This window comes from Mesorhizobium sp. WSM4808 (assembly GCF_055811675.1).
Window position 1 is genome coordinate 11,659 of record NZ_JBVVQX010000017.1, and the last position, 57,671, is coordinate 69,329.

General features: G+C 63.3%; 45 protein-coding genes and 1 tRNA gene (1 of these 46 running past the window's edge). 25 read left to right on the plus strand and 21 right to left on the minus strand.

The annotated features are described in order from the left end of the window. Positions 1-180: 180 nt before the first annotated feature. Together hutC and AC0L2U_RS26440 are read right to left on the minus strand one after the other, a co-directional pair. Positions 181-918 carry a histidine utilization repressor gene (gene hutC / locus AC0L2U_RS26435; protein ID WP_473602862.1) on the minus strand — a complete coding sequence of 246 codons (738 nt, stop codon included), beginning with the start codon at positions 916-918 and terminating at the stop codon, positions 181-183. Then, complete coding sequence (locus AC0L2U_RS26440) at positions 915-2,267, minus strand: formimidoylglutamate deiminase (protein WP_473602863.1); 1,353 nt, start codon at positions 2,265-2,267, stop codon at positions 915-917. The genes hutC and AC0L2U_RS26440 overlap by 4 nt, the downstream gene beginning before the upstream one ends. Positions 2,268-2,365: 98 nt before the next feature. On the opposite strand from AC0L2U_RS26440, the gene hutI reads away from it, so the two are divergent. The 8 genes from hutI (at position 2,366) to AC0L2U_RS26480 (ending at position 20,337) form a co-directional block, all read left to right on the plus strand. Further along, complete coding sequence (gene hutI, locus AC0L2U_RS26445; protein WP_128289346.1) at positions 2,366-3,601, plus strand: imidazolonepropionase; 1,236 nt, start codon at positions 2,366-2,368, stop codon at positions 3,599-3,601. Continuing rightward, entirely contained in the window at positions 3,598-5,139 is a 1,542-nt protein-coding gene (gene hutH, locus AC0L2U_RS26450; protein WP_127810736.1) for a histidine ammonia-lyase, read from the plus strand. The genes hutI and hutH overlap by 4 nt, the downstream gene beginning before the upstream one ends. After that, on the plus strand, positions 5,139-5,957 hold the full coding sequence (gene hutG / locus AC0L2U_RS26455) for an N-formylglutamate deformylase (RefSeq protein WP_127810735.1): 819 nt from the start codon (positions 5,139-5,141) through the stop codon (positions 5,955-5,957). Before hutH ends, hutG begins: the two co-directional genes overlap by 1 nt. Positions 5,958-5,983: 26 nt before the next feature. After that, entirely contained in the window at positions 5,984-7,654 is a 1,671-nt protein-coding gene (gene hutU / locus AC0L2U_RS26460) for a urocanate hydratase (RefSeq protein WP_292693406.1), read from the plus strand. 12 nt (positions 7,655-7,666) lie between these two features. Then, positions 7,667-8,254 carry a HutD/Ves family protein gene (locus AC0L2U_RS26465; protein WP_128362688.1) on the plus strand — a complete coding sequence of 196 codons (588 nt, stop codon included), beginning with the start codon at positions 7,667-7,669 and terminating at the stop codon, positions 8,252-8,254. Between the two features lie 266 nt (positions 8,255-8,520). After that, positions 8,521-17,103: a glycoside hydrolase family 94 protein gene (locus AC0L2U_RS26470; protein ID WP_473602864.1), complete on the plus strand. Its 8,583-nt coding sequence runs from the start codon at positions 8,521-8,523 to the stop codon at positions 17,101-17,103. 509 nt (positions 17,104-17,612) lie between these two features. After that, positions 17,613-19,394: a glucan ABC transporter ATP-binding protein/ permease gene (locus tag AC0L2U_RS26475; RefSeq protein ID WP_127267279.1), complete on the plus strand. Its 1,782-nt coding sequence runs from the start codon at positions 17,613-17,615 to the stop codon at positions 19,392-19,394. 139 nt (positions 19,395-19,533) lie between these two features. Further along, positions 19,534-20,337 (plus strand): heme ABC transporter permease, encoded by an 804-nt coding sequence (locus tag AC0L2U_RS26480; RefSeq protein ID WP_127395493.1) that lies wholly within the window; start codon positions 19,534-19,536, stop codon positions 20,335-20,337. Between the two features lie 114 nt (positions 20,338-20,451). On the opposite strand, the gene AC0L2U_RS26485 is transcribed toward AC0L2U_RS26480, so the two are convergent. Beyond that, positions 20,452-21,510 carry a D-TA family PLP-dependent enzyme gene (locus AC0L2U_RS26485; protein WP_473602890.1) on the minus strand — a complete coding sequence of 353 codons (1,059 nt, stop codon included), beginning with the start codon at positions 21,508-21,510 and terminating at the stop codon, positions 20,452-20,454. A gap of 190 nt (positions 21,511-21,700) precedes the next feature. Between AC0L2U_RS26485 and AC0L2U_RS26490 the strand changes: the two genes are divergently transcribed. Beyond that, entirely contained in the window at positions 21,701-22,387 is a 687-nt protein-coding gene (locus AC0L2U_RS26490) for a D-lyxose/D-mannose family sugar isomerase (RefSeq protein WP_127258087.1), read from the plus strand. A 62-nt stretch (positions 22,388-22,449) separates the two neighbouring features. Here AC0L2U_RS26490 and AC0L2U_RS26495 read toward each other — a convergent pair whose 3' ends face one another. Further along, entirely contained in the window at positions 22,450-23,454 is a 1,005-nt protein-coding gene (locus AC0L2U_RS26495) for a L,D-transpeptidase family protein (RefSeq protein ID WP_473602865.1), read from the minus strand. 247 nt (positions 23,455-23,701) lie between these two features. Between AC0L2U_RS26495 and AC0L2U_RS26500 the strand changes: the two genes are divergently transcribed. Further along, positions 23,702-23,908 (plus strand): hypothetical protein, encoded by a 207-nt coding sequence (locus AC0L2U_RS26500; protein ID WP_164873861.1) that lies wholly within the window; start codon positions 23,702-23,704, stop codon positions 23,906-23,908. 110 nt (positions 23,909-24,018) lie between these two features. Here AC0L2U_RS26500 and AC0L2U_RS26505 read toward each other — a convergent pair whose 3' ends face one another. The 4 genes from AC0L2U_RS26505 to AC0L2U_RS26520 all read right to left on the minus strand — a co-directional run bounded on the left by AC0L2U_RS26505 (position 24,019) and on the right by AC0L2U_RS26520 (position 28,827). Next, the gene (locus tag AC0L2U_RS26505; RefSeq protein ID WP_473602866.1) at positions 24,019-25,698 is read right to left on the minus strand and encodes a hypothetical protein; all 1,680 of its coding nucleotides are present in this window, start codon (positions 25,696-25,698) and stop codon (positions 24,019-24,021) included. A 110-nt stretch (positions 25,699-25,808) separates the two neighbouring features. Further along, positions 25,809-26,441: a hypothetical protein gene (locus AC0L2U_RS26510; protein WP_127395489.1), complete on the minus strand. Its 633-nt coding sequence runs from the start codon at positions 26,439-26,441 to the stop codon at positions 25,809-25,811. 1,203 nt (positions 26,442-27,644) lie between these two features. Then, a tRNA-Gln gene (locus tag AC0L2U_RS26515) sits at positions 27,645-27,718 on the minus strand. Between the two features lie 176 nt (positions 27,719-27,894). After that, positions 27,895-28,827, minus strand: a complete 933-nt coding sequence (locus AC0L2U_RS26520) for a lysylphosphatidylglycerol synthase domain-containing protein (protein WP_127395486.1) — start codon at positions 28,825-28,827, stop codon at positions 27,895-27,897. 376 nt (positions 28,828-29,203) lie between these two features. On the opposite strand from AC0L2U_RS26520, the gene AC0L2U_RS26525 reads away from it, so the two are divergent. Beyond that, positions 29,204-30,559, plus strand: coding sequence for a Ppx/GppA phosphatase family protein (locus tag AC0L2U_RS26525; RefSeq protein ID WP_128363056.1), 1,356 nt, complete (start codon positions 29,204-29,206; stop codon positions 30,557-30,559). A gap of 22 nt (positions 30,560-30,581) precedes the next feature. Then, the gene (locus AC0L2U_RS26530; protein ID WP_473602867.1) at positions 30,582-31,379 is read left to right on the plus strand and encodes an RlmE family RNA methyltransferase; all 798 of its coding nucleotides are present in this window, start codon (positions 30,582-30,584) and stop codon (positions 31,377-31,379) included. A 70-nt stretch (positions 31,380-31,449) separates the two neighbouring features. Here AC0L2U_RS26530 and AC0L2U_RS26535 read toward each other — a convergent pair whose 3' ends face one another. After that, entirely contained in the window at positions 31,450-32,871 is a 1,422-nt protein-coding gene (locus tag AC0L2U_RS26535; RefSeq protein ID WP_473602868.1) for an MFS transporter, read from the minus strand. A 287-nt stretch (positions 32,872-33,158) separates the two neighbouring features. Between AC0L2U_RS26535 and AC0L2U_RS26540 the strand changes: the two genes are divergently transcribed. From AC0L2U_RS26540 to AC0L2U_RS26560, 5 genes are all read left to right on the plus strand, one after another. Then, positions 33,159-33,404, plus strand: coding sequence for a type II toxin-antitoxin system prevent-host-death family antitoxin (locus AC0L2U_RS26540; protein WP_127269485.1), 246 nt, complete (start codon positions 33,159-33,161; stop codon positions 33,402-33,404). Then, a complete protein-coding gene (locus AC0L2U_RS26545) occupies positions 33,401-33,856 on the plus strand; it encodes a PIN domain-containing protein (protein ID WP_127269486.1) in 456 nt (151 codons plus the stop codon). The genes AC0L2U_RS26540 and AC0L2U_RS26545 overlap by 4 nt, the downstream gene beginning before the upstream one ends. 156 nt (positions 33,857-34,012) lie before the next feature. Further along, positions 34,013-35,515: an IMP dehydrogenase gene (gene guaB / locus AC0L2U_RS26550; protein ID WP_127269487.1), complete on the plus strand. Its 1,503-nt coding sequence runs from the start codon at positions 34,013-34,015 to the stop codon at positions 35,513-35,515. Continuing rightward, positions 35,466-36,089, plus strand: coding sequence for a hypothetical protein (locus AC0L2U_RS26555; RefSeq protein WP_127269488.1), 624 nt, complete (start codon positions 35,466-35,468; stop codon positions 36,087-36,089). Before guaB ends, AC0L2U_RS26555 begins: the two co-directional genes overlap by 50 nt. A 37-nt stretch (positions 36,090-36,126) precedes the next feature. Then, positions 36,127-36,546 carry an MAPEG family protein gene (locus tag AC0L2U_RS26560; protein ID WP_127269489.1) on the plus strand — a complete coding sequence of 140 codons (420 nt, stop codon included), beginning with the start codon at positions 36,127-36,129 and terminating at the stop codon, positions 36,544-36,546. A gap of 49 nt (positions 36,547-36,595) precedes the next feature. Here the strand turns inward: AC0L2U_RS26560 and rnd are convergent, their stop codons facing one another. The 3 genes from rnd to AC0L2U_RS26575 all read right to left on the minus strand — a co-directional run bounded on the left by rnd (position 36,596) and on the right by AC0L2U_RS26575 (position 40,104). Then, a complete protein-coding gene (rnd, locus tag AC0L2U_RS26565) occupies positions 36,596-37,747 on the minus strand; it encodes a ribonuclease D (RefSeq protein WP_127272735.1) in 1,152 nt (383 codons plus the stop codon). 78 nt (positions 37,748-37,825) lie between these two features. Beyond that, positions 37,826-39,067 (minus strand): MFS transporter, encoded by a 1,242-nt coding sequence (locus AC0L2U_RS26570; protein ID WP_127273376.1) that lies wholly within the window; start codon positions 39,065-39,067, stop codon positions 37,826-37,828. A 134-nt stretch (positions 39,068-39,201) separates the two neighbouring features. Continuing rightward, positions 39,202-40,104 carry a DMT family transporter gene (locus tag AC0L2U_RS26575; RefSeq protein WP_348639554.1) on the minus strand — a complete coding sequence of 301 codons (903 nt, stop codon included), beginning with the start codon at positions 40,102-40,104 and terminating at the stop codon, positions 39,202-39,204. Positions 40,105-40,183: 79 nt separating this feature from the next. Here AC0L2U_RS26575 and AC0L2U_RS26580 point away from each other — a divergent pair, with 79 nt between their 5' ends. Next, positions 40,184-41,050 carry a LysR substrate-binding domain-containing protein gene (locus tag AC0L2U_RS26580; RefSeq protein WP_127810720.1) on the plus strand — a complete coding sequence of 289 codons (867 nt, stop codon included), beginning with the start codon at positions 40,184-40,186 and terminating at the stop codon, positions 41,048-41,050. Between the two features lie 138 nt (positions 41,051-41,188). Continuing rightward, the gene (aspS, locus tag AC0L2U_RS26585) at positions 41,189-42,976 is read left to right on the plus strand and encodes an aspartate--tRNA ligase (RefSeq protein ID WP_164873999.1); all 1,788 of its coding nucleotides are present in this window, start codon (positions 41,189-41,191) and stop codon (positions 42,974-42,976) included. 232 nt (positions 42,977-43,208) lie between these two features. Here the strand turns inward: aspS and AC0L2U_RS26590 are convergent, their stop codons facing one another. Continuing rightward, positions 43,209-44,399 (minus strand): hypothetical protein, encoded by a 1,191-nt coding sequence (locus AC0L2U_RS26590; RefSeq protein WP_127267503.1) that lies wholly within the window; start codon positions 44,397-44,399, stop codon positions 43,209-43,211. Between the two features lie 102 nt (positions 44,400-44,501). Continuing rightward, positions 44,502-44,771, minus strand: coding sequence for a hypothetical protein (locus AC0L2U_RS26595; RefSeq protein WP_189367782.1), 270 nt, complete (start codon positions 44,769-44,771; stop codon positions 44,502-44,504). On the opposite strand from AC0L2U_RS26595, the gene parC reads away from it, so the two are divergent. Together parC and AC0L2U_RS26605 are read left to right on the plus strand one after the other, a co-directional pair. Next, positions 44,727-46,979: a DNA topoisomerase IV subunit A gene (gene parC / locus AC0L2U_RS26600; protein ID WP_127408842.1), complete on the plus strand. Its 2,253-nt coding sequence runs from the start codon at positions 44,727-44,729 to the stop codon at positions 46,977-46,979. The genes AC0L2U_RS26595 and parC overlap by 45 nt on opposite strands. A gap of 243 nt (positions 46,980-47,222) precedes the next feature. After that, on the plus strand, positions 47,223-48,437 hold the full coding sequence (locus AC0L2U_RS26605; protein ID WP_292137861.1) for an AI-2E family transporter: 1,215 nt from the start codon (positions 47,223-47,225) through the stop codon (positions 48,435-48,437). Between the two features lie 12 nt (positions 48,438-48,449). On the opposite strand, the gene AC0L2U_RS26610 is transcribed toward AC0L2U_RS26605, so the two are convergent. The 3 genes from AC0L2U_RS26610 to AC0L2U_RS26620 all read right to left on the minus strand — a co-directional run bounded on the left by AC0L2U_RS26610 (position 48,450) and on the right by AC0L2U_RS26620 (position 50,851). Further along, positions 48,450-49,346: a DMT family transporter gene (locus AC0L2U_RS26610; RefSeq protein WP_473602869.1), complete on the minus strand. Its 897-nt coding sequence runs from the start codon at positions 49,344-49,346 to the stop codon at positions 48,450-48,452. A 129-nt stretch (positions 49,347-49,475) separates the two neighbouring features. Beyond that, entirely contained in the window at positions 49,476-50,240 is a 765-nt protein-coding gene (locus AC0L2U_RS26615; protein ID WP_023810205.1) for an arginyltransferase, read from the minus strand. A 140-nt stretch (positions 50,241-50,380) separates the two neighbouring features. Continuing rightward, positions 50,381-50,851, minus strand: coding sequence for an RDD family protein (locus AC0L2U_RS26620; protein ID WP_473602870.1), 471 nt, complete (start codon positions 50,849-50,851; stop codon positions 50,381-50,383). 208 nt (positions 50,852-51,059) lie between these two features. Between AC0L2U_RS26620 and sthA the strand changes: the two genes are divergently transcribed. Beyond that, positions 51,060-52,448, plus strand: a complete 1,389-nt coding sequence (sthA, locus tag AC0L2U_RS26625; protein ID WP_127267508.1) for a Si-specific NAD(P)(+) transhydrogenase — start codon at positions 51,060-51,062, stop codon at positions 52,446-52,448. 26 nt (positions 52,449-52,474) lie between these two features. On the opposite strand, the gene AC0L2U_RS26630 is transcribed toward sthA, so the two are convergent. Further along, entirely contained in the window at positions 52,475-53,143 is a 669-nt protein-coding gene (locus tag AC0L2U_RS26630) for an alpha/beta hydrolase (RefSeq protein WP_128364416.1), read from the minus strand. Positions 53,144-53,345: 202 nt separating this feature from the next. Here AC0L2U_RS26630 and AC0L2U_RS26635 point away from each other — a divergent pair, with 202 nt between their 5' ends. Continuing rightward, complete coding sequence (locus AC0L2U_RS26635) at positions 53,346-54,602, plus strand: OpgC family protein (RefSeq protein ID WP_473602871.1); 1,257 nt, start codon at positions 53,346-53,348, stop codon at positions 54,600-54,602. A gap of 2 nt (positions 54,603-54,604) precedes the next feature. Here the strand turns inward: AC0L2U_RS26635 and AC0L2U_RS26640 are convergent, their stop codons facing one another. Continuing rightward, positions 54,605-55,684, minus strand: a complete 1,080-nt coding sequence (locus tag AC0L2U_RS26640; RefSeq protein WP_127329911.1) for a LacI family DNA-binding transcriptional regulator — start codon at positions 55,682-55,684, stop codon at positions 54,605-54,607. Between the two features lie 155 nt (positions 55,685-55,839). Between AC0L2U_RS26640 and AC0L2U_RS26645 the strand changes: the two genes are divergently transcribed. Both AC0L2U_RS26645 and AC0L2U_RS26650 read left to right on the plus strand, forming a co-directional pair. After that, the gene (locus tag AC0L2U_RS26645) at positions 55,840-55,983 is read left to right on the plus strand and encodes a hypothetical protein (RefSeq protein ID WP_473602873.1); all 144 of its coding nucleotides are present in this window, start codon (positions 55,840-55,842) and stop codon (positions 55,981-55,983) included. Positions 55,984-56,045: 62 nt separating this feature from the next. Beyond that, positions 56,046-56,216, plus strand: coding sequence for a hypothetical protein (locus tag AC0L2U_RS26650; RefSeq protein WP_473602874.1), 171 nt, complete (start codon positions 56,046-56,048; stop codon positions 56,214-56,216). 40 nt (positions 56,217-56,256) lie between these two features. Here AC0L2U_RS26650 and AC0L2U_RS26655 read toward each other — a convergent pair whose 3' ends face one another. Then, entirely contained in the window at positions 56,257-56,631 is a 375-nt protein-coding gene (locus AC0L2U_RS26655) for a DUF423 domain-containing protein (protein WP_473602875.1), read from the minus strand. Positions 56,632-56,669: 38 nt separating this feature from the next. After that, positions 56,670-57,671: the 3' portion of a multidrug efflux MFS transporter gene (locus AC0L2U_RS26660; protein ID WP_473602876.1), read on the minus strand. The gene runs 261 nt beyond the window's last position; 1,002 of the gene's 1,263 nt are visible here — the last part of the coding sequence; its start codon lies beyond the right edge, outside the window; its stop codon occupies positions 56,670-56,672.

A 57,671-nucleotide genomic window follows, 5' to 3' on the forward strand; every position in this document is an offset into this window, starting at 1 on the left:
TTATCTATCTTTTCTTCCTGTGGCCTTGTCGTGTCGTCCGCGCCGGGGGGGCGCGCGCCCCCCCCCCGCCGCCCCGGCCCCCCCCCCCCCCCCGGCGCCGCACCCCCACCCCGTTTCGCCACCATTGCTTCGCAATGCCGGCTCGCCGACCCTCCCCACAAGGGGGAGGGTGAAGAAAGACTACCCCTGCGGCCTGAACCTTGCCACCAGCGTGTGGCTCTCGGCCGCGTAGGTAAAGCGCACATGGGTGACCGGATGCTCGGCGCTCCATGTCCGCCGCTCGACCACCAGGCACGGCGCGCCGGCTTCGATGTCGAGTGCGGCCGCTATATGCCTGTCGGCGGCGACAGCGCGAATCCGGTGTTCGGCTTCGCTCCACGGCACGCGGCCGATCAGCCATGGCCCTGGCGCTATGGCCAGGAATTCCTCATCGGCTGCTTCAGGCACGGCGGTGAGGTTGATCAGCCGCTGCTCATGCGCGAACGGCCGCTCGCCGGCGAAATGCCCGCATTCCAGCGCCAGAACCGGTCCGGCCAAGCCCAATTCCAGCGAGGCCCGATCCTCGGCGCTGCTGCGCCTTTTGTGCCGAGCGACGCGCTCGTAGCGGTAAGGCAGGCCGAGCGCTTCGACCTCGATGCGGATATCGTGGATTTCCAGCACCGCCGCTTGCGACTGCGGCCGGCGCACAAAGCTGCCTGAGCGGCGGCGACGTTCGATCAGCCCGGCCTTGGCAAGCTGTGACAGCGCCTTGTTCACCGTCATGCGCGAGCAATTGTATTGCACGCTCAGTTCGTGCTCGAACGGGATGCGATGGCCGGGCGCCCAGGCGCCGGACGTGATCTTCTCACTGATGTCGGTCAGGATGCGCTGGTGCAGCGAGCCGCCACCGTCCGCTACCACTGTGCCGGCCATGCTCATGCCGAAAGCGCCGTCATCACGCTGCGAAACCGCTCGGCGATAGCCTCTCGCTTCACATGCCTGCCGCCGCTGACCTGCTTGAGCCCATGCACCCAGACGCAGTCGACCTTGCCGCCATTGGCGAAGATCCAGGCGTCCAGGATCGCGTCGCCGCTCTTGCCGGCCAGCGAGGGATTTTTGGGATCGAGCGAGACGAGATCGGCGGATGCGCCGGCGGCGATCTGCGAGATGCCGGCGCCAAGGGCGACGCTGCCCCCGTCCAGCGCGGCATCGAACAGCGCCCGGCCGGTCGAGCCGCCGGCGACCGCCAGCACATTGCGGGCGCGGTGGGCGAGGCGCTGTGAATATTCGAGCTGGCGCAATTCGTCGGGCAGGCCGATGAGCACGTTGGAATCGGAGCCGACGCCATAGCGGCCGCCATGTTCCCTGAACAGCGGCGCGGCAAAAGTGCCGTCACCGAGATTGGCCTCGGTGATCGGGCAAAGACCGGCGATGGCACCGCTCCTGGCCATGGCAACGGTTTCCGCATCGGTCATGTGCGTGGCGTGGATCAGGCACCAGCGCTTGTCGACCTTGGCATTGGCGAGCAAAAACTCCACGGGCCTCGCGCCGGACCAGGCAAGACAGTCCTCGACCTCTTTCACTTGCTCGGCGATATGGATGTGAATCGGCCCCTCCGGCGCCAGCGCGGCGACTTCGGCTAGCTCCTGCGGCGTCGCGGCACGCAAACTGTGCGGAGCGACGCCGACGACAGCCTGATTCAACGCGCGAACCAATTCGCGGCATTTCTCAACAAGCCGCGAGAACCGATTCACATCGTTGATGAATCGCCGCTGGCCTTGGTTTGGCGCGGCGCCGCCGAAAGACGAGTGCGCATAAAACACCGGCAAAAGCGTCAGGCCGATACCTGTTTCGCCGGCCGCCGCCGCGATGCGCTCGGCCATCTCGGCAAGATTGGCGTAGGATTTTCCATCGCGGTCGTGATGCAGATAGTGAAACTCGCCGACGCGGGAAAACCCGGCCTCCAGCATCTCGACATAGAGTTGTGCTGCAACCGCCTCGACCTGATCGGGCGTCATCGACAGGGCAAAGCGGTACATCACCTCGCGCCAGCTCCAGAAACTGTCGGCGGAGGGGCCGCGAAGTTCGGCAAGGCCGGCCATGCCGCGCTGGAAGGCGTGGCTGTGCAAATTGGGCATGCCGGGCAACAGGATCGCGTGGCGTTCGTCGCCGGCTGCCGCTGCGGCGCCAGGCTGAACGGCCGTGATGCGTCCCTCGGCCAGGGTGAGCCGCACATTATCGCGCCAGCCATCGGGAAGGAGCGCCTGTTCCGCAAAGATCGCTGCCACTTTTCTCTCCGGTTCTCTGTCTCTCATGCGATGATGGCACTTGCAGTGCGTTTCAATATGTATATACATAATCGTCATCGATTGAAACGGAAAAGATGATGGCTGGACAGAACAAAAGCCGGGCAGGGGATCTTCGTCTGTGGCGCAATGCGCGGCTCGCGACCATGGCCGAAGGGTCGGCCCGACTAGGGGTTGTCGAACATGGCGCGGTCGCTGCGCGTGACGGCCGCATTGTCTATGCCGGCCTCGAGTCGGAGCTGCCCCCAACACTTGCCCAGGGCGCCGAGACGGTCGATTGCGAGGGCCGCTGGATCACGCCTGGCCTGATCGACTGCCACACCCATCTGGTCCATGCCGGCAACCGCGCCAACGAATTCGAGATGCGGCTGGCCGGCGCCACCTATGAAGAGGTCGCCCGGGCCGGCGGCGGCATTGTTTCGTCGGTCAAATCCTTGCGCGCCGCCAGCGAAGATGAACTGGTCACTCAATCGCTGCCGCGCCTCGATGCGCTGATCGCCGAAGGCGTGACCACCGTCGAGATCAAGTCCGGCTATGGCCTCGACCTCGAAAACGAGAAGAAGTCGCTGCGTGCCGCACGGCAGTTGGGCAACCAGCGGCCGGTGACGATCCGCACGACCTTCCTCGGCGCTCACGCGCTGCCGCCGGAAGCCAAGGGCGACAAGGACTACTTTATCGATCTGGTCGCCAATAAGATTCTTCCATCGGTTGCCGCCGAGGGGCTGGCCGATGCCGTCGACGGTTTCTGCGAAGGCATCGCCTTTTCGCCGGAACAGATGGCGCGCGTCTTCGATGCGGCCAAAGCAGCAGGCCTGCCGGTCAAGCTCCATGCCGACCAGCTGTCCAACCTGCATGGCGCCGAACTCGCCGCCCGTTACGGTGCGCTGTCGGCCGACCATCTCGAATACACCGATGATGCCGGTGCAGCGGCGATGGCCAAGGCCGGAACCGTGGCGACGATCTTGCCCGGCGCCTACTATTTCATTCGCGAAACCAAGAAGCCGCCGATCGGCCTGTTTCGCCAGCACGGCGTCAAGATGGCTGTCGCCACCGACAACAATCCCGGCACTTCGCCGCTGACCTCGCTGCTTCTGACCATGAACATGGCCGCGACCCTGTTCGGCCTGACGGTCGATGAATGCCTCGCCGGCGTCACCCGCGAGGCCGCCCGCGCGCTTGGTTTGCTGGGTGAAACCGGCACGCTGGAAGCCGGAAAATCCGCCGACCTGGCGATCTGGGACATCGAGCGCCCCGCCGAACTCGTCTATCGCATGGGCTTCAACCCACTGCATGCCCGCATCTGGAGAGGACAATGACCGAACTGACCCTGAAGCCCGGCAATGCGACGCTGGCCGACTGGCGCGCCATCTATCGTGGCGCCGTGCCCAAGCTGGACAATGCCTGCCGGCCAAAGATCAAGGCGAGCGCCGAGGCTGTCGCCAGGATCGTTGCCAAGGGCGAGCCGGTCTATGGCATCAACACCGGCTTCGGCAAACTGGCCAGCGTCCGCATCCCGGCCGAGGATCTCGAGACCTTGCAGCGCAACATCGTCCTGTCGCACGCCGCCGGCGTTGGCGAGCCGATGCCGGTTGCTGTCTGCAGGCTGATGATGGCGCTGAAGCTCGCCAGCCTGGCGCAGGGCGCGTCGGGCGTGCGGCCGCAAACCATCGAATTGCTGGAAGCAATGCTGGCCAACGACGTCATCCCGGTGGTGCCGGCGCAAGGTTCCGTCGGCGCCTCCGGCGACCTCGCCCCGCTGTCGCACATGACGGCGGTGATGATCGGCGTCGGCGAATGCTTCACCCCGCATGGCCGTTTCCCGGCCAAGGTCGCCTTCGTCTCGCATGGATTGGAACCGGTGACGCTGGGCGCCAAGGAGGGCCTGGCGCTGCTCAACGGCACCCAGTTTTCGACCGCCTATGCGCTGGCCGCCTTGTTCGAGGCCGAAGTGCTCTACCAATCGGCGCTGGTCGCCGGTGCCCTGTCGACCGACGCGGCAAAAGGGTCCGACGCCCCCTTCGATCCGCGCATCCATGTGCTGAGAAAGCATCCCGGCCAGATCGAGACGGCCGACGCCCTGCGCAATCTGATGGCCGGCAGCGCCATCCGTGAATCGCATCGGGTTGGCGACGAACGCGTGCAGGATCCGTATTGCCTGCGCTGCCAGCCGCAGGTGATGGGCGCTGCACTCACCGTGCTGCGCCAGGCGGCCGACACGCTGGGCACCGAAGCCAATGGCGTCACCGACAATCCGCTGATCTTCGCCGAGGATGACACCGCGCTTTCCGGCGGCAATTTCCACGCCGAGCCGGTGGCCTTCGCCGCCGACATGATCGCGCTCGCCATCTGCGAAATCGGTTCGCTGTCGGAACGCCGCATCGCCATGCTTGTCGATCCGGCGCTGTCCGGCATGCCGGCCTTCCTGACGCCGAAGCCCGGCCTGAACTCCGGCTTCATGATCCCGCAGGTGACGGCGGCGGCGCTCGTTTCGGAGAACAAGCAGAAAGCCTATCCGGCCAGCGTCGATTCGATCCCCACCTCGGCAAACCAGGAAGACCATGTTTCGATGGCCGCGCACGGTGCGCGCCGGCTGATCGGGATGGTCGAGAACGCCACCGCCGTGATCGGCATCGAATTGCTGGCCGCGGCCCAAGGCTGCGATTTCCATGCGCCGCTGGCCTCGAGCGACGCCCTGGAGGCAGTGCGCAAGCTGGTCCGGGCCGAAGTGCCGCATCTCGACAATGACCGCCATTTCCACCCCGATATGGAAAAAGCCATCGCCATGGTGCGCAGCGGTGCGGCCATCGAGGCCGCCGGCGGCGTGGCTCTGCCGTCGGTTTCCGGAGCGATGTGATGGCAAGCGCGCCCTGGCTGACGGTCACGCCCGGCACAGCGCCGTTGCTGGTGTCGATCCCGCACACCGGCATCGACCTCGCCGGCCTTGAGAATCGGCTGGTCTCGCCCTGGCTCGGCCGCCGCGACTGCGATTGGTGGATCGATAATCTCTATGACTTTGCTGCCGGCCTCGGGGCGACGGTGGTGCACACCGCGATCTCGCGCACCGTCATCGACGTCAACCGCGATCCCTCCGGCGCCTCGCTTTACCCCGGCCAGGCGACGACCGGCCTTTGCCCGACCGAGACTTTCGATGGCGATCCGCTCTATCGCGAGGGCGAAGAACCGGGGCCGTCGGAGATCGACGAGCGTCGCGAGAAATTCTTCGTGCCCTACCATGCCGCCTTGCAGGTCGAGATCGACCGGTTGCGTGGCCTGCACGAAAAGATCGTCCTCTATGACTGCCACTCGATCCGTTCAGTGCTGCCGCGCCTGTTTGAAGGCACGCTGCCGGTTTTCAACCTCGGCACCAATGACGGCAGGAGCGCCGATCCGACGCTGCAGGCGATGGTCGGCCAGATCATGGCCGAAACCGGTGAAACCTTTGTCATCAACGGCCGCTTCAAGGGCGGCTGGATCACACGCCATTTCGGCCAGCCGCAACAAGGCGTGCATGCGCTGCAGATGGAACTCTCCAACCGCGGCTATATGCGCGAGCCAGATGGCAAGGGTACGCCGGACAATTGGCCGGTGCCCTATGACGCCGAGTTCGCAGCACCGATCCGCGCCACGCTGCGGAAAATCCTCGAGACCGCGACATCCTGGGCGCGCGTCTGACATCAGGTCCTTTATGGAGTGACGCCATGAACAATCCTCGCCACAACATCCGCGAAGTCCGCAGCCCGCGCGGCACCGAAATCAGCGCGCGCTCCTGGCTGACGGAAGCGCCGCTGCGCATGCTGATGAACAATCTCGACCCGGATGTTGCAGAAAATCCCAACGAGCTGGTCGTCTATGGCGGCATCGGCCGGGCGGCGCGCACCTGGAACGACTTCGACCGCATCGTCGCCTCCTTGAGGACGCTGGCCGATGACGAGACTTTGCTGGTCCAGTCCGGCAAGCCGGTTGGCGTGTTCCGGACCCACCCGGACGCCCCGCGCGTGCTGATCGCCAACTCCAATTTGGTGCCGCACTGGGCGAATTGGGAAAAGTTCAACGAGCTCGATAAGAAGGGCCTGATGATGTACGGCCAGATGACGGCCGGCTCGTGGATCTACATCGGCACGCAAGGCATCGTGCAAGGCACCTACGAGACCTTCGTCGAGGCCGGCCGCCAGCACTATGGCGGCAATCTCAAGGGAAAATGGATACTGACCGGCGGTCTCGGCGGCATGGGTGGCGCCCAGCCGCTCGCCGCCGTCATGGCCGGCGCCTGCTGCCTGGCGATCGAATGCAACCCGGACTCGATCGATTTCCGCCTGCGCACCCGCTACGTCGACGAGCGCGCCGACACGCTCGACGAGGCGCTGGAAAAGATCGAACGCTGGACCAAGGCCGGCGAGGCGAAATCGGTCGGCCTGCTTGGCAATACGGCCGAGATCGTCCCGGAAATGTTCCGGCGTGGCATTCGCCCCGATATGGTCACCGACCAGACCTCGGCGCATGATCCCATCAACGGCTACCTGCCGAAGGGCTGGACGATGGCCGAGTGGCGCGAGAAGCGCGTCAGCGACCCCAAGGAAGTCGAGAAGGCAGCCCGCGCCTCCATGCGCGAACATGTCGAGGCGATGGTGGCGTTCTGGAACGCCGGCGTGCCGACGCTCGACTACGGCAACAACATCCGCCAGGTGGCCAAGGAGGAGGGGTTCGAGAACGCCTTTGCCTTCCCCGGCTTCGTGCCGGCCTATATCCGCCCGCTGTTCTGCCGTGGCATCGGGCCGTTCCGCTGGGCAGCCCTTTCCGGCGATCCTGAGGATATCTACAAGACCGACGCCAAGGTGCGCGAACTGACGCCCGGCAACACCCATCTGCACAATTGGCTCGACATGGCGCGCGAGCGCATCGCCTTCCAGGGCCTGCCGGCGCGCATCTGCTGGGTCGGCCTTGGCGACCGCCACAGGCTCGGACTCGCTTTCAACGAGATGGTGGCCAAGGGTGAGCTGAAGGCGCCTGTCGTCATCGGCCGCGATCACCTCGATTCCGGCTCGGTCGCCTCGCCAAACCGCGAAACGGAATCCATGAAGGACGGCTCGGACGCTGTGTCCGATTGGCCGCTGCTCAACGCGTTGCTCAACACGGCGTCCGGCGCCACCTGGGTGTCGCTGCACCATGGCGGCGGCGTCGGCATGGGTTTCTCGCAGCACGCCGGCATGGTCATCGTCGCCGACGGCACGCCGGACGCCGCAAGGCGCCTGGAGCGGGTGTTGTGGAACGATCCGGCGACCGGTGTCATGCGCCATGCCGATGCCGGCTACGACGTCGCCATCGAATGCGCCAAGGAGCACCAGCTCAATTTGCCCGGCATTCTCGGCTGATTGGCTGAACCGATGCGCATCCTGCGGGCAGCCGAATACCGGTCGATGCCGTGGAAGAACGGCGGCGGCGTGACGACGGAAATCGCCGTTTCGCCCTCGGGTGCCGGTCTCGACGACTTCGACTGGCGCGTCTCGATGGCGCGCGTCGAACTGAGCGGTCCTTTCTCGCAATTTGCCGGGATCGATCGCACCCTTGCCGTGCTCGAAGGCGAGGGCATCGTCCTTGAGATTGCCGGCCACCCGCCGACATCCATAAACAGGACGACGGCCCTGTTTTCTTTCCCTGCCGACGTGCAGACCTCGGCTGCACTGATCGGCGGGCCGATCACCGATCTCAATGTCATGACCCGCCGAAGCCGGGTGACGCATTCGGTCGAACGCCTGGTGATTTCGGCCCCCGTGGAAGTCCGGACTGAAGCCGGCACAACGCTCATCCTATGCTTGGAGGGCGACGTCAGCGTGCCCGCCGCTGAACCGGTCCGCCTCGGTCCGCTCGACACGCTGCTGTCCGGTCCGGTCAGCACCGGCCTGCTCGTCCAACCCGCCCATGAGGCAACGCTGTTCGTGATCCGGATCGGCGCCATTGCCGGCAACGATTAACGCTTGTTTCCAAACATGATCGCGGCACCGGCGAAATATAGCGTAAGCTGCTGGCGGCATCACGAAAAAGCCTGAATCCTCTCCGCCGATCTGGCCTGGCGGGAAGTGGGGTGCTTGTCTTTGAGTTTTGCTGAGAGACGACGCCTGTCGTGGTGCGGAAACAAACTTTCGGCAAGTGGGGTTTATGCAACCAATTGCATTTGAACCGGTTTTAGGGCCATTGCCGTGGCGGTGACGCCGCTCAGTGCCCGCTTACGGAATTTTCAATGAATATTCAGACGAATCCTGCCCAAATCGAGAAGACAAGCGCGAGCTTCCCGGCCATCACGGAAGAGCCGATTCGCTCCAATTACCTGCCCGAAGAGCGCCTTCGGCTGCTTGGCGAAAGCCTGGCAAAAGGCGACCTCACCGATCTGTTCGGCCTGACGCCCTTCGATTTTCAGGCGCGTGTCCGCGACAGCGCCAAGAAGATTTTGGAAGTCTACCGGTCGACCAATGCGGCGCAGGCGAGGGGCGAGACGATCACGCCGGCGGCACAATGGCTGCTCGACAACAATTACCTGGTCGAAGAGACCATTTTCCAGGTCAAGCGCGACCTGCCGCGCCGCTTCTATCGTCAGTTGCCGACGCTGAAACTGCCTGACAACGGCACTGTGCCGCGCGCGCTGGCGCTGGCCTGGACCTATGTGGCGCATTCGGACAGTTCCGTTTCGGCGACGATGTTCAAATCCATCGTCCAGGGTTTTCAGTCGGTCGAGCCGCTGAAGATCGGCGAACTCTGGGCGCTGCCTTCGCTGTTGCGCTTCGTCCTGATCGAAAATCTCCGCCGGCTGGCCGTCCGGGTCAATCGCACCCGCCAGATGCGCCAGATCGCCAACGATGTGGCCGACAAGGTACTGGCTACCGACGACAGCGCCGACCGGCAGTCGATCCTGTCCAATTTCAGCGCCCACGCGCAGGACACCACCTTCGCCACCCAGTTGCTCTATCGCTTGCGCGATGGATCGCAGAATGCCGGCAAGGCTCTGGAATGGCTGGAAGGCGAGCTCGAAAAGACCGGCTCCGATGCCGAGGAAATCATCATTTCCGAACATCACACGCTGTCCAGCGGCAATGTGACGACGGGCAACATCATCCGCGGCCTGCGCCTCATCAACGACGTCGACTGGACGGTTTGGTTCGAAGGCGTCAGCCGCATCGACACCGTGCTGCGCGAGCGCACCGATTTCGCCGCGCTCGACTTCTTCTCGCGCGATCAGTACCGGACCGCGATCGAGGAATTGGCGCGCCGCTCGAACCTTTCGGAATATCGCGTTGCCGAGATGGCCATCGAGTTGGCCGGCCACGCCGCCAGCGATGGTGACGGCGACGTCGTTTTAACCGGGTCCGCCCACACCGATGTCGGCTTCTTTCTCGTCGGCCCACGCCGGCTGGAGCTGGAGAAGGCGATCGGCTATCGGCCCACCATCAGCCAGACAGTCAAGCGTGCCTTCCGCAAGACCGGGTGGCTCGGCATCGTCGTACCGGTGTTTGCGCTGACGGCCCTGCTTCTCGTCCTCTCCGGCAACGCGCTTGCCAATCTCGGCCTGTCGGTGCCCTCGATCGTCCTGATGTTGGCGCTTTTTGCCGTGCCGGCCAGCGAGGGCGCGCTCGCCTTCTTCAACACGGTCGTATCGCTGTTCCTGAAACCGACGCGTCTCGTCGGCTACGATTACCGACACGGCGTTCCGCCCGAGGCTCGCACGCTGGTGGTGGTGCCGTCGCTGATCGGCTCGCGCGACGATGTCGAGGAAAACATCCGCAATATCGAGGTGCATCATCTCGCCAACACTGCCGATGAAATCCATTTCGCGCTGCTGTCGGACTGGCCAGACTCGAAGACCGAGATCGATGCGGCGGACACCGAAATTCTCGAATTCGCCCGTACCGAAATCGCCCGTCTCAACGCCCGCTATCCCTCCGAAGGCGCGCCGCGTTTCTACATCCTGCACCGGCGCCGGCTCTTCAATGCGGCGCAAGGGGCCTGGATGGGCTGGGAGCGCAAGCGCGGCAAGCTGCACGAGCTCGACCTTCTGCTGCGCGGCGACAGCGACACCACGTTCCTGCCGCTCGACGTGCCGCTGCCGGAGAACGTCGTCCATGTGATGACGCTCGATGCCGACACGCGCACCACCCGTGACGCGGTCGCCACCCTCGTAGGCAAGCTCTGCCACCCGCTCAACCGGCCGCATTTCGATGCCAGCAAGCGCGTCGTCACCGCCGGCTACGCGATCCTGCAGCCGCGCATCACCGCGTCGCTGACATCAGGCGACGATGCGTCGTTCTTCCAGCGGGTGTTTTCGGCCAATCGCGGCCTCGACCCTTATGTCTTTGCCGTGTCCGATCTCTACCAGGACGTCTTCGGCGACGGGTCCTTCACCGGCAAGGGCCTCTATCACGTCGACGCCTTCGAGGCCGCCCTGCAGGGCCGCATCGAGGAAAACACCATCCTCAGCCATGATCTGCTGGAAGGCGCGCTGGCGCGCGCGGCGCTGGTCACCGACGTCGAACTGGTTGAGGACTATCCGACCCGCTACTCGGTCGACGCCTCGCGCCACCATCGCTGGGCGCGCGGCGACTGGCAGTTGCTCGGCTTCATGCTCGATCCGCGCTCCGGCGTGCCGGCGCTGTCGCGCTGGAAGATGATCGACAATCTGCGCCGCTCGCTGACGCCGATCTTCTGGGTGATGGCGGCGATCGCCGGCTGGACGCTGCTGCCCTTCACGCAGGCTGCGCAATGGCAGGCCCTGCTGATCCTCAGCCTGTTCATGGCGCCGACATTCGACATCGTCAACGCCATCCTGCCCAAGAGCGGCGACCAGACGCCACGCGGTCATTTCTCGGCCCTGGCGCGCGACGTCGCCTTCGGCACCGCCATGGTGGCGCTGAAGATCGTGTTGATGGCGCACAATGCCTGGATGATGGGCGATGCCATCGTGCGTACGCTCTACCGGCTGTTCGTCAGCCGCCAGAACCTTTTGGAATGGCGCACCGCCTCGCAGGCGCACAAGGCGGGCGACAACGATGTCGGGTCGTATTACGGCATGATGTATGGCGCCGTGATCATCGGCTTCGTCGGTCTTGCCATTCCGGTGTTGGCCGATTCGACCGGCGCCTTCGTCGCCTTCTTCTTCGCCCTGTTCTGGATTGGCTCGCCGGCCATCGCCAGCTGGATCAGCCGTTCGGCTGAAACCGAGGATCGGCTGCGCATATCGCAGGCCGACATCCATACGTTGCGCACGGTGGCGCGGCGCACGTGGCACTATTTCGAAAGCTTCGTGACGGCAGAACATCACCATCTGCCGCCGGACAATTTTCAGGAAAGCCCGGCGCCGGTGGTGGCGCCACGCACCTCGCCGACCAACATCGGCGTCTACCTGTTGTCCGTCGTTTCCGCCCGCGACTTCGGCTGGATCAGCCTGTCCGACGCCATCACCCGCATCGACGCCACCATGGCGACGATCGAGGGCATGCCGCGTGAGCGCGGTCACCTCTTCAACTGGTACGACACGACGACACTGAAGCCGCTCTATCCGCTTTACATCTCGGCTGTCGACAGCGGCAATCTCGCTGGCCATCTGGTGGCGGTGGCGGCGGCCTGCGCCGAATGGGCCGAAGCGCCTTCCGTCCATCTCCAGGGTGATTTCGAAGGCATCCTCGACACGGTCACCATCCTCAGCGAAAGCCTCGATGATCTGCCCGACGACCGCCGTCAGTTGCGCCCGCTGCGCCAGCGTCTCGCCGACCGCCTCGACGGCATGCGGCGCGCTGTCGACACGATCAAGGCGCAGCCCGAAATGGCGTCGATCCGCACCATCAACCTGGCTGTGCTGGCCGGCGAGATCCGCAAATTGGCCACCGCCATCCATACCGAGGCGGTGTCGCCCCAGAGCGACGTCATCGTCGACTGGGCCGCAAGGCTGGAAGCCACCTGCGAAGCGCACGTCCATGACGCGCACAGCGACGACAATGCCGTCGAGGCGCTGCGTGCCAAGCTGCTCACCTTGCGCGAGCGCACGCGCCGTTACGCCTTCGAGATGGATTTCTCCTTCCTGATGCGGCCGGAGCGCAAGCTGTTGTCGATCGGCTACCGGGTCGAGGAACACCAGCTCGACGAGAGCTGCTACGACCTTCTGGCTTCCGAAGCGCGGCTGACCAGCCTGTTCGCCATCGCCAAGGGCGACCTGCCGACCGAGCACTGGTTCCGGCTTGGCCGGCCGATCGTCGAAATCGGTTTCCAGGGCGCCTTGATGTCCTGGTCCGGCTCGATGTTCGAATATCTGATGCCGCCGCTGGTGATGAAGGAGCCGCAGGGCTCGATCCTCAACCAGACCAGCAAGCTGATCATCAAGCGCCAGATCCAGTATGGCCGCCAGAAGAACGTGCCGTGGGGCATTTCGGAGGCCGCCTACAATGCGCGCGACCGAGAGCTGACCTACCAATACACAAATTTCGGCGTTCCAGGCCTCGGGCTGAAGCGCGGCCTTGGCCAGAACACGGTGATCGCGCCTTACGCCACCATACTGGCGGCCCAGTTCAATCCGCGTGAAGCCGTGCTGAATCTCGCCCGTTTGCGGGAGATCGGGGCGCTTGGCCGCCACGGCTACTACGATGCCGTCGACTTCACGCCACAGCGCGTGCCGGAAGGCACGGATCATGTCGTCGTCCAGAACTACATGGCCCACCATTCGGGCATGTCGATCGCGGCGGTTGCCGACGCCATCTTCGAAGGTCGCATGCGCGACCGGTTCCACAGCGATCCGGTCATCGAATCGGCCGAACTCTTGCTGCAGGAGAGGGCGCCGCGCGACATCCCGACCGCGACCGTCAGGACCGAGGCCGACGAACGCTCCAAGGACGAGACCGAAGTCGACAGCCCCGACACCCGCATCGTGCTCAATCCGCTGCAGTCTCTGCGGTCGACCAACGTCATGTCGAACGGCCGCTATTCGGTGATGGTCACCGCGACCGGCTCGGGCTACAGCCGCTGGGGCGATCTCTCCGTCACACGCTGGCAGCCGGATCCGATCGAGGACCGGCTCGGCTCCTACATCTTCCTGCGTGATGCCGGCACCGGCGATTGGTGGTCGGCTACGGCCGAGCCGAAGCGCGCCGCCGAGGAAAAGGCGCAGACCTTGTTCTCCGACGACAAGGCGAGCTTCGTCAAATCCGTGGGCACGTTGCGCTCCGAGGTCGAATGCATTGTCATCTCGGAAGGCAATGGCGAGGGTCGTCGGGTCACGCTCTACAATGACGGTCCGTCCGACCGTCACATCGAAGTGACCTCCTTTGCCGAACTGGTGCTCGGCCTGGAGGCGTCCGACAACGCGCATCCGGCCTTCTCGAAGATGTTCGTGGAAACCGAAATCTCTGCCAACAACGCGGCGATCTTCGCCACGCGGCGCAAGCGCGAGACCAGTGAGCCCGATATCGCCATGGTGCATTTCGTCACCGATCCGTCCGGATCGGCGCGCGATGCCGAGGCCGAAACCGACAGGCGCGCCTTCATCGGCCGTGGCCGTACCATCGTCGATGCGGCCGCTTTCGACCCGGGCGCCAGGCTGGGCGGCCACTCAGGCTTTACGCTCGATCCCGTCGCCTCGCTGCGCCGCCAGGTGCGCGTGCCGGCCAACAAGAAGATATCGCTGACCTTCTGGACCGTCGTCGGCGCTGGCCGCACCGAGCTGGACGAAGCCATCGCCCGCCTCGACCATCCGGAGAGCTTTGCCCGCCAGGCCATGCTTGCCTGGACGCGCAGCCAGGTGCAGACCCGCCATATGGGCCTCAGTCTGACCGATGCCGCCAATGTGCAGAAGCTGGCGCGCTATCTGATCTATCCGGATCCGTTCCTGCGTCTTCCCGCTGAATCCATCGCCTCGGGGCTGGGCAAGCAGTCGAGCCTGTGGCCGACAAGCATTTCCGGCGATTTCCCGATCTTCCTGGTCAGGATCGGCGACGTCGCCGATCTCGAAATCGTTGCCCAGGCGCTGCGTTTCCAGGAATATATGCGCACCCGCGGCATGATGATCGACTTCGTCGTCGTCAACGAGCAGGCGTCCTCCTATGTCCAGGACCTGCAGCGGGCGGTCGAGACGCTGTGCGAAAACAGCCGCCTGCGCGGCAAGGAGCTCGGACCTCGCCAGCACATATTCGCGGTGCGCCGCGATCTCATGGACGAGACCACCTACAAGACGCTGCTCGCTGTCGCCCGGGTGGTCCTGCACACGCGCAACGGCACCATCTTCGACCAGATCGAGCGCGCCGAGGCCGCGGCTCTGCAGGCGCGCGACGCTCTGGCAGCATTGCCAATTCCGCGTGAATTGCCGTCGCCGACACCCACGACGCATACTCCTGCCTCGCAGGCAGTGGCCAATGTCAGCGCCGATGGAAGCGGTCTCAGCCAGTGGAACGGCTTTGGCGGTTTCGACGGCGACGGGCGGCATTATGTCGTGCGCCTGGCCGGCCGCCGCACGACGCCGCAGCCGTGGATCAACGTCGTCTCCAACGCCTCGTTCGGCTTCCATACCTCCGCCGAGGGCGCTGCCTTCACCTGGAGCCGAAACAGCCGCGACTACCAGTTGACGCCGTGGTCGAATGATCCGGTCTCGAACCGGCCGGGCGAGGGCCTCTATATCTACGATCAGGCCAGCGGCAAGGCATTCTCGCCGCTCGCTGCCGTGGTGCGCGATCCCACGATGACCTACGAGGCTTGGCACGGCCAGGGTTTCTCGACCTTCCGCTCGAAGCGCGGACCATTGTCGATGGATCTCACCCATGTCGTCGATCCGGTCGATCCGCTGAAGATCTCGCGGCTGCGCATCCAGAATTCCGGTTCGGTGCCGGCGCGGCTGCGTGTCTATGCCTATGCCGAATGGGTGCTCGGCGGGCACCGGTCGCGCACTGCGGCAACCATCGTCCCGTCGCGGGATGCCGCCAGCGGGGCGCTGCTGGCACAAAACCCCTACGGGCTGGATTTCGGCGAGCGCGTTGCATTCCTCGCGGCTGACGGCGGCGTTCATTCGGTGACGACAGACCGGACGGAGTTCCTGGGCCGGCATGGCTCCAGCGAGCTGCCGCAGGCGGTGCTGAGTGGTGCAGCGCTGTCTGGCCGTGTCGAGGCCGGCGACGATCCATGCGCGGCGATTGCCCGCGACGTCGAGATCCCGGCTGGCGGCGACGTGACGCTGCTCTGGCTGCTCGGTGACGCCGAGTCCGCCGAGGAGGCGAGCGCGCTGGTGCAGGAGCATAAGGTCAAGGACTTCGACCAGCGGCTGACCGACAATGAGCGCGAATGGCGCGGCTTCCTCGACACCATCCAGGTCGAGACGCCTGACAAGGCGCTCGACGCCATGGTCAATCACTGGCTGCCCTATCAGAGCCTGGCCTGCCGCATCCGTGCCCGCTCCGCCTTCTATCAGGCCAGCGGTGCCTTCGGCTTCCGCGACCAGTTGCAGGATACGCTGGCGCTGCTGGCGCATGACCCGCAACTGGCGCGCGACCAGATACTCAATGCGGCACGGCGGCAGTTCCCCGAAGGCGACGTGCAGCACTGGTGGCTGCCGCGCACGGGTGCTGGCGTACGCACGCTGATCTCCGATGACGTGGTCTGGCTTGCCCACGCCACGGCGCGCTATTTGCTGGTCACCGGCGATGCCACCATCCTCAAGGAGCAATTGGCGTTCATCGATGGACAGCCGCTGGGCGATGGCGAACACGATGCCTTCTTCACCCCGGAAATCTCGAAGAAGACGGCGTCGCTCTACGACCACTGCGCGCGTGCGCTCGATCTCGCCATCAAGCGCAGCAGCCCCGCGGGCCTGCCGCTGATCCTCGGCGGCGACTGGAACGACGGCATGAACCGCGTTGGCGAGCACGGCAAGGGCGAGAGCGTCTGGCTCGGCTGGTTCCTGCTGAAGACGCTGGGTGATTTCGCCCCCGTCGCCAAGGCCGAGGGCGACGCTAAGCGAGCACAGGCCTGGGCAAAGCATGCCGATGTTCTGAAGCGGGCGCTTGAGAGCACCGCATGGGACGGCGAATGGTACCGGCGCGGCAGTTTCGACGACGGCACCCCTTTGGGGTCCCGCAACTCGCAGGAGTGCAAGATCGACTCGATCGCCCAGTCCTGGAGCGTGCTTTCGGGAGAGGGCGACCCGGCACGGTCGACGACCGCGATGGAGCAGGCAACGAAGCTGCTCGTCGACGACAAGCTGAAGATCGTCAAGCTGTTCACGCCGCCCTTCTCGAAGACGGAGAAGGACCCGGGTTACATCAAGAGCTATCCGCCCGGCGTGCGCGAGAATGGCGGCCAGTACACCCACGCCGCCACATGGTTCGTCATCGCGCTTGCCGAGATGGGGCAGGTCGACGAGGCCTATCGCTGTTTCTCGATGCTGAACCCCGTCAACCATGCGACCGACGAGGCCACGGCCGAGCACTATCGTGTCGAGCCCTATGTCGTGGCGGCCGATATCTATGCCGGGGACGACAACGCCGGCAACGGCAAGGGCGGCCGTGGCGGCTGGACCTGGTACACCGGCTCTGCCGGCTGGCTCTACAGGGCTGCTGTCGAAGGCATCCTGGGCATCGAGCGGCGCGGCAAGCGTGTCCAGTTCAAGCCGAAGCTGCCGAGCCACTGGGACGGCTACTCGGCAAATCTCAAAATGCTGGGGGCGGAACTCAAGGTTCGCGTCATCCGCGACAATAAGGCCAAGGCCGTGTCGCTGGAGGTGAATGGGGCAAAGACCAAGGGTTCGGCAGTCGAACTGAAGGACGGCGAAGTTGCCGAGGTGGTCATCAGGATCCCGGCCTGATGCATGTTGCTCAAAAACTATGCGCTCGGGCCTGGGATCCGGGGCGCGACTTTTGCCGCCACGGCGGGATGAGAGGCCGTCCCGCCCGGCGTTGCCGCCTGCCGATTGAAGGACATGCCACCGAGGAATGCATGAAATCAAAGGCTTGAGGCGTCCGACAGGGGCGCCACGAGCAGTGAGAGTTTGGCCTCCCTTCACCTGGAAGGGCGCACTGCAGCTTTGTTTCGCTCTATACTTCCCAAAAGGCGATTTCGGCCTTAGTCATCCGCCCGACATTGTTGCTGATTAAAATTGTGGCAGTACGTGCCAACTGCCATGATTTCGCCGCATGCCTGACATTTTACCTGTCTTCTCAAACCGTTAGGTGATCACGGCAGATTTCGGAACGTCGCCATCTTTTGTTCGCTCTAGGGGAACTGAAGGGGTACACGGCCATTGTTTTGCGACGTATCAACCGGTACGAATAAAATGATGCAGTGCACAATAAACAGCGTGGCGGAGTAACTGGGGTGACCCTTCTGCAAATCTACTGGCGAGCTCTCGGTTATCTGGCGGCGGACAGGAAACGCGTTGCGTTGATCTGTTCGGCCAACGTGGCTCTCGCCATCGTAGCGCTTCTCGAGCCGATCATGTTCGGTCGCGTCATCGGCGCCATCTCCGAGCGTGGTTCTGTCTTCACCACGCTGGTCATGTGGGCCGGTCTCGGAGCCTTCAACATCGTTGCCTTCGTCATGGTGGCGCGCGGCGCTGACCGCTTTGCCCACGCGCGGCGCAGCGAAGTGCTTTGCGAGTCCTTCGAGCGTGTGATCACCATGCCGCTCGCCTGGCACCATCAGCACGGCACCTCCAATGCGCTGCATACGATGCTGCGCGCCGTCGAAACCCTGTTCAGCCTTTGGCTCGAATTCATGCGCCAGCATTTGTCCACGGCTGTCGCCCTCGTACTGCTGGTCCCGACCGCGATCAGCATGGACCTGCGCATGTCGCTGGTGCTGCTTGGCCTCGGGCTGCTCTATGTCGGCATCGGCCGGATGGTCATGCGCCGCACCAAGGCGGGCCAGGCCGCGGTCGAGCGCCACTACCACAAGGTGTTCGCGCATGTGACCGACTCGGTCAGCAACGTTGCGGTGCTGCAGAGCTACAATCGCCTCGGCCACGAGGCCGATACGCTGCGCCGCTACGTTAAGAACCTGCTCGACGCGCAGAACCCTGTTCTCGACTGGTGGGCGCTGGCCAATGCCTTGCACCGCCTGTCATCGGCAATCTCGATGCTGATCGTGTTGTCGATCGGCTCCTATCTCGTCACTCGTGGTCAGTTGGGTGTCGGCGACGTCATTGCCTTCACCGGTTTTGCCACGATGCTGATCGCTCGCCTCGACCAGATGTCGGCTTTCGCAAACCAGATTTCCGAGGCCCGTGCCAAGCTCGAGGATTTCTACCATCTCGAGGACTCCGCGGCTGATGCCGCCGAGCCGGACGGCCTGCGCGATCTTGCCAACGTCACCGGCCATGTCCGCTTCGAGAATGTCGGCTTCGAATTCGCCAATTCCGGCCAAGGCATCGACGACGTGTCCTTCGAGGTGCAGGCGGGCCAGACCGTCGCCATCGTGGGCCCCACGGGCGCTGGCAAGACCACGCTCATCAACCTGCTGCAGCGTGTCTTCTCGCCGTCCCATGGCCGTATCCTGATCGACGGCATCGACACCCGCACCGTGACCCGCAAGTCGGTGCGCCATTCGATTGCCACCGTGTTCCAGGATGCCGGGCTGCTCAACCGCTCGATCGAGGACAACATCCGTGTTGGCCGCGCCGATGCAAGCAATGACGAGATCCATGCCGCCGCCAATGCGGCTGCCGCACAGGACTTCATCCTGTCCAAGAGCAATGGCTACGACACGGTGGTTGGCGAACGTGGCGGTCAGCTCTCGGGCGGCGAGCGTCAGCGCATCGCCATTGCCCGCGCCGTGCTGAAGGACGCACCGATCCTGGTGCTCGACGAGGCGACCAGCGCGCTCGACGTCGAGACCGAGGACCGCGTCAAGGAAGCGATCGACGAGCTGCGCCGCGACCGCACGACCTTCATCATCGCCCACCGCCTGACCACCGTTCGCGACGCCGATCTGGTCGTGTTCATGGACAAGGGCAGGGTGGTCGAGATGGGCGGCTTCACCGAGCTGTCGCTGCGCAATGGCCGCTTCGCCAGCCTGCTGCGCGCCGGCGGCCTGCTCAACGACGAGGAGGTTCGCCGCCTCAGCCGCACCGTTCAGCAACAGCAGGAAGCGGCTGCCTGAGCCTCTTTCTTTTACCTCCCCCTTGTGGGGAGGTCGGACCGTTAGGTCCGGGTGAGAGTACAGGCACGGCCGCCCCAATTGCGTCTGCGACACCACCGCTCGATTGCCCCGAACGCCGCGGCGGTTTATGTAGAACCGCATGAGCGATACGACTTCACGCCTGACCGGCTGGATGGACCTCGCCAACCCGACGCGCTTCGTCGGGCTGGCGGACAAGGTCGTGCCATGGCTGGCCACGATCGCCACACTGATCCTCGCCGTGGGGCTCTATATGAGCTTCGCCGCGCCTGAGGATTTCCAGCAGGGCATCACCGTCCGCATCATGTATATCCACGTGCCTTTCGCCTGGCTCGCCATGATGTGCTACACGCTGATGGCGGTCTCGGCGCTCGGCACGCTCGTCTGGCGGCATCCGTTGGCCGATGTCGCGCTGAAATCAGCCGCACCCATCGGCGCCGTCTTCACCGCGCTGGCGCTGATCACCGGTTCGATCTGGGGCAAGCCGATGTGGGGCACCTGGTGGGTCTGGGATGCTCGGCTGACCTCGGTGTTCGTGCTGTTCCTGATGTATCTCGGCATCATCGCGCTGACCCGCGCGCTCGACGATGCCAGCCGTGCCGCCTGGGCCGCGGCCATCATCACGCTGGTCGGCTTCATCAACATCCCGATCATCAAATTCTCGGTCGACTGGTGGAACACGCTGCATCAGCCGGCCTCGGTGTTCCGCATGGGCGGCTCCACCATCGACCCCAGCCTGCTATGGCCGCTGCTGGTGATGGCGCTCGGCTTTACCGTGCTGTTCTTCGCGCTGCACCTGATGGCGATGCGCACCGAAATCCGCCGCCGCAGGGTGATTGCCATGCGCAGGGTTGCGGCACGGCAGGCCGAGCGGTCTCCCCCTTCTTCCATTGTGGGAGAAGGTGTAGCCGAAGGCGACGGATGAGGGGTGTTCCAGGGAACGCCAACGTCTCATTCCGCTGGAACACCCTCATCCGTCTCGGCGCTGCGCGCCGATCCACCTTCTCCCACAGGGGGAGAAGGCAAGGCGCTTCCTAGTTCACCCCATCCTTCCGCGCGCCGCCACCGGGAGCGTTTCCAGCACCTTGTCGCCGTCGATCAGATTGACCTCGTTGAACAGGTTTGTGACGACGCAGCAATGGTCGGGCACGACACGCACGCGCTCGCCGATGCGCAGCTTGCCGTCGCCCGAAAGCGTGACGGTGCCGTGCTCCTCGCTCAGGCCCGTCACCCGCGCTCCCGACACGCCGAGCAACTCGCCGAAATCGGCGAGACCCAGCGTGTCGCTGGACAGCGCCTTGCTCCCGGCATCGAGGATAGCGCGCGTCGCTGTGGGATGGCTGACCACCGTCGACAGCACCGTCAGCGCACAGTCGTCGAGGCCGCCGACGCCTTTGGCGACCTGATAGCGGTCGAGATAGATGTAGGTGCCTGGACGATACTCGGTGACAACGGATGTATCGCTGGAGCGCCACATATCCGGCGTGCCGCCGCTGGAGATGCGCTCGCAGGCGAGGCCCGACGCGGCCAGCGCCTGCTTGGCCCCGGTGAGCCAGGCTTCGGCCTCCGCTGCCCGCCCGGCGGCCGGGTAGGTCATCAGCCCCCCGAAGGCGAGGCCACCGGCTCTGTCGATCTGTCTTGCCAGCGCGACCGCTTCATCAGCCGACTGCACGCCGCAGCGGCCCATGCCGGTGTCGCATTCGACCAGCACCTGCAAACGATGGCCGGCATCGCTGAAGGTGGTTGCCAGCCCTTCGAGCGTCTCCATGCTGTCCGCTGTCACCGACAGGGTGACGCGCCCGTGCAGCCCCAGAAGCCGCTCCAGCTTGGCGCGCCCAAGGATGTTGTAGGGAAGAAAAATATCGGTCAGCCCGGCATCGGCCATCACCTCGGCCTCGCCGATCTTCTGGCAGGTGATGCCGACGGCGCCGGCCGCTATCTGCTTCTTCGCCCAGTAGGGCAATTTGTGCGTCTTGATATGCGGCCGGAGCTTCAGCCCGTTCTTGTCGGCATGCGCCTGGGCGCGGGCAATGTTGGCTTCCGCGCGCGCGGCGTCGATCAGGATGGATGGCGTATCGAGATCGTGAACGGTCGGCATCATCTTTCACCCATGAGGAATCCGCGGGTTTTATGGCCCTGAAAATCCGTGATGTCACGCGGCCAGCGAAGCGGATCTGTGGTCCATGCGCCGAAGCGCAACGCCGGACAGGGCAGCGAGATGGATCGACACCGCATCGGCGTTCGGCTATGCGATTTGCCAGACAAATCGATACGAAGGGATCATGACCATGAAGCGCTCCGCCATCAACGACATCATCCGCGAAGCCGACGCTTTCATCCGCTCGTTCGGCTACATCATGCCGCCCTTCGCCTATTGGTCGCCGCAGGAGGCGAAGGCGCGCCAGGTCGACTCGTCGGCCGTATTCACCTCGCGGCTCGGCTGGGACATCACCGATTACGGCCAGGAGAAATTCAGGGAACTCGGCCTGTTCCTGTTCACCGTTCGCAACGGCCGCTACGAGGACATGAAGAAGGGCATGGGCATGCTCTATGCCGAGAAGATCATGATCTCGCGCAAGGATCAGCTGTCGCCGATGCACCGCCACAACATCAAGGCCGAGGACATCATCAACCGTGGCGGCGGCAAGCTGGTGCTGGAACTGTTCATGCATGACCGCGACGGCGGCATCGATCCCAAGGCGGAGGTTTCGGTGCCGGTCGACGGAACCATCCACAGGCTGCCTGCGGGCGGGCTCCTGAAGCTCGACCCGGGCCAGAGCGTCACGCTCTTGCCCGGCGTCTGGCATGCCTTCTGGGCCGAGGGCAAGGACGTGCTGATCGGAGAGGTCTCGACCGTCAATGACGATCTCACCGACAATGTGTTCCGCGAACCGATCGGCCGTTTTTCCAACATCGACGAAGACGTTGCCCCGGTCCATCTGCTGGTATCCGATTATGAGAAGTGGCTGGGGTAAGGGCGCCGCCCCACGGTGACGCCAGTCACACGGTCGAAAGCGGGTTAGTCCGTAGCGCCTAACTACTGCGATCCTTGCTCGACCGATCCTGCCGCTTCCTCCTTGAAGACGACCTTTGTGCCTCTTTGCACTTCGGAGGCGAGGTCTTCGGCATCCCAGTTGGTCAGCCTGATGCAACCATGCGAGAAGGTCTTTCCGATCTTGCCTGGGTCCGGAGTCCCGTGAATGCCATAACTATCGATGGACAAATCGATCCAGACCGATCCCACCGGATTGTTTGGCCCGGCAGCGATCGTGAAGGGGCGCTTCGTCTTCACCCCCTTGAAGGCAAACTCGGGATCGTAGTGATAGGTTGGGTGGCGCACCACGCGTTTGACCTCTGCCTCGCCACTCGGCGCGGGCTTCTCCTGGCTCCCGATCGAGGCGGGGTACGTCGCAAGCACTTTGCCGGAAGGGTCGAGCACGCGAACCTGGCGAGCGCTCTTGTCGACCTCCACGTTCCCAATGTCTTGCGGCGGATCACCTCGGGCGACAGCTGGCACCAGCAGCTTTTGCCCCGCTCTCCTGAAGCCGATGCCGGGATTGAGGCGTTCAAGCAGTTCCTCGCTGCTGTGGAAGCGCTCCGCGATCTTTTCCAGGGCATTGTGGTAGGCCAGCCTGGGCAGGCGGGCCATCCTCTCCATGCGCGTCGGAATTCGCCTGGTGAACGGTCCCTGCACATCCTTGCGCGTCAACTCGTAGGTCTCAAGCGCGGGGCGCGAGGAGCTCGCGACCAGCTTGTCCCATGTCTCGCGGGTAAGCTTGCCGTCGGCAGGCAATCCGTTGGCCGCTTGAAACGCACTGACTGCCCGGCTGAAGTTCTCTGCTTGGCGGCCATCGATCAGGCCTGGCGAGAAGCGTGCACGATCCAGGAGGATTTGCGCCTTCAGAACGGTCGCACTGACGCCTTTCGCTTCGCTGCCGTCAAATTGGGCGTTGTTGACGGTGACCGCGTCCAGTTTTGCCGCCGCCGTTGCATCCCATGCCATGACGAGCATGGCGGCAGCGGCAAGAACGAGCCTGATCATGGAGGTCACACTCCTGTATGAGCACCTGCTTCTATGACGTCGCACGGCCGATCTGGTTCCATTCCCCTGGCTGCGTCCGACTGCCGAGTGCCGATGCGCCGCAGCGAACCCGGACCAGGGAGCACCCGGCGGTGGCGCGGGTGCATTGTTGATAAGGGTCCGCCATCATCCAGATGGATGGCGACTCTCGCCAGCGCATGTGTTGGCTTCAAGTCGAAGCGCAGCTCGGTGACCGAGGAGAGCCAGCATGCAATTTCCTGCCCAGAAGGACAGAAGACCGGCAGCCGAGGATGAGCGCCAGGCCCGGCTTGAGAAAACAGCCAGGCTCAAGCAGCTTCGGTCCTATGCTTCCTGGCTTTTGTCCGACCCAAACGCCCAACTTCACGATGAGATAGACTGCTCGGTGCTGATCGAGGAAGGCGTGATACGAGACAAAGCGTGGAGCCTGGGCTGATCGGCAGGTGACACGACCGGGCGGCGAGGGTTTCACCGCCAACGATGATCGGTCGACAATTTGTTTGGCGAGCCGATCGGCCGCAACAGTGGCGGTAGGCTGACTTCGCGTCAGTGACAGCAGCCTTGCTGCGCGCTCGTCCTGCACAGGCAGGACGAGGTGATCGGCACGTCCGCCTTGGCCAGCGCCGCGGCAAGGCTTGTCTGCAATATCGGCAATTCATCAGTCTCGCCGCGCCGATTCATGCATTCCACCAGCCCGTGCAGTGCCCAGACATTGTTCTGATGCTGGGCGCAGCGCTGCACCTTGCCGCTCAGGCCGAGATCGTCGCGATAGACCTGTTCAGCTTCTGCAGAGTGGCCCTGGTCGAGAAGCAGTGCTGCCAGCGCATGGCGCGGCGGATGCATCCACGCCCACGGCTCGGTGTAGGACAGATTGTCGTCAAGCTCGACCGCTTGCCGCAGATGGCCGTAGGCCTCGTCATGCCGGCCCTGGTGATAGGCAAGCTCGCCGTCGAGCAGGGCAGCCCCGACAGCCAGCGAAGCCCGCGTCGGGTTGCTGAGGAAGCGCCGCTCGGCCGGAATGCCTTCCAGATGCCGGTGGAATTTTTCGCGCTCGCGCTCGGCCTCGGTGAAAAGCCCGAGCGTCGCATGCGCGACACCCTTGGCGTAGTGCTGCATGGCCGCTGTCAGCACATAAAGGCCCGGCTCCGCGGTGACCGGTTCGTCGACGATCTCCTGCCAGCGGCCGAAGCGCACCAGCAGATGCGATTTCATCGCATGGTAGCCTTCCACTGTCTGGGTGAGTTTTGGCCGGTCCTGGATGGCGACCACCTCGCGCGCGACCAGGCTGCGCACCTTGTCGGCGGCCCACAGTGCCGGCCGGTACTGGCCTGACAACATGCAGGTGAATGTCATCAGATGCAGATCGTGGCAGCAGCCGAGCAGATAGTAGGTCGGCTCGTCGGCATAGGCCAGATAGAGGTCGTTGGCGCGCACCGCCTTCTCGCTGGCAAGCCTGGCCTTCTCGTACTCGCCGCACAGCACATAGATATGCCCCGGCATGTGGTTCATGTGCCCGGCATCGGGGCACATTTCGCCCAGCAGATCCGCCGAGCGCATGCCGCGCTCCGGCATGGTGGACATTTCCAGGAGATGGATGTGCAGGTGGACGATCGCCGGACGTTGTGCTGCGCCGGTCTCGTCGGCAAACCGGATTGACCGCTCGCAAACGTCGAGCGCCTCGACGACATCGGAATTCGGCGCCGGCGCGCCGGTCTTGAGATTCCACAGCCGCCGCACCGTGCGCATCATCAGCGCCTCAACGAAAAGCGCCATCACATCGTCGTCGTCGGGAAAGTCCTGATACACAAGCCGCATAGCGGCGGCATAGGCATCGTCCCATTGTTCGAATTCCTCGGGGCCCACCCGGTGCGGCTTCTGGAAGCGGCACGCCAGCGCTTCGATCAGGCGCCTTTCGACATCGCTGGCGGCAGCCGCATTGGCGCGCGCTAGCTGGACATGCTCGAAGCAGCGTCTGGTTGCGCTGTTGGCCTCGGCCTCGCCATGCTCTTTCCAGGTCAGATTGTAAAAGGGCCCGGCGGCATAGGCGATGCCCCAATGCACAAAAGCGCAATCAGGATCCGTCTCCAGCGCCTTCTCAAAACACTTGATGCCCTCCTCATGGTTGAAGCCGTAGCACCACTTCAGTCCTATATCGAACCAGCGCTGGGTTTCCGCCGAGCGCGTGGAGATGGGGCGGCGATAAGTGCCGAGGTTGAAGCGGTCCATGGGTGCTCATTTCAATTCCGATTGCCAGCGAGCCAGGCTCTGGTCAGATTCCCTCGTCATCAGTGTGTGACGAAATCTCCAGGCATGGCAAACGCAACGCGTGCCGCCCCCTAGCTGGCCCCTTCGGGCGGTGCTTCATTCTGCCAGCCGGCCAGCTCTGGCAGGTCGTCCAGCCAACTTTTTTCTGTCATCGAGGCATCGCCGGCCTGCGGGGCGGCTTCGGTGGCGTTTTGAATGAGCCAGTCCATCCACTTCCGGTAGGCAACCGGGTCCAACTGGGGCGGCAGCACCTTGGCCTTGGCCAGCATGCGTTTGCGGAAACTAACCTGCCTGCGGAGTTTGGTCGTCGTGAATTTGATTGCCTTGCCCTGGTATTCGACCGTCCAGCGCCCGTCCCCATGGCTGGTGAGCCTGTCGATGGCGAAACCGGCATCGACCGGCCTATCCCGCCAAGGAAGCTCGATGGCATTCTTCCTCAGATCGAGTGCCCATCGCCTGTAGTCGGTCCCGGCACGCTGGGGCGGCAGCACGCCAGCCTGTTCGAGTATCTTCCTGCGGAAGGTCGGCTGCTTCTTGAGCTGGCCTGTCGTCAGCTCGATGCGATGCCCACGGAATTCGACATGCCAGCGGATCTTCCCATTGCCGAAATACTTGACCAGCCTGTCGATGACGAACGCGTCGTCGGAGAGCGTCACGCAGCCTTGGCTCATGCGTTCGAGAATGTACTGGCTATCAGTGAGCATGACGCGGCCTTGTGGAGGAGCCTTCATGAAGCTTCACTAAGGCGGACGCAACGACCAGGCAATCTCGCCTTCCATGATTCCGTCGCATAGACACCGATGACGCGCCGTATCGCTAGCGCGCTTATCCTGACCAGCGGCTAGGAGCAGCGGCCCGGCGTCGGGGGGTATCGAGGGGGACTGGCGCCGAGCCTGACCGGCTTGGAGGGGGCAGTGCCGGCTGTCCGAATTATAAGCCTTTTTATGCGTCTACGCTAATTTAATTAAAGGACCATATTCCGCTGGGGCCAAGTTTACGGTCATTTTGCCGCCCGTCCCATTTCAGCACAGGGTTGCTGGCATTGCTCTTGCACCGGACCTGTTACTGGGTGAACCCCGGTCCTGATCGCGTACCCGATTAGGTAGTAGGCTCGCCGGGCTCCGAGGGCGTTGGGGTCTTCGCCCGGCGAGTTTGCCAACTTCCTATCCTTTTGGCGGCTTTTTAGCATCAGCTTGACAACTTGATCGCTCCAAAGCACCTTCGGCGAGTGGAAAATGCGAGGAGCATTTATGAAAAAGAACTATGAAAAGCCTGTCCTGGCGAAGCGAGGAATCCTTTCCTCAGTCACGGCGCAAGTCGTCGAGTCGGGTCCTGTTACGTCGGACTGAGCCGATCTCGACATGACGGGAAGCTCGCCGGCCCGGTTCGGTGTGCTGTAGGAATTGTCCTCGGGTGGCGACTCTCAAAAGGTGTCGCAATGACTAGGTCAAAACCACAAAGCAATTATCACAAGCTGAAATTGATCGCTTTCTAATGGCAGCGGAAGCGCTGCACCTAAGCATCATTAAGCCATTCATATCGCCGTATTACGACCACTACAGGCAGACCGGTGTCCCGCATGAGGTGTTGTTGAAGACCTTGCGGCACGTCACCCGTAAGAAAGCCGAGTTCATCCGGTGGAACACTGCTGGGCCGGTTAGGCCGCAGACGGCGGGATAACGCGTTCAGCCATCGTTGCGCTTCAAAACGAAGACCTAAAGCCTCGGCGGAGTCGGTGATATATCCGATGATACATAGGTGAGCTTTGAAGATCACGGGCTGCGTGGGTGAACAGCAGCACGATAAACAGAACGACCACTGCAGATGAAAACCCGGTCAAGAAAGCCATGCAGCCGAACGTGGCCGGCGTCGGGAGGTTCCGCACTGGTAGATACTTGAGAAATGTCTGGCTGGGGAACCTGGATTCGAACCAGGACTAACGGAGTCAGAGTCCGTGGGTCTACCGTTAACCTATTCCCCAGCAGGCGTGGTCATGAACCGCGCGGGCCGAGCAGCTGAGCCGCTTGAGCGCTGCCTTGTAGCCGCCAGCGGAAAATAGTCAAGCCTGCTCTGTGCTTCAATGGCACGTTTCGTCAGGTGATTTCAGACGCCGCACTTCAGATGCCGGCGCGCGGCCTCCAGATCCAATCCCGCTCCTCAAGGCTCCGTCCGGCTGAACTGCGAGCGTTCGAAGAACAGCACGACGCCCAGGCCCAGAATCAACGGGATGATCAGGTAGAACAGCCGGAACACCAGCAGCGCCGCCAGCACGCCGACCGGATCCATGTCCGACAGGCCGGCGAGAAACACCACCTCGAACACGCCGAGCCCGCCCGGCGCATGCGAGATCTGCGCGATCGAGAAGGAGACGAGGAAGACGCCCAGTATGACGAAGTAGCCGGGATTGTGGGCTGCGGGCAGGGCAAAGAAGATGATCGCGGCGGCGGCCAGCAGTTCGATCGGGCCGATCAGCAACTGCCGCGCGACGATCGGCAGCGCCGGATAGTGGAGCTGAAAACTGGCGATCTTCAGCGGGCGCAGATGCAGCCAGCTGCCGAAGACATAGGCGGCGACGAGCAGCAGCATCGCGATGCCGGCCGCTTCCGACAGGCCATGATGGGCGATGCCGGAAAACCGGTCGAGTATCTCAGGCTCGAACACCAGAACCAGGCCCGAGGCCAAAATCGTCGACAGCACGAAGGTGATCCAGCAGACCGCCACCAGCACGCCGACATCCTGTCCGGTCAGGCCCCTGGTACCATAGGCGCGATAGCGGATGACGGCGCCCGAAAACACCGAACCGCCAATGTTGTGCGACAGCGCATAGGTGGTGAAGGAGCACAGCGTGACGAACAGCCACGACACGCGCTTGCCGATATGCAGGAGCGCGATGTGGTCGTAGCCGGCAAGCGAGGCATAGGCGATGATCGAACTCAGCGCGGCAAGGACCCAGCCGCGGGTCGAAATGGCCGTGATACCGTCCCAGACGTCGTCGAGCGAAACGCCGCGCAATTCGTGCCAGAGCAGCAGCAGCGAGAAGATCACGGCGGCGATGCCCACAACCGGCCAGAAATAGCGTCTCCAGTTCATTGCCTGACTGCCATGCGTTGCGGGTCCGCTTCCTTTTCGTGGCTGGTGAAAGGCCGGCCTTGCCGGATTCTTCCGCTCATTTCAGAAATGCCTCATCGAAGCCGGCTATTCAACCGCGAACCCTTGTCGCAGCGTCGGCCGGCTAGATTTGCCGCAGTGAGCGGCCGAAAGAGATGCCGGCAGGCGTAGCGCCGGCAACTGCGGCGTGCGGGTTCATTACGCGGCCGCCCCGGAACGGCGGTTTGCGGCCTGCCGGCAAAATTCGGCACGCGGCTCTTGGTGATCGGGCGCGGCGCTGTTAGTCTGGCGGCAACTTAAAACACTGAAGCGCCTGCTGCGTCCATCATAGGTTCGCGCGGCGCCGGAAGGAACGACAGTGGAAGACCACGACACCGGCGCCGGCGCGCCGGAGGTGGGCGTGTCCAGCGCTTCCCAGCGGTCGGCTGGCCCGGGGAACGCAAGCTGGCAGCAACGCCGCCCGACGGAGCTCCGCTCCGCAGACGGGCAGGCGGGCGACGCACCCCACAAAGGCAAGCCCAAGAAGCGGCGCAAGCGAAGGCGCGGGCGCAAGGTTTTTGCGCGCGACGAAGTGCGTCCCGCGGAGAATCGATCGCCGGCGCCGGGCAAGACCGGTGCCCCGGCGGAGGCCCACAGACCGTCGGAGTCGGTGGCCTCGCCCGTCGCTGTGGTGCCACGGCCGGAACAGAGCGCCCGTCGGCCGCCGGTCCAGGAGCTTCCGGTGTTTGCGGCGCTAGACCTTGGCACCAACAATTGCCGGCTGCTGGTGGCCGTGCCGACGCGGCATGGCCAGTTCCGCGTCATCGACGCTTTTTCGCGCATCGTCCGGCTGGGCGAGGGGCTCACCGCCAATGGCCGGCTCGGCCAGCCGGCGATGGACCGCGCGGTCGAGGCGCTGAAAATCTGCGGCGACAAATTGCGCAACCGCAAGATCAGAAAAGCCCGGCTGATCGCCACCGAGGCCTGCCGCACGGCCGAAAACGGCGTCGAGTTCATCGACCGCGTGGAACGCGAGGCCGGCCTGAAGCTTGAGATCATCGACCGCCAGACCGAAGCGCGGCTGGCGGTGTCCGGCTGCGGCTCGCTGGTCGAGCGCGACACCCAAGGCGTCGTCCTGTTCGATATCGGCGGCGGCTCGTCCGAAATCGCGCTCATCGATCTCGCCGGCCGCCGTTCGCCGAGGCTGGCCAATCATATCGTGTCGTGGACGTCGCTGCCGGTCGGCGTCGTCTCGCTGGCCGAGCGCTTTGGCGGCCGCACGGTGACGCGCGAGATCTTCGCCGCCATGGTCGACGACGTTGCCGGCCGGCTGGCCAGCTTCGACGGTCGCGATCGGCTGAGCCATCTCAAGGCCAGTCCGAATTTCCATCTGCTGGGCACGTCCGGAACCGTGACGACGCTGGCCGGCGTTCACCTTGAGCTCGAACGCTACGATCGCCGCCGTGTCGACGGGCTGTGGATGGACCGCGACAGCGTCGATCGCATGGTCGAAAGACTGGTTGGCTGGGATTTCCAGCAGCGCTGCGCCAACCCTTGCATCGGTGCCGATCGCGCCGATCTGGTGCTGGCCGGCTGTGCTATCCTCGAGGCGATCCGCGCCGTGTGGCCGTCCGAGCGGCTGCGAGTCGCCGATCGTGGCCTGCGCGAAGGTATTTTGAGCGAACTGATGGCCGATGATGGCGTCTGGCGCAACGATGGGCGTGGCAGAGCGTGAGCCCGAACCGAAGAAATAAGCAATGACCAAGAAACCGGAAAAACCAGGATCAGCCAGCATTCGTGTGCTGAAGACGCGGATCAAGAAGAAGAGCGGGCTGAAGGAATCGTCGCGCCGCTGGCTGCAGCGCCACATCAACGATCCCTATGTCCAGCGCTCCAAGGCTGACGGCTATCGCTCGCGCGCGGCCTACAAGCTGATCGAGATCGACGACAAGCATCATCTCCTGAAACCCGGCATGAAGGTGATCGATCTCGGCGCCGCCCCCGGCGGCTGGTGCCAGGTCGCCGCCGCGCGGACGAAATCGACGGCCGACAAGCCGCATGTCATCGGCATCGACTATCTGGAAATGGACGCCGTGCCAGGCGCCCCGGTGCTGCTGATGGATTTCCTCGATCCGGCAGCACCGCAAAAGCTGGCCGAGGCGCTGGGCGGCGATCCCGATATCGTGTTGTCCGACATGGCGGCGCCAACCACCGGGCACAAGCGGACCGACCACATCCGCACCATGCATCTGTGCGAGGTGGCGGCCGATTTTGCGCTGTCGGTGCTGAAGCCGGGCGGGCATTTCCTCGCCAAGACTTTCCAGGGCGGCGCCGAAAACGAGTTGCTCTCCATGCTCAAGAAGAACTTCCGCTCCGTCCATCACGTCAAGCCGCCGGCGTCGCGGGATGAATCGGTCGAGCTCTATTTGCTGGCCAAAGATTTTAAAGGGCGAGAGGCCGGTCCGCCGTCAGGCGGATCGGAACGTCCAGTGGACGTTCCGAAGGCCTCGAGCGCCCGGAGCTATAGCGAAGGGCCGGGGGACGCCGACGACTGACAGGGCACCGCCGGTCCGCCGTCGGGCGAATCGGGCCGTCGAGAAGGTGAGGCCGAAGCGTAGGCTGCCATCAGTTGCCGGGTGGGCTCACCGTTTCCAGCGTCTTGGGTGTTGTCAGCCGGCCGTGACCGGAAATGGCGTTGCCGGCGTCGGGTGCCAGCCGGACGAAGGATAGCGATGCCGCCGCCGAGACCGCTGCGACGATGAAGAAGGCAATGTGGAAGTCGTCCAGCGACAGCGGGCCGCCATGGATTGACGTCGATACTTCCAGGATTCCGCCGGCCAGCGCCACGCCGAGCGCGACCGACAACTGCTGGAACACCGCTGTAATCGGCGTCGCCTTGCTGGTGTCTTCAGCCGAAACCTCGGCATAGGCGAGCGCATTGACGCCAGTGAAGAACATCGAGCGGATGAAGCCGCCGACGAGCAGCATGGCCAGCATCAAGAGATAAGGTGTGTCGGGTGTGAACAGGCCGTTGATGGCGATCGAGGCGGCGGCGACCAGCGAACCGACAACCAGAACGCGGCGGAAGCCGGCGACGCGGAAGATCAGCGCGGTGACGAATTTCATGCCGATGGCGCCGATTGCAGAGACGAAGGTGATCATACCGGACTGGAATGGCGTCAGCCCAAAGCCGATCTGGAACATCAGCGGCAACAGGAACGGCACAGCACCGATGCCGATGCGGAACAGTCCGCCGCCAAGCACCGAGGAGCGGAACACCTGGTTGCGGAACAGTTCGAGCGCCAGCAGCGGGTTTTTGGCGTGGCGCGCATGCAGCAGATAGAGCGCGCCCGACAGTAGGCCGACCGCTACGGTGGTGACACCGACGATTGGCGGCAGATAGGGCAAGCTGACCACCGACAGGCCGAACACCACGCCGGATGCCGCCAGCCCGCTCAGCACGAAGCCGATGAAATCAAGTGGCGGGGTCTGCGCGGGTTCGGTCTCCGGCAGGAAACGTGTTGCCAGCCAGATGCCGACCACGCCGATCGGCACATTGATCAGGAAAATCCAATGCCAGGCGAAATAGGTGGTGATGAAGCCACCGACCGGCGGTCCGACCAGCGGCCCGATCAGCGCCGGAACGGTCAGCCAGGACATCGCCGCGACGAGTTCGCTTTTCGGTGTCGCGCGCACCAGCACCAGCCGCCCAACCGGCGTCATCATGGCGCCGCCGATGCCTTGCAGGAAGCGCGACACCACGAAAGCAGGCAGCGAACCGGAGAGGGCGCAAGCGATCGACCCGACGATGAAGACGGCGATCGCGGCGCGAAAGATATTCTTGGCGCCGAAACGGTCCGCCATCCAGCCGCTGATCGGAATGAAGATCGCCAGCGAGACGAGATAGGCGGTCAGCGCCAGCTTGAGCGCGATCGGGCTGGTGTGGATGTCGACGGCGATCGCCGGCAGCGATGTCGCAATGACGGTCGAATCCATGTTTTCCATGAAAAGGGCGACCGCCAGGATGAGCGGGATGGTGCGGTTCACAAAACGCGTCCGACTTGATTCTTTTACGGTTGACCGGGAGGCGAGCCAACATGCAGGGCGGTTATCATGGGCTGGCTCTGATGTCGCATTAATTTGCTGTCACTTTTGTGCGACTGCGGGGAGACAGGCAGTTCGCTTGGCCTGCCGCCGTGCCTAAATCAGAACTGCCGGGACGGCCAAGGTCTTCTCGTTCCGTCTCCAGGCGCTGGCCAAGCAGCAAAGAATAGCTTGCGAATGGCGATGTGTCACATTATTGTAGTGTATATAACTACTATATGGACTTTGTCATGGAAGAAGCCGTTTCGGCAGCCGATGCCAACCGCAAGTTCTCTCTCATCCTGCGCGGTGTTCGCGAAGGACAGAGCTACGTCGTGACCAGTCACGGACGCCCGGTCGCGCGAATAGTGCCCGCCGATCGACAGCAGGGTGTGGCTTCCCGCTCGCGCGTAGCGTTGTTGTCGCGCCTCGAGCGCCAGCCTGTTTTGGATGTCGGGCGCTGGACCCGTGGCGAGCTCTACGAGGACGAGCGATGAAGGTTGCGCTCGACACCAATGTCCTTGCCTGCGCGGAAGGGGTCAACGGTGCCGAGAAGCGCGATATTGTTCTTGAACTGCTGCGCAACCTACCGCAAGAGGCTGCTGTTATTCCTGTTCAGGTCCTTGGTGAGCTGTACAACGTTCTCGTCCGCAAGGCCGGAAGACCGCCTGTAGAAGCCCGGGATGCCCTTCTGGGCTGGCGCGACGCGTTTCCAGTTGCCGCGACAGTGCAAGACGTAATGATGATGGCGGCTGATCTGGCTACGGACCACCACTTCAGCATTTGGGACGCGGTCATTCTGTCCACCGCTTCCCAAACCGGTTGTCGGATGCTCCTTTCGGAAGACCTGCAAGATGGCTTCACATGGGGTGGGGTAACTGTCGTCAGCCCTTTCGCATCGCCGCGTCACGTTCTGCTCAATGCTCTCTTGGGGGAGTCTTCTGGATAGAACGCGAAACACCGAGACGATCGGCTTTTCATTGGCGCTTGGACGTGGTACCAGCCAGCGCCAATCCTGAAAGGGAAGAAACGAGTCGGCGCTGTCCATTCCGGTCCAGCGCTTTTTTGTATTCCCCCACCGCGTTTTATATTCAAGGGACTGGCCATGGCAAAAATCATCGAAACGTCCACTGGCGCATTGGCGCTGACCTTTGACGACGTGCTGCTGCAGCCCGGCCATTCCGAGGTCATGCCCGGCGAGACCGATGTCCGCACCCGCATCGCCGGCGACATCGACCTCAACGTGCCGATCCTCTCGGCGGCGATGGACACCGTCACCGAGGCCAGGCTCGCCATCGCCATGGCCCAAGCCGGCGGCATTGGCGTCATCCACCGCAATTTCTCGCCGGCCGAACAGGCCGAGCAGGTGCGGCAGGTCAAGAAATTCGAATCCGGCATGGTGGTCAATCCTGTCACCATCGGCCCCGACGCGACGCTCGCCGACGCGCTGGGCCTGATGCGCAGCTATTCGATCTCGGGCATTCCGGTGGTCGAGAATGGTGGCACTGGCGGCCACAAGGTCGGGCGGCTGATCGGCATCCTGACCAATCGCGACGTGCGCTTTGCCTCCGATCCGGCGCAGAAGGTCCATGAGCTGATGACCCGTGACAACCTGATCACGGTCAAGGAGAACGTCGACCAGGACGAGGCCAAGCGGCTTCTGCATCAGCACCGCATCGAAAAGCTGGTTGTCGTCGACAGGCAGGGCAACTGCGTCGGATTGATCACCGTCAAGGACATCGAGAAGTCGCAGCTCAACCCGCACGCCAGCAAGGACGCACAGGGCCGCTTGCGCGCCGCCGCGGCCACCAGCGTCGGCGATGACGGCTATGAACGCGCCGAACGTCTCATCGATGCCGGCGTCGACCTTCTGGTGATCGACACCGCGCATGGCCACTCGCAACGCGTGCTCGACGCGGTGACGCGCGCCAAGAAACTCTCCAACTCGGTTCGCATCCTGGCCGGCAACGTCGCCACCGCCGCGGGCACGCAGGCGCTGATCGACGCCGGTGCCGACGCCGTCAAGGTCGGCATCGGTCCGGGCTCCATCTGCACCACCCGCATCGTCGCCGGCGTCGGCGTGCCGCAGCTCTCGGCGATCATGTCGGCGGTCGAGACGGCGCACAAATCCGGCGTCTCGGTTATCGCCGATGGCGGTATCAAATATTCCGGCGATCTCGCCAAGGCGCTCGCCGCCGGCGCAAGTGCCGCCATGATCGGCTCGCTGCTGGCTGGGACCGACGAAAGCCCCGGCGAGGTCTATCTGCACCAGGGCCGCTCCTTCAAGGCGTATCGCGGCATGGGCTCGGTTGGCGCGATGGCCCGCGGCTCCGCCGATCGCTACTTCCAGGCCGAGGTGCGCGACACGCTGAAACTGGTTCCGGAAGGCATCGAAGGGCAGGTTCCCTACAAGGGACCTGTGTCTGGCGTGCTGCACCAGCTTGCGGGCGGCTTGAAAGCCGCTATGGGTTATGTTGGTGGCCGCGACCTTGCCGATTTCCGCGAGCGCGCCACCTTTGTGCGCATATCCAATGCCGGACTTCGTGAAAGCCACGCCCATGACGTCACGATTACCCGCGAAAGCCCGAACTATCCCGGTGGAGCCTGACCAGTACGGGCTCGGGCGGAACCTGACGGCAACGATCCTGCGGCTGTCTCGCCACGCAGGCGCGCTCTGTTTCCTGTCGGCGGTGGTTTTCATCGCCATGACGGCTCTGGAATTCTTCTATTTCCGCCAGTTGAGCGGCGGCTTGCCGTCGCTCGACATGCGCATTTTAGGGTTTACGCCGGACGAAGGCATGGCCTGGCTGACAGCGCTCGGCCGGCGCGGCGGCGAGATCATTCTCGTCTGGCACTATCTGACCTTCGACCTGTTGTTCCCGGCGCTCCTGTCGGTCACGCTGGTCAGCCTCATCCTGGCCACCGGCCGACGATTGAAGGCTTTCCGCGTGCTGCCGGCGCAGCTGCAGTCGATTTTCGCGTTGGTCCTGGTGCTTCCCTACACGCTTGCACATTACGTTCAGAACTTTGCGGTGGCGCGGCTTCTGTCCGATTTCCTGTCGGCCAACCCGGACTCGCTGTCTTTCGCCTCGGCGCTCACCGTCACCAAATTCGCGCTTTTCGCCATACCGGTGATCGTCATCGCGGCCTTCTGGCTGGCGGGCCAGAAACGCCAGGCCTGATGCCGCACGCGAAGCCCAACCGGGCAGGGGGCACTTGATGAACCAGACCACGATCTTCTGGCCCGTTCTCGCGCATGTGCTGCTGATCTACATCGTCTACTGCGTCCTGGGTCGTCGCAGATACGGCGCAATCAGGTCAGGCGAGGCGAAGGCCGGTCAGTTCAAGGTGCGTTCGGCCGAACCGGCCTCCAGCGTCACCGTTGCCGCCAATCTCACCAACCAGTTCGAACTGCCGGTGCTGTTTTACGTGCTGTGCCTGACGCTGCACCTGACCAACGGCGTCAACTATCTGACCTTGTCGCTGATGTGGATTTTCGTCGCGTCCCGCTATTTCCATGCCTGGATTCACCTGACCAGCAACAATCTGCTGCTGCGCAGCCGGTCATTCTTCGTCAGTGCGGTGATTCTCCTGCTGGGATGGATCTGGTTCGCGCTGCACCTGCTCGGCGCGGTCTGAGCAGAGCGCTTCTGCCTTCTCCCACAGGGGAGAAGGGAAGTCCGTTCGCCTAAAGGTCGAAAACCGCGATCTTGCGCTTGTCGAACTTGATGCCGATCTCGCCGCGTACCAGCTTGAGCGCGGCCTCGCCGAACACCGCGCGCCGCCAGCCTTGCAGCGCCGGTACGTCGGCTTCCTCGCCCTCGGCGGCGATACGGTCGATGTCGTCGCTGGAGGCCAGCACCTTGGAAGCGACGCCCTCCTTTTCGGCAACGATCCGCAGCAGCACCTTCAACAGTTCCGCCGCGGCGCTCGAGCCCTCGGGCGGCTGGAAACTCTTTGGCAGTTTCGGCATCTCTTCCTTGGGCAAAGCAAGCGCGGTGTTGACCGCGCCAAGCAGCGCCGTTGCCGTCGAGGAGCGCTCCCAGCCCTTCGGCGTCGTGCGCAGCTTGCCGAGGGCTGCCGCGTCGCGCGGCGCCTGCTGCGCCACCTCGTAGATCGCGTCGTCTTTCAGAACGCGGCCGCGCGGCACGTCGCGTTCGCGCGCCTCGCGCTCGCGCCACGCCGCAACGCCTTGCACGATCGCCAGTTCCTGCGGTTTCCGCAACCGCATCTTCAGCCGCTTCCAAGCGTCCTCGGGATGAGGATCATAGGTCTCGCGGGAGGTCAGGACCTCCATCTCCTCGTTGAGCCAATGGGCGCGGTTTTCTCGCTCCAATTCGGCGCTGAGGTGCTGATAGACCTCGATGAGATGCGTAACGTCGGCCAGCGCGTAGTCGAGCTGCTTGTCGGAAAGCGGCCGGTGGCGCCAGTCGGTGAAGCGCGATGACTTGTCGAGCCGTGCGCCGGTGATGCGCTGCACGAGCTGATCGTAGGAAACACTGTCGCCGAAGCCGCAGACCATCGCCGCCACTTGCGTGTCGAACACCGGATGCGGAACCAGATCGCCGAGGTGGACGATGATTTCGATGTCCTGCCGCGCGGCGTGGAAGACTTTGACCACCGCCTCGTTGGCCATCAGCCTGAAGAACGGCTTCAGGTCGATATCGGGAGCCAGCGGATCGATCAACGCCGTCACGCCGGGTGCGGCCATCTGTATGAGGCACAGGATCGGCCAAAACGTCGTTTCTCGTATGAATTCGGTGTCGACGGTGACGAAATCCGACTTTTCGAAAGCGGCGAGAACGGTCTCGAGTTCTTTCTGGGTGGTGATGACGTGCATCAAATCGCTTTTGACAGGAGTAAGGTCTTCCTAGATTTCAGCCGCCGGGGCTTTCGTCAAGCTTTGGCACCGCCATCATCAGGTTCCCGGACCATCGGAATCGTCGTTTCTCCTGGCCAGCCGCGCGAAAACCGTCGAAGTGCGCAGAAGCGCGGTGAAGCGGCCGCGCCTGCCTGCCGGCACACCGGACCGGGCCTGCATGCGGTAAAGGATGACGGCGATGAAGATCGCATAGACCACCGCGCTGAATACAAACAGGGCGCCCGGTCCGAAATATTGCATCGCCGTCGAGGCGGCGAACGGGCCGCCAATGGCGCCGAAGGAATAGAACAGCATCAGCGCCGCATTGATCAGCACGAACTCGCCCGTGTCGGCGCGATCGTTCGAATGCGCCGCCGACAGCGAATAGAGCGGCATGGCGAAACAGCCGAAGATGAAGATGAGGATGAAGTTGAGCGCCGGATTGCTGCCGGCGATGAACACCAGCGCCAGCGCCGAAAGCATCGCGCAGCAGGTCGTGATCAAGAGCACGCGGCGCCGATCCCAGCGGTCGGAGAGGTAGCCAAGCGGATACTGGATGATGGCGCCGCCAAAGATGCCGACGCTGACGAAGGTGACGACATCGGCGACCGACATGCCGATCTGCTCGGCATAGACCGGCGACAAGGTGCGAAAGGCGCTGTTGGTGACGCCGACGGCGATGCAGCCGAAGCAGCCCAGCGGCGAAATCCGCCAGACGCGCGCCAGGTCGAGCTTGACCTCTTCGGGTGGTGCCGGGTTGGAGCGGTCGCCGAGCGACACCGGCACCAGCGACAAGGTGATCATCATCGACATGATGGCGAAGATGGCGAAACCGCCGGCGCCGAAGACCGGGATCAGGAACTGGGCTGATGTCACCGAACCGATGTCGACCATCCGGTAGATCGCCAGCACGCGTGCCCGGTCGTGATTGCCGACGCCGGAATTCAGCCAGCTTTCGACGATGGTGAACAGCCCGGCGAAGCAGAAGCCGCCAGCAAGGCGCACCGCGCACCACATCACCGGATCGATGACCAGCACCAGGAGCAAGGTGCCGACCGAGGCGATTGCCGCCAGCGCCGAAAATGCCCTGATATGGCCGACCGCCTTCATGATGCGGGTGATGGCCAGGCAGCCGAGCAGGAAGCCGGCGAAGTAGAAGGTGCCCATCAGGCCGATGTCGGAAGCCGAAAACCCTTCCTGCGCGCCGCGCAGCGCGATCAGCGTGCTCTGCAGCCCATTGCCGCCGAGCAAGATGCCGGCGGCGAGAAGAAGCGGGATCATCGGGCGGATGGAGGACATGAAGAGGCGATCACGTGTCGGTGATCCCTTCTTGGACCATCGCCCTGGCCAACGCCAGCAGCAATTCCCTGCGCCAACAGGGATGATCGCTGTATTCGCCTGGATTCGTTTCCCCCGTTTTGCTTGGTCAGCGCTCAGGGCTGCCTTCGACGTGACTGCCGATCGTCGGGCCGCAGGCCAAGCCGCTCGGCTGCTCCCGTTGCGACGCCTATTCCTGCGAGGACTGCCATCAGCCCGACAATCAGGTTCGCGCTCACTTGTTCGCCCAGGAAGACAACACCGAAGATCGATGCCGTCACCGGATTCACCGCAACGGAGACGGCAACCAGTGTCGGCGGCGCGCGCTCGAGCGCGAATGCCCAAAGGAAGAAAATGAAGGCGCCGCAAATTATGGCCAGATAAGCGCTCGCGATCCACTGAGGTGCACTGAGAGTGGCAAGTCGCGCGAAGCCTCCGCTCGAAACCACCAGGACCGATAGGCAGACCGCGCCCACGCCCATGCCAAACGCCACGAACGGGATTGGCGCGGTGCGGGATAGAAATGGTCTCGACCAGACGTTGTAGAGCGCCATGCAGAAAGCGGCCGCGACCATGAGAAGATCTCCGCGCCAGGCATCTGGGGGAGCAGTCGTCAGGCTCGTGCCGACCGCTACGGCCACTCCTGCCATTGCGATCAGGACACCGACGATCTTGCGGATGGTCGGCGGCTCGATCTTCATAACGGCCGCGGCAAGCATGGTGAGCAGGGGCAGTGTCGAAAGCGCGAGCGCACCTCGCGCGGCCGTCGTGTAGACAAGGGCGCCATTGAAGAGCACCGGAAACAGCCCGAAGAACAGAAGACCCAATGCACCGGTGCCGAGCCAGTCGCTCTTCGGCGGCCAAATGTCCCGCCGCCAAAGGGCTACGGCGGCCAAAACCAGAAAGCCGCCGCCGAACCGGACCGCACCGATAGCGAGAGGATCGAGCGTGCCCGCGAGATATCGCGTTGCGCCAACGGCGGTGCCCCCAAAAGCGCTGGAGAGAATCGCGGCGAGCACTCCTGTGATTTCCATGGTTCCCGACCTTGCTGGCTCGGAACCGGGAATATCGGGAAGGCGGGCCATAAGGAATCGAATAATGAGCATCCCGAATCTGGATCCGGACCTTCTGCGGGCCTTCGTCGTCGTTGCCGAGCGCCTCTCGTTCACGCGAGCCGCCGAGCAGCTCAATAGAACGCAGGCGGCCGTCAGCTTGCAGGTGAAACGTCTTGAGGAGCGCATCGAGACCATCTTGTTCGCGCGCTCGACAGCCCGCGTTGAACTCACCGCCGCCGGGGAGGGCTTTCTGATCGATGCCCGCCGCATACTTGCTCTCAATGAGCAGGCGATTGCGCGTGTTTCCGGTCAGCAGGTGGCCGGACAGGTTCGCATCGGGGTCATGGAAGATTATGGCACCAAGATCCTGCCGCGCCTCCTTGCCGGCATCGCCGAGCGATTTCCGTTGGTGCAGGTCGAAATGGAGATTGGTCTCACCACCCGGCTCCTGAAACGGCTTGGGTCGTCGTTCGACGCCGTCATCGCCATGCACCCGGAAGGCACAACCGAGGGGGATTTGATATGCCGCGAAAGGGCGATTTGGGCGGCGGCGGCGACGCGGGCCGTCGAGGAACTCGATCCGCTGCCCGTCGCTCTGTCGAGCCCCGATTGCCTGTTTCGTTCCTGGGCCATTGAGGCGCTCAACAAGGCAGGCCGGCCATGGCGGTTGGCCTATGTCAGCCCGAGCCTCTCAGCCACGGAGGCAATTGTCGAACAGGGCCTGGCGGTCACCGTGGTTAAAGGCAGCATGCTTGCGCCAGGCCTGCGAGATGTCCATCCCGGCCGGCATGTACCGCCGCTGCCGGGGGCGGAGATTCGCCTTCATCGTGCCGCAACGTCGTCCGCCAGCGCTGCATTGGTCGTCGATCACCTTGCTCAGCGTCTTCGCCTATCGGCACTGGGCTCATAGGTCGCCTGGGAAAGCGGGGCCGAGATACCAACCCGGGCTGTTGCCTTGACAAATCCGGCCTCCCATGCGCTTTTCGCGCAAATTTTCAGGCCGGATGCTTCGGCCTGCAACCCAGCACCCCGGACCTTACCAATGACAATGCACCGTTACCGCAGCCATACCTGTGCCCAGTTGAGGAAGAGCGACGTCGGCTCGACCGTTCGCCTGTCGGGCTGGGTGCATCGCGTGCGCGATCATGGCGGCCTTCTCTTCATCGACCTGCGCGACAATTATGGCCTGACCCAGATCGTCGCTGATCCGGATTCTCCTGCCTTCAAGGTCGCCGAAACCGTGCGCGGCGAGTGGGTCATTCGGGTCGACGGCGAGGTCAAGGCGCGTTTGCCCGAGACCGCCAACGCCAATTTGCCGACCGGCGAGATCGAGATCTTCGCCCGCGAGATCGAGGTGCTGTCGGCCGCCAAGGAATTGCCGCTGCCGGTGTTCGGCGAGCCTGACTATCCCGAGGATATCAGGCTGAAATACCGCTTCCTCGATCTGCGCCGCGAGACGCTGCACAAGAACATCATTGCGCGTACAAAAATCATCGCGGAAATGCGCAAGCGCATGGGCGAGGTCGGCTTCACCGAATTCTCGACGCCGATCCTCACCGCGTCGTCGCCCGAGGGCGCGCGCGACTTCCTGGTGCCGTCGCGCATCCATCCCGGCACCTTCTACGCGCTGCCGCAGGCGCCGCAGCAGTACAAGCAGCTGATCATGGTGTCGGGCTTCGACCGCTACTTCCAGATCGCGCCCTGCTTCCGCGACGAGGACCCGCGCGCCGATCGTCTCCCTGGTGAGTTCTACCAGCTCGACCTTGAAATGAGCTTCGTCGAGCAGGACGACGTGCTTTCGACCATGGAACCTGTCATGCGCGGGGTCTTCGAGACCTTCGCCAACGGCAAGCCGGTGACGCAGAATTTCCAGCGCATCCCCTATGATGTGGCCATGCGCAAATACGGTTCCGACAAGCCGGACCTGCGCAACCCGATCGAAATGCAGGCCGTTTCCGACCATTTTCGCGATTCCGGCTTCAAGGTGTTCGCCAACATCCTGGCCAACGATCCGAAGGCCGAGGTGTGGGGCATTCCGGCAAAGACCGGCGGCAGCCGCGCCTTCTGCGACCGCATGAATTCCTGGGCGCAGGGCGAGGGCCAGCCGGGGCTGGGTTATATCTTCTGGCGCAAGGAGGGTGACAAGCTCGAAGGCGCCGGCCCACTCGCCAAGAACATCGGCGAGGAGCGCACAGAGGCGATCCGCCTTCAACTCGGCCTTGCCGACGGCGATGCGGCCTTTTTTGTCGCCGGGGATCCGAAGAAGTTCGTCTCCTTCGCGGGGGCTGCGCGCACCCGTGCCGGCGAGGAGCTGAACCTTGTCGACCGCGAGCGTTTCGAACTGTGCTGGATCGTCGACTTCCCGTTCTTCGAGTGGAACGAGGAAGAGAAGAAGATCGACTTCGCCCACAACCCGTTCTCGATGCCGCAAGGTGGCATCGATGCGCTGAATGGCGAGGACCTGCTCGGCATCAAGGCGTTCCAGTACGATATGGTCTGCAACGGCTTCGAGATCGCCAGCGGCGGTATCCGCAACCATCTGCCCGAAACCATGGTCAAGGCATTCGAGACGGTCGGGCTGGATCGCGCCACGGTCGAGGAGCGCTTTGGCGGCCTCTACCGCGCCTTCCAGTATGGCGCGCCGCCGCATGGCGGCATGGCCGCCGGTGTCGACCGCGTCGTCATGCTGCTGCTCGGCGCCAAGAACCTGCGTGAGATCACCATGTTCCCGATGAACCAGCAGGCCTACGATCTGTTGATGAACGCACCGTCGGAAGCGAGCCCGCAGCAGCTTCGCGACCTGGCGCTGCGCGTTGCCGTGCCCAAGAAGGACTGACGGCGGCGTTGCAACTGCCCTTTCTCCCCGTCTCTATACGGGGAGAAATGTCCGGCAGGACAATGAGGGGCAGCGCGGATGCGGGCAATTGGCGAACGGCCGTTGCAGCTGACGCCTTCTGACAGGCAATCGGTTCGGCATGAATTGCAATTTGTAGGCGTCGGCGCTGCCCCTCATCCGCCTGCCGGCACCTTCTCCCCGTATAGTGACGGGGAGAAGGGAACTACTTCGATCAGTCTTCGTTGGCCTTGACGGTGACGCCGAGCGTCTTCGGCAGGTCAAGCGGGTTGGACATGGCGCCCGCCATGATCAGTGCGAACGGCACCGATGCCGGCGGCTCGGCCGAGATTTCGAGGCTCTTCGGATCGTCGAGGAATTTGCTGACCGCGGCCGTAACCTGCGCCGTCAGTTCCGGATTGTTGAGCTGCGCCATGCCGAACGGCACGATCGCCTTGGCTTGGTTGGCGATGTCCTTGCCGGACATGCCTTGCTGCTTGCCGACATAGTCCAGAACCTTGTTGGTCAGCGAATCGTCGTCGAAGCGGATCGAGGCGCTGTTGAACGAAAGCTGCTGCAACAGGCCGAGCATGGCCATGCCTTGCGCCGAATTGTCGGCGCCTTCAGGCTGTGCAGCCATCTTCTTCTGCATTTCCTGCAGCGACTTGATAAAGTCCAGCGTGTAGCCGCCGAGATTGAAGGTCATGCCGAGCGTGCCGGCATTCTCGACCGAGATGTCGTATTTCGACAGTTCCATCTTGCCGTCCGTGGGCTGCCAGGTGCCGGCCATTTCGAGATTGCCCGCGATGTTCTGGTAGCCGAGCGCGTTGATGACTTCCTTGGACTTCGGATCGTCCACCAGCGTCAGGTCGGCGTTGAATTTCTCCGTGGTGGCGGTGAATTCCATCGCCTTGCCGTCCGCCGGCGGCGTGATCTCGATGGCAAGTCCATCCATCGAGAAGGCGGTCTTGTCGGCGACCTTGACGGTCATGTTCGAGAGTTCGGCTGACTTGTACATCATCAGCGAGCCGAGCGGGCCGGTGGCGCCGTCGGCCGGAACTGTCATGTCATGGATGACGAAGGGGCTGAGGTCGAGGGTGACGCCGTCCTTGCTGTGTGTGAAGGCAGCCGTCGATACGGTGGCGATGTCATAGCCGCCATTTGCCTCGGTCACACCTTCGAGTTTGACGTCGCCGATGGGAAGCGCTTCCTTCTCCGCCGCCGGTTTGATGGCAACGCCCTGCAGCACCATGCTGGTGTTGTCGCCGGTCACGCCGGTCCAGGTGATGTCGACACCTTGTGCGACAAGCGCGGCCTTCAGCCGGTCGGCCACTGCCGTATCCTGTGCGAGGGCCGCATTCAGCGGCAGCGTGAGCAAGAAGGTCGAAAGGGCCAATTTCCTAAGAGTTGAGCGTTTGATTGTCATCGCAAGGTCCCTGAGAGTGTCCTGAAATTGTTTTTCAATTATTTGCGCCATCACCATTCCGTGACGAACTGGACCGGAAAAAGGCGTGTCCCGGCACATTGGTCAAAAATCGCGATGAAAGGCAAACCCGATCCCACCGTCTTTGCGCAAACCGGTGAATTTGTCATGAAGAGCCGATAGCCGGATATCGTCGCGCTTGGCCATAGAACCCGCATGTAACAGGCTGATGTTGGCCGACATCCCCCGGGGTGCGGTTTCATGTTGCAGAAGGGCCGGTATCTCTGTCGGGCTATTGCCGCGAATCACCCGCTCAGCTAGTCCGAGCCCATGGGAAAAAGGCTTTTGCCGCCTGAAAATGGCGGTGGCGATCATATCGAACCGGTCGATCTGAAGAAGGCGCTGGAAGAGCGCTATCTGGCCTATGCGCTGTCGACCATCATGCACCGGGCACTGCCCGATGTGCGCGACGGACTGAAGCCGGTCCATCGCCGCATCATGCACGCCATGCGTCTGCTGCGGCTTAACCCCGACCAGGGCTTTGCCAAATGCGCCCGCATCGTCGGCGAGGTGATGGGCAAGTTCCACCCGCATGGCGACCAGTCGATCTATGACGCGCTGGTGCGGTTGGCGCAGGATTTTTCGATGCGCTATCCCCTGGTCGACGGGCAGGGCAATTTCGGCAACATCGACGGTGATAACGCCGCCGCCATGCGCTACACCGAAGCGCGCATGACCGATGTGGCGACCGAACTGTTGTCCGGCATCACCGAGGATGCCGTCGATTATCGGCCGACCTACAATGAAGAAGACGAGGAGCCGGTGGTTTTGCCCGGCGCCTTTCCGAATCTGCTGGCCAACGGCTCGTCCGGCATCGCGGTGGGCATGGCGACATCGATCCCCCCCCACAACGCCGCCGAGCTTTGCGATGCCGCACTTCACCTGATCGAAAACCGGGACGCGCCGGTGGCGAAGCTGATGGAGTTTGTCCAGGGGCCGGATTTCCCGACCGGCGGCATCATCGTCGACAGCCGCGCCTCGATCCTCGAAGCCTATCAAACCGGCCGCGGTGGCTTTCGCGTGCGCTCGAAGTGGTTCCAGGAGGACCAGGGCAGGGGCACCTGGAGCATCGTCGTCACCGAAATACCCTACGGCGTGCAGAAGGCGCGGCTGATCGAGAAGATCGCCGAACTGCTGATGGCGCGCAAGCTGCCGCTGCTCGAGGACATCAGGGACGAAAGCGCCGAGGACGTCCGCGTCGTGCTGGTGCCGAAGAGCCGTTCGGTCGATCCCGGCATTCTGATGGAATCGCTGTTCAAGCTGACCGAACTCGAAAGCCGCTTCCCGCTCAACATGAATGTGCTGTCGCGCGGCAAGGTGCCCAACGTGCTGTCGCTGAAGGGCGTGCTGCAGGAATGGCTCGAGCACCGCCGCGAGGTCTTGATCCGCCGCTCGAAACATCGGCTTGGCGAGATCGAAAGACGGCTGGAGATACTTGCCGGCTATTTGATCGCCTACCTCAACATCGACGAGGTGATCAGGATCATCCGCGAGGAGGATGAGCCAAAGCAGGTGATGATGGCCCGCTGGTCGCTCACCGACACCCAGGCCGAAGCCATCCTCAACATGCGGCTGCGCGCTTTGCGCAAGCTTGAAGAATTCGAGATCCGCAAGGAATTCGATGGCCTGAGCGCGGAGAAGAAGCAGATCGAGGCACTGCTTGCTTCGAACGAGAAGCAGTGGGCGACGATCAAATGGGAAGTCACCAACATCCGCGACAAGTTCGGTCCGGAGACCGAACTCGGCAAGCGCCGCACCCAGTTCGCCGACGCGCCCGAGCATGATCTGACCGACATCGCACACGCCATGATCGAGCGCGAGCCGGTCACGGTCGTCGTGTCGGAAAAGGGCTGGCTGCGGGCGATGAAGGGGCATCTGGCCGATCTCTCGACGCTGACCTTCAAGGAGGGCGACAGCCTCAAGCTCGCCTTCCATGCCCAGACCACCGACAAGGTGCTGGTCTTCACCACCGGCGGCAAATTCTACACCATCGGCGCCGACCGGCTGCCTGGCGGGCGCGGCCATGGCGAGCCGATCCGCATCATCGTCGATATGGACAATGACCAGGACATCGTCACCGCCTTCGTCCACGACCCGAAGCGCAAGCTGCTGCTGGCCTCGCACGACGCCAACGGTTTTATCGTGCCGGAGGAGGAGGTCGTCGCCAACACCCGCAAGGGCAAGCAGGTGATGAACGTCAAGGCGCCGGACGAAGCCAAGCGCTGCATCCCGGTCACCGGCGACCATCTCGCCATCGTCGGCGAGAATCGCAAGATGCTGGTGTTCGCGCTCGCCGAGATTCCGGAGATGGGCCGCGGCAAGGGCGTGCGGCTGCAGAAATACAAGGATGGCGGCCTTCTCGATCTCAAGCCGTTCACGCTGGAGACCGGCCTCTCCTGGCAGGATTCGGCCGACCGCACCTTCACAAGGTCGCGCGAGGAACTGGCCGAGTGGATCGGTGCCCGCGCGTCGGCCGGACGGATGGTGCCGAAGGGATTCCCGAGGACGGGGAAATTTGGGTAGCGCTGCTAATCTCCCCCCTTGAGGGGGAGATGTCGCCAAAGGCGACAGAGGGGGTCGGCACGACTGGACGCGACCTCCTGCTTTGCGAACAGAGGAGGTTAGCGCTTCACGCGCGGCGACCCCCTCTGGCCTGCCGGCCATCTCCCCCTCGAGGGGGGAGATCCCCAATCATTTGGACTATCGTCACGATTGCTGCACTATATCAGTGCATAGACAGGAGGGGTGTTTGGGAGAGCCAGGCGTTTGAAGGAAGCAAAAATCCAGAAACCGGAACGGCAGCAACGCCTGTTCGGCCTGTCGACGCCGCTCAGGTCCGCCGTCATCCCGCCGCTGTCGGCGGCGCGCTGGCTGCTGGTGCTGATCGTCGCCGCCGGCGTTTATTTCTTCCACGGCTTCCTGTTTCCGGTGCTGGCGGCGCTCGTCATCGCTTTCGCAAGCTGGCCGCTTTACCGCCGCCTGCTTGTCGCGGTCAGTGGCAACCGCACCATCGCCGCGACCTTAGCCATCCTCTTCATCCTCGCCTTCCTGGTGATCCCGATCGCGCTCGCCGGCACCTATGCGATCAACGAGGTCCGCGAATGGGTCGCCTGGGCGATCGAGACCAACCGTCATGGCGCGGTGACACCGCACTGGATCGCCACCATGCCTGTCGTGGGCGAGTGGCTGAACGAGCAATGGACGACCAATTTCGGCCATCCAGGCGGCATTGGTGAACTGATCCAGCTGGTCAGCGGCGCCAACATCGGCAGCATCTATCGCGGTGTGCTGGCCGCCGGCGGCAGCGCTTTCGGCTTGCTCCTGACATTGTTGTTCATGATGATCGCGTTGTTCTTCGCCTATCGCGACGGCGAGCATTTTGCCGGCCAGGTCGACCGTCTCGGCGAACGCATCCTGCCGACCAGATGGGAACGGATTTCGCGCGTCGTGCCCGCGACGATCTCGTCGACCGTGACCGGCATGACCGTGATCGCCATCGGCGAAGGCCTGGTGCTGGGCATCGCCTACTGGCTGGCCGGCGTGCCGTCGCCGGTCACGCTTGGCGCCTTGACCGGCGTCATGGCGCTGATCCCTGGCGGTGCGCCACTGTCGTTCACGCTGGTCTCGATCTATCTGGCCGCCAGCGGCTCGCCGATGGCCGGGCTGGCACTGTTCCTCTGGGGTGCGGTCGAACTGTTCATCGTCGACAAGACACTGCGCCCGAAGCTGGTCGGCGGGCCGATAAAACTGCCCTTCCTGCCGACGTTTTTCGGCCTCATCGGCGGCGTCAAGACCATGGGGTTTCTCGGTCTGTTCATCGGCCCGGTGCTGATGGCCCTGCTGGTCGCAATCTGGCGCGAATGGCTTCGCGAGGTGGAACTGGCCGACGAAATCGCCCCCGGCTCGCCAGCCGAAATCGAAGCCGGCCTGCAAATAGAAGCCTTGCCGGAACCTGACGTGGCGAAGAAGGCCAGCGCCTGATCTCAACGCGCCTTAGACCGGATGTTGCACCGCAAGGTCGCCACGCCGCTTGCGTCCTTCGTGAAGCTGCCACAGCGAATGCGCAATCAGGGTGACGATCAGGATCGCGCCGCCGATCAGGCTGTCGCGCGTCGGTGTTTCGGCAAAGATCATCCACACCCAGACCGGCGCCAGCACGGTTTCGAGCAGGTAGAACATCGCCACTTCAGGGCCCGAAATGTATTTCGGCCCGGCGGCAAGGCAGAAGAACGCTATCGGCATGATGACGGCGCCGTTGAGGATGATCCACCAGGGCGCCTCGACCTGAAAGCCGGTCTTGGAAACCATGAACGCCGCCAGCCCGAAAGGCAGGACGACGCCGATCAGTGAGGTAAAGCCCATATCCTTGCCGCTGGCGCGCGAGATGGTGATGGCGCAGGCGATCAGGAAGGCCGAACACAACGCCATCAGGTCGCCGAACAGATATCCGGTGCCGACGGAATCGCCGACGATGATGACGACGCCGACAATCATCATGGCCAATGCCGCAAAGGTCAGCGGCCGCGGCCGCTCCTTCAGGAACACCCATGAAAGCAGCGCGGCGAACATGGTTGTGAAGGCCAGGATGAACACCAGGTTGGCGGTCGAGGTGTTGTAGACGCCTGTGATGAACGCAATCGCGCCGAGCCCGTAGATCGCGGCAACGATCAGGCCCGACCAGCCAGGTATCAGCTGCGGCGCATCCTTGCTGAACGAGCGCCAGATGGTCCACATGATCAGTGCCGCGGCCAAGGTGCAGCCGGTGCGCAGCAGCAAGATTGTCCACGCCTCGCCGTGGGCGAGCCGGATCAGCGGGATGTCCACGGTCAGCGTCAGCCCGCCAAATGCGGTGAGCAGAAGTCCTTTGGTGTGAGTATCGTGAGACGACATGCAGCGACTTTCACAATGAATTCGGGAGAGGATGGCGGACCGGCGCAATCGCACGCTCTCCGCCAATCAGCGGAAAGACCAGCATCGTCTCGATTGAAAATGTTTAAGCCCGGACTTGGGAAAGAGTAATCAGCGCGCGACCGCTTCGTTGGTGTAGCGCTCCCAGCCCTTCGGGCCGAGATGCTCCTGCGGCATGAAGCGCATCTTATAATTCATCTTGCGCGAGCCGTTGACCCAGTAGCCGAGATAGACATGGGGCAGGCCCATCGCCCTGGCGCGGGCGATGTGGTCGAGGATCATGAACGTGCCGAGCGACCGTTCCTCGAAATCGGGATTGAAGTAGGAATAGACCATCGACAGGCCGTCGGCCATCTTGTCGGTGAGCGCCACCGCGATCAGCTCGCCCTGTCCCTTGCCGGTGATGAACGTGTCTGGTCCACGCCGCCGATACTCGATCACCTTGGTGTCGACATGGGTATCCTCGACCATCATCGCATAGTCGAGCACCGTCATATCGGACATGCCGCCACGGCGGTGGCGGGCATCGAGATAGCTGCGGAACAGGGAATATTGTTCGGTCGAAGGCTCGGCATTGTGCATGTGGCCGACGAGATCGGAATTGTGCTGCAGCACGCGCTTCATGTTGCGGCTGGCGACGAATTCCTGGGCGAGGATGCGTACCGAAACGCAGGCGCGGCAGGTCTCGCAGGCCGGCCTGTAGGCGATGTTCTGCGAGCGCCGGAAGCCGCCTTGGGTCAAGAGGTCGTTCATCTCCGCCGCCTTGTCGCCAACCAGGTGCGTGAACACCTTGCGCTCGAACTGGCCGTCGAGATAGGGGCACGGCGACGGCGCGGTCAGGAAGAACTGCGGCGACTGGGTCGGATGCTGCGTCATCGAGCCTTGGAAACACTCCTTCGAATCGCTCTACCTTTGGCGCGGACGGCGAAAAATTCAACAGGATTATGTGAGCGTGGTCGACTCGACGCCTTCACATTTGTGCTCAATCGGTTGCGACTGCTCTTCAGAGGGCCGTTTCAGCGGTCCGTGCGGCTGACGACCGTGCCAAGCAAAAGATCGTGCAAGGTGCGCTTGCGGTCGGAAAACAGCGTCACCAGCAGGACGAGCGGCGACAGGATGACATTGCCGGCCCAGAACAGCACCGAATGGACGACCGCGGTGAGGCCGTCGATCGGCCTCCCGTCGAGCCGGTCGAGGCGGATGCCCACCATCTTCATGCCCGTGGTGGCCTGGTCGGTGCTGCCCAGCGTGTTCCAGATGTAGAGGATGGCCACAGTCGGCAACAGGATACCGAACAGCATCCAGCCAAGCCCGAGGGTCAAAAGCCCGAGGAAGAACACCAGAATGGCAAACGGAATGGTAAGCAGCGCGACGATGACATAGTCGATCACGAAAGCCAGGATGCGCTTCGTGCGCACGCCGTCATAGGCCCTGACATCGCCGAGCCTGCTGGTGATGATTTCGCCGTCGAGAACGCGCGCGTTCATGTCATTTCCTCGTAACAAGGTCCGACATAGGGTGCGGACCGTTCAGCCATGAAATGGTGAAGGCCTGTGGCGGAATCAAGATCGGGCTTCTTGCGGTGCGCCGGCCTTCAAGGCGCTAGGCGCAATCTGAACCGGTTGAATTTGCGGCGCGGATAGCATTAGCTTGCTGCGGCGCAGCAAAAGCGCACATGGCAGGGGACGGGGCAATATGGACTACGACATGCTGGTCATCGGCAGCGGCCCTTCCGGTCGCCGGGCCGCGGTGCAGTCGGCCAAGCTCGGCAAATCGGTGCTGGTGGTCGATCGCGGCCGGCGTCTGGGCGGTGTCTCGGTGCATACCGGCACCATCCCGTCGAAAACGCTGCGCGAAACGGTGCTCAACCTTTCGGGTTGGCGTGAGCGCGGCTTCTACGGGCGCGGCTACCGGGTCAAGCAGGATATCTCGGTCGGCGATCTGGTCGAGCGCCTGCACAAGACGCTCGACCATGAGGTCGAGGTGCTGCAGCACCAGTTCATGCGCAACACGGTCAAGAGCGCCCGGGCTGCGGTGAAATTCCTTGGCCCCAACAAGGTCAGCCTGACCACCGACACCGGCGATTACAGCGAGGTCGGTTTTGCCAATGCGCTGATCGCGGTCGGCACCAGGCCGCACCGGCCGCGCGATGTGCCTTTCGACAAGACCCGAATCTTCGACAGCGACGAGATGCTGGAACTCGACCGCTTGCCGCGCACGCTGACGGTGATCGGCGCCGGCGTCATCGGGGTCGAATATGCAACGATCTTTTCCGCGCTCGACGTGCCGGTAACCTTGGTCGAGCCGCGGAACTCCATCCTAGATTTCGTCGACCGCGAGATCGTCGACGATTTCATCCACCAGATGCGCGATCGCGGCATGACCATCCGGCTGGGCAGCGCGGTGAAGGAAATCCGCTCCAAGCCGGACGCCGCCGAAGTGGAACTGGCCGATGGCCGCACCATTCGTTCAGAGGTCGTGCTCTACGCCGCCGGCCGCACCGGCAATGTCGGCAACCTGGGCCTGGATGTCGTCGGCATCGATGCCGACTCCAGAGGGCGTATCAAGGTCGACCCGCATACGTTCCAGACCAGCGTGCCCAACATCTACGCCGCCGGCGACGTCATCGGCTTTCCGAGCCTGGCCTCGACTTCGATGGAGCAGGGCAGAGTGGCGGCCTGCCATGCCTTCGGCGTGCCGTTGCCGCCACCACCGGAGACCTTTCCCTATGGCATCTACGCGGTGCCGGAAATCTCGACGGTCGGCCAGTCCGAGGAACAGGTGCGTGAGAGCGGTGCGGCTTATGAGATCGGCGTGGCGCGCTTTCGCGAAACCTCGCGCGGCCACATCATGGGCGTCAACACCGGTTTCCTGAAACTGTTGTTCTCGGTCGAAACGCGCCGTCTGCTCGGCGCGCACATCATCGGCGAGGGCGCCACCGAACTCATCCACATCGGCCAGGCGGTGATCAATCTCGGCGGCACCGTCGACTTCTTCGTCAACAACACCTTCAACTATCCGACGCTCGCCGAAGCCTACAAGATCGCCGGACTGGATGCCTGGAACCGGATGGGACGAGGGTAGGCAGGCTGGTCATGCCGGCGAGCCTGTCAGCCTGCCGTCGCCAACGCCGCCGATCCCCGCAGCCATTGCCTGACGATTGCGGCGTCGGCGCTGCCGAATTCATGACCTGATGGGACAATCCGGGCGTCGATCTCGGCGCCATGCTGGCTGAGCAATGTCACCAGAGCAGGGGCGAAGGGCGAATAGGTGAGATCCGCGGCGCCGGCGATCATCAGCACGCGCACCTTTGACAAATCCGTCGCCGGCACGTGATCGAGCACCGGCATCGGCCGCAGCAATGCAGCGCGTTCGACAAGGCCCGGATGCAGCAGCATCAGGCTTGAAACCAGATTGGCGCCGTTCGAATAGCCGAGGAACGTCGCGCGTGAGAGATCGAGATGGTGGCGTGTGGCCGCGTCGGCGACGAAGCCCGCAAAGGCATCGGTTTCGGTGCGGATGCTGTGCTGTTCGAAGCGTGTCGGCGTGATGCGCGCGAACCAGCGGAAACCATCCTCCTGGACAATGCGGCCACGCACCGCGATCAGCTTGGCCCGCGGTGCGATCTCTCGTGCCAGCGGCACCAATGTCGTCTCGTCGACACCCGATCCATGCAGCAGGAAGAGACATTCGCCGGTTGAATCCGCCGGGCTGTAAAGCCGGTAGCTGAAGGCCAGATCACGCCGCAGCGCACCATCTTGTGAGGTCTCTTCGATCATCGCGCATCCTCTTGATTATATGAGGTTTCGCTCAATTTGCCGGCTTCAAAACGCAATATTTTCAAGCTCCGCGAAAGTTGATTGAACCGGGCGCATTACAGTCCGTTTCTCCGCCGATAACATTCCTTCGGGAGGAATCGAAGCGGTGCGCCGGGGGGCGCATTGCCCGGCATGAACAACCAGCTTTGAGGCCTTTTTGTCGATGACCACCCAGATTTCCCCGGACCGCGATTCGCGTGTCCCAGACCGCGATTCGCGTGTCTCGGACCGCGATAAGCGTGTCCCCGATCGCACTGAGCGCGACACGCGCATAGACGTGCTCCGTGCTCTCGCTTTGCTGACCATCTATGTCGACCATGTGCCAGGTACCGCCTTCGAGTATCTGACCTACAAGAATTTCGGCTTTTCCGATGCGGCGGAAGTCTTCGTGCTGATCTCCGGCATTTCGGTCGCGCTCGCCTATGGCAGGAAATTCGAGCCCGGAAACCGGCTGCTGGCAACCCTGAAGATGTTGCGCCGCGCCGGTGTGCTTTATGCCACCCACATCGTCACCACCATGGTGGTGATGGCCATGTTCTGCGCCGCGGCGGTGTTTGCCAGGCGGCCGGAGCTTTTGACGATGATCAACATCGAGCCGTTGATCAAGAATACGCCGCAGGTGCTGATCGGCATCGTGACGCTCGGCCACCAACTCGGCTACAACAACATACTGCCCGTCTATGCGGTGCTGCTCTTGCTGACGCCGGTGTTCCTGCTCATTGTCAGCTATCGGCCGGTCTTGGCACTGGTCGCCTCCGGCGCCCTGTGGCTGGTCGCGGGGGTTTATCAAATTGCTCCGCCCAACTATCCCGAGCCCGGCTTCTGGTTTCTCAACCCGCTGTCGTGGCAGTTCCTTTTCAACATCGGCTTGGCAGGCACGCTGCATGTGCGTCGCGGCGGTACCATCCCGGTCAATCGCTGGCTGGTTGGCGCGGCCTTGGCCTACACCGCTGTGGCACTGGTCTGGGTGCACAGCCCGCTTTGGGGGCATATCTCCTGGTTTGGCCTGCCTCCGGTGCTGACCGGCTTCGACAAGACGTTCCTGTCGCTGCCGAGGCTGCTGCATATATTGGCGGTGAGCTACCTGATCGTGGCATTCCCGGCGGTCTCGAACCTGTTTCGCACCGGACGCGATCATCCGCTTGTCATATTGGGCAAACGATCGCTGCCGGTTTTCATTGCCGGCACGGTGCTTGCAATGGCGGCGCAAGTGCTGAAGCTGATCAATCCGGGCGGATTTGCCTATGACAGCCTGTTGATATCGGCCGGCATCGTCATGCAGTTCGCGCTCGCCTACTATCTCGAATGGCTATCGGGCCTTGGCTGGTCCGGCAAAAGCAGGCCGGCTCACAACGCCGCACCGCCCGTCCATGCTGCATCCTTCGCGATGCCGGCCATGGCGACAAGAATGGGCCGTTGAGCTCAGGCGGGCGAGGGGCCGGATGAGGCTCGCACCACGAGTTGGACCGGCAGCGATTGCCGGCTGAACGAACCGTCATTTTCAAGGATCGCCTTGACGGCAAGGCGGCCCATCTCGGCGATCGGCTGGACGATCGTGGTCAGCGGCGGCTTGGAAACCGCCCCCTCCGGAACACCGTCGAAGCCGACGACCGAAACATCGCCCGGCACCGCAATGTCGTGCTGCCGCAGCCAGTCCAGCGCATGGAGCGCCATCCTGTCGGACATCGCCAGAATGGCTGTCGGCGTCTCGGCACCGGCGAAAATATGGTCGAGGCCGGCCCAAACGCTCTTCTCGTCATTGACGGTTTCGTAGATAGGCACCCGCGAGACGTCGACGCCGACCCGGGAGAGTTCAGCGAAATAGCCACGCAAGCGGTCGCGCGTAGCGGAGTAGAGGGCCATTTCCACCTGCTCCCTTGTGGTAGGGCCGAAGCCTGCGTCGGCACAGGGCAGGGTAAGCACGGCAAAGCGGCGATGTCCGAGTTCGGTCAGGTGGCGGGCGGCCAGGCCAGCCCCGGCGATGTTGTCGACGCCGATCGCCGCGACGGCGTCGTCGTCGTCCGAATCGAGATCGAGCGCAACAAAAGGGAGTTTGCGTTCACGCGCCAGTTCGACCAGCCTTGAACCGCCATCGACGCAAAAGACGATGAAACCGTCGACCAACGCACTTTGGATGTTCCAGGCAAGCTGTTCGTTATTGGCTGCGGAGACCAGCGAAATCCCCGCACCGGTCGCGTCGCAGGCCTGCGAGATGCTGGCCATCATCACCCGGGCAAAGGGGTCGTCGAAGAAATAGGAGAGGGGTTCCGCGGTCGCGACACCGATGGCATTGACCTTGCCGGCGCGCAGCAGCCGGCCCTTGGGATCCGGTCCGCCATATCCCATGGCCTCGGCTGCCGCCTTGACCCGCTCGCGGACCTCCTCGCGCACGATGTCCGGCCGGGCGAACACGTTGGACGCGGTGCCGTGCGACACGCCGGCCGCCTTGGCAATGTCCGCCAGACGGACCGGTCTTGTCTTTGCAGAGGTCAATGGCGCCATCTTCGTCTCCTGAATTCCTTCCATCTAACACTTTCGTTGGATCGGTTCAAATTTTGACTTGATCACAGTCTCGGCAAGGCGTATGTTTGAATCGATCCAAGCGAACGGCGGTTCTCTAAATTGGATCGATTCAACATATTTAGGGGAGTTGTGCCATGCATCCCGTCAATTTTCTCTTCGAAGATATTTACCGCAACGACTGGAGCATCTCGTCGAACACCACGACGCAGAAGCGCCGTGGCAAAGCCAGCCCATGGGTTCACGAGTTGCGGTTCCTTGTGGAGCGCAAGCGGAGCTGATCGGGGTCGGTTTTTCGCGCCTGTCGATTGGATCGATTCAAGGACTAAAAGGAGCGCACATCATGCATCCCGTCAGCTATCTGTTCGAAGACATCTACCGCAACTACTGGGGCATCGCGCCGGCTTCCGAACGGCCGGAGCGGCGTCGGTTGGGAAGGCTGCGGCGGCGCAATCGTGAATTGCTCATCCAGCCCGAGACCGGCAGGACTAACGGCACTACAAACGACGTTTGATTGGCGGAGGTCTGTTATCGGGGCAGGGCGCTCAAAGGCGTCAGGAACGTGGCCGCCCCAGCGCCGAGGCGGCGATCGCTAGCCAGCCGGTAATGAGTAGCGTGCCGCCGATCGGCGCCGACAGCGGGAACAGCCGCGACCCGATGAAATCGCGGGCCAGCAGATCGCCGCAGAACAGCAGAAGCCCAACCAGCAGGATCAGGCTGCCGATGTGCAGCATCCGGTTCGCCCCAAGCAATCCGGCGGCGAGGAAGACCGGCGCATGCATCAGCAGGAAGGATGCGGCGGTGCCGACGAAGGCGCCGCCCAGATGCGCTGCCGCGGCCGACAGCGCCACGCCGGCGGCGCCGCACAGGCCGCCGGCCAGGACGAGGATACGGCCGCTGTTGTCGGAAGGTCGTTCGGCCGTGCTCATGTCCATAGCTCCGTAATATCAGGCGATGCCCAATCCCGTCAGGACTTGCCGGCTTTGGCGAGCATGTCCTGTTCGCGGCGCGACTGTGCGAGCCAGTTATACACCGCGCCCCCGGCCATCAAGACGGATGTACCCAGAAACACCGAGCGCATGCCGAAATGGCCACCGGCAAAGCCGCCGAGCAGGGGACCGGCGACCTGCCCGACATACTGGGCGGAAATCGACAACCCGAGCACATTGCCGCCGACCCCATAGGGAACATTGTGGCGGATCACGCTGGTGATGCAGGGCAAGAGCCCGCCCAGCGCCAGGCCCATCAGGAAACGCAGGCCGATGAGTTGCCAGCTTTGCGTGACGAAGGCCTGCGGGATCAGCAGCAGTGCCGAGACGGCAAGCGCGCCGATGATGACGTTCCAGTGGCCGACGCGGTCGGCGAGCTTGCCGAGGCGCGAAGCCGACAGGATGGCGCCAAGGGCCGCCGCCGACATGACGACGCCTGATATCAGCGTGACGCGGCTCTGGTCCTCGATGAGTTGCTGCACATAGACGGTGATGATCGGCTCGATCGACATGGTGGCGAAGCTCAACAGCATGCCGGTCGCCAGCATGGCGACGACAGGCCGCTTGTCGGGGATTTGTGCCCAGCCGCCTTTCTGCTTCTGCTTCGACGCGGCGTCTGCTGTTTTCGGCCGGGGATTCTCCTTGATCAGAAACGTGGTTGCCAGGAACGCCAGGAAGATGACGCCGCCGGAGAGGAGAAAGGTGGCGCGGATGCCGATCAGCGGCGGCAGGGCGCCGCCCACCAGTGGGCCGACCAGAGCCCCACCCGTGATGCCGGCCGACAGCAGGCCCAGCGCCCAGCCGGAGCGTTCCTTCGGCGTCTGCATGGCAACGAGGATGGTCGATCCCGAGGAATAGCCACCGGCAAACCCGATCAGCAGCCGCAGCAGCACCAGTTGCCAGACCGTCTGCACCATGCCGGTCAGCGACATGCATATGGCCATGCCGAAGCTGGCGCGAACCAGCATCACCTTGCGGCC

Excerpts from the sequence above, each read along its gene's own strand:
- hutC (WP_473602862.1), bottom strand. The coding sequence starts at position 918 with ATGAGCATGGCCGGCACAGTGGTAGCGGACGGTGGCGGCTCGCTGCAC.
- hutI (WP_128289346.1), top strand. The coding sequence starts at position 2,366 with ATGGCTGGACAGAACAAAAGCCGGGCAGGGGATCTTCGTCTGTGGCGC.
- hutH (WP_127810736.1), top strand. The coding sequence starts at position 3,598 with ATGACCGAACTGACCCTGAAGCCCGGCAATGCGACGCTGGCCGACTGG.
- hutG (WP_127810735.1), top strand. The coding sequence starts at position 5,139 with ATGGCAAGCGCGCCCTGGCTGACGGTCACGCCCGGCACAGCGCCGTTG.
- hutU (WP_292693406.1), top strand. The coding sequence starts at position 5,984 with ATGAACAATCCTCGCCACAACATCCGCGAAGTCCGCAGCCCGCGCGGC.
- AC0L2U_RS26465 (WP_128362688.1), top strand. The coding sequence starts at position 7,667 with ATGCGCATCCTGCGGGCAGCCGAATACCGGTCGATGCCGTGGAAGAAC.
- AC0L2U_RS26470 (WP_473602864.1), top strand. The coding sequence starts at position 8,521 with ATGAATATTCAGACGAATCCTGCCCAAATCGAGAAGACAAGCGCGAGC.
- AC0L2U_RS26480 (WP_127395493.1), top strand. The coding sequence starts at position 19,534 with ATGAGCGATACGACTTCACGCCTGACCGGCTGGATGGACCTCGCCAAC.
- AC0L2U_RS26485 (WP_473602890.1), bottom strand. The coding sequence starts at position 21,510 with ATGCCGACCGTTCACGATCTCGATACGCCATCCATCCTGATCGACGCC.
- AC0L2U_RS26490 (WP_127258087.1), top strand. The coding sequence starts at position 21,701 with ATGAAGCGCTCCGCCATCAACGACATCATCCGCGAAGCCGACGCTTTC.
- AC0L2U_RS26495 (WP_473602865.1), bottom strand. The coding sequence starts at position 23,454 with ATGATCAGGCTCGTTCTTGCCGCTGCCGCCATGCTCGTCATGGCATGG.
- AC0L2U_RS26500 (WP_164873861.1), top strand. The coding sequence starts at position 23,702 with ATGCAATTTCCTGCCCAGAAGGACAGAAGACCGGCAGCCGAGGATGAG.
- AC0L2U_RS26505 (WP_473602866.1), bottom strand. The coding sequence starts at position 25,698 with ATGGACCGCTTCAACCTCGGCACTTATCGCCGCCCCATCTCCACGCGC.
- AC0L2U_RS26510 (WP_127395489.1), bottom strand. The coding sequence starts at position 26,441 with ATGCTCACTGATAGCCAGTACATTCTCGAACGCATGAGCCAAGGCTGC.
- AC0L2U_RS26520 (WP_127395486.1), bottom strand. The coding sequence starts at position 28,827 with ATGAACTGGAGACGCTATTTCTGGCCGGTTGTGGGCATCGCCGCCGTG.
- AC0L2U_RS26530 (WP_473602867.1), top strand. The coding sequence starts at position 30,582 with ATGACCAAGAAACCGGAAAAACCAGGATCAGCCAGCATTCGTGTGCTG.
- AC0L2U_RS26540 (WP_127269485.1), top strand. The coding sequence starts at position 33,159 with ATGGAAGAAGCCGTTTCGGCAGCCGATGCCAACCGCAAGTTCTCTCTC.
- AC0L2U_RS26545 (WP_127269486.1), top strand. The coding sequence starts at position 33,401 with ATGAAGGTTGCGCTCGACACCAATGTCCTTGCCTGCGCGGAAGGGGTC.
- guaB (WP_127269487.1), top strand. The coding sequence starts at position 34,013 with ATGGCAAAAATCATCGAAACGTCCACTGGCGCATTGGCGCTGACCTTT.
- AC0L2U_RS26555 (WP_127269488.1), top strand. The coding sequence starts at position 35,466 with ATGACGTCACGATTACCCGCGAAAGCCCGAACTATCCCGGTGGAGCCT.
- AC0L2U_RS26560 (WP_127269489.1), top strand. The coding sequence starts at position 36,127 with ATGAACCAGACCACGATCTTCTGGCCCGTTCTCGCGCATGTGCTGCTG.
- rnd (WP_127272735.1), bottom strand. The coding sequence starts at position 37,747 with ATGCACGTCATCACCACCCAGAAAGAACTCGAGACCGTTCTCGCCGCT.
- AC0L2U_RS26570 (WP_127273376.1), bottom strand. The coding sequence starts at position 39,067 with ATGTCCTCCATCCGCCCGATGATCCCGCTTCTTCTCGCCGCCGGCATC.
- AC0L2U_RS26580 (WP_127810720.1), top strand. The coding sequence starts at position 40,184 with ATGAGCATCCCGAATCTGGATCCGGACCTTCTGCGGGCCTTCGTCGTC.
- aspS (WP_164873999.1), top strand. The coding sequence starts at position 41,189 with ATGCACCGTTACCGCAGCCATACCTGTGCCCAGTTGAGGAAGAGCGAC.
- AC0L2U_RS26590 (WP_127267503.1), bottom strand. The coding sequence starts at position 44,399 with ATGACAATCAAACGCTCAACTCTTAGGAAATTGGCCCTTTCGACCTTC.
- parC (WP_127408842.1), top strand. The coding sequence starts at position 44,727 with ATGGGAAAAAGGCTTTTGCCGCCTGAAAATGGCGGTGGCGATCATATC.
- AC0L2U_RS26595 (WP_189367782.1), bottom strand. The coding sequence starts at position 44,771 with ATGATCGCCACCGCCATTTTCAGGCGGCAAAAGCCTTTTTCCCATGGG.
- AC0L2U_RS26610 (WP_473602869.1), bottom strand. The coding sequence starts at position 49,346 with ATGTCGTCTCACGATACTCACACCAAAGGACTTCTGCTCACCGCATTT.
- AC0L2U_RS26615 (WP_023810205.1), bottom strand. The coding sequence starts at position 50,240 with ATGACGCAGCATCCGACCCAGTCGCCGCAGTTCTTCCTGACCGCGCCG.
- AC0L2U_RS26620 (WP_473602870.1), bottom strand. The coding sequence starts at position 50,851 with ATGAACGCGCGCGTTCTCGACGGCGAAATCATCACCAGCAGGCTCGGC.
- sthA (WP_127267508.1), top strand. The coding sequence starts at position 51,060 with ATGGACTACGACATGCTGGTCATCGGCAGCGGCCCTTCCGGTCGCCGG.
- AC0L2U_RS26630 (WP_128364416.1), bottom strand. The coding sequence starts at position 53,143 with ATGATCGAAGAGACCTCACAAGATGGTGCGCTGCGGCGTGATCTGGCC.
- AC0L2U_RS26635 (WP_473602871.1), top strand. The coding sequence starts at position 53,346 with ATGACCACCCAGATTTCCCCGGACCGCGATTCGCGTGTCCCAGACCGC.
- AC0L2U_RS26640 (WP_127329911.1), bottom strand. The coding sequence starts at position 55,684 with ATGGCGCCATTGACCTCTGCAAAGACAAGACCGGTCCGTCTGGCGGAC.
- AC0L2U_RS26645 (WP_473602873.1), top strand. The coding sequence starts at position 55,840 with ATGCATCCCGTCAATTTTCTCTTCGAAGATATTTACCGCAACGACTGG.
- AC0L2U_RS26650 (WP_473602874.1), top strand. The coding sequence starts at position 56,046 with ATGCATCCCGTCAGCTATCTGTTCGAAGACATCTACCGCAACTACTGG.
- AC0L2U_RS26655 (WP_473602875.1), bottom strand. The coding sequence starts at position 56,631 with ATGAGCACGGCCGAACGACCTTCCGACAACAGCGGCCGTATCCTCGTC.